52 protein-coding genes are annotated in these 53,789 nt (G+C 51.3%); 27 read left to right on the forward strand and 25 right to left on the reverse strand.

The window, feature by feature from the left end:
* Both SPM24T3_RS18760 and SPM24T3_RS18765 read left to right on the forward strand, forming a co-directional pair.
* Positions 1-557: transketolase C-terminal domain-containing protein (locus SPM24T3_RS18760; protein ID WP_009637895.1), on the forward strand; the 557-nt coding region annotated here is incomplete at its 5' end.
* 336 nt (positions 558-893) lie between these two features.
* Positions 894-3,329, forward strand: a complete 2,436-nt coding sequence (locus SPM24T3_RS18765; protein WP_009638382.1) for a membrane-bound PQQ-dependent dehydrogenase, glucose/quinate/shikimate family — start codon at positions 894-896, stop codon at positions 3,327-3,329.
* Positions 3,330-3,407: 78 nt separating this feature from the next.
* Here SPM24T3_RS18765 and SPM24T3_RS18770 read toward each other — a convergent pair whose 3' ends face one another.
* On the reverse strand, positions 3,408-4,481 hold the full coding sequence (locus tag SPM24T3_RS18770; protein WP_009638383.1) for a DUF1176 domain-containing protein: 1,074 nt from the start codon (positions 4,479-4,481) through the stop codon (positions 3,408-3,410).
* Between the two features lie 269 nt (positions 4,482-4,750).
* Between SPM24T3_RS18770 and SPM24T3_RS18775 the strand changes: the two genes are divergently transcribed.
* Positions 4,751-5,956, forward strand: coding sequence for a hypothetical protein (locus SPM24T3_RS18775; RefSeq protein WP_009638384.1), 1,206 nt, complete (start codon positions 4,751-4,753; stop codon positions 5,954-5,956).
* Between the two features lie 42 nt (positions 5,957-5,998).
* Here the strand turns inward: SPM24T3_RS18775 and nudK are convergent, their stop codons facing one another.
* Positions 5,999-6,574 (reverse strand): GDP-mannose pyrophosphatase NudK, encoded by a 576-nt coding sequence (gene nudK, locus SPM24T3_RS18780; RefSeq protein ID WP_009638385.1) that lies wholly within the window; start codon positions 6,572-6,574, stop codon positions 5,999-6,001.
* Positions 6,575-6,896: 322 nt separating this feature from the next.
* Between nudK and SPM24T3_RS18785 the strand changes: the two genes are divergently transcribed.
* Entirely contained in the window at positions 6,897-7,502 is a 606-nt protein-coding gene (locus SPM24T3_RS18785; RefSeq protein WP_037379156.1) for a response regulator, read from the forward strand.
* 15 nt (positions 7,503-7,517) lie between these two features.
* Here the strand turns inward: SPM24T3_RS18785 and SPM24T3_RS18790 are convergent, their stop codons facing one another.
* On the reverse strand, positions 7,518-7,802 hold the full coding sequence (locus tag SPM24T3_RS18790; protein WP_009638387.1) for a helix-turn-helix domain-containing protein: 285 nt from the start codon (positions 7,800-7,802) through the stop codon (positions 7,518-7,520).
* A gap of 406 nt (positions 7,803-8,208) precedes the next feature.
* Between SPM24T3_RS18790 and acrD the strand changes: the two genes are divergently transcribed.
* The gene (gene acrD / locus SPM24T3_RS18795) at positions 8,209-11,367 is read left to right on the forward strand and encodes a multidrug efflux RND transporter permease AcrD (protein ID WP_009638388.1); all 3,159 of its coding nucleotides are present in this window, start codon (positions 8,209-8,211) and stop codon (positions 11,365-11,367) included.
* Positions 11,368-11,725: 358 nt separating this feature from the next.
* Here acrD and ypfM read toward each other — a convergent pair whose 3' ends face one another.
* Positions 11,726-11,785: a protein YpfM gene (gene ypfM, locus SPM24T3_RS25570; RefSeq protein WP_139804174.1), complete on the reverse strand. Its 60-nt coding sequence runs from the start codon at positions 11,783-11,785 to the stop codon at positions 11,726-11,728.
* Between the two features lie 245 nt (positions 11,786-12,030).
* Between ypfM and SPM24T3_RS18800 the strand changes: the two genes are divergently transcribed.
* Positions 12,031-12,477, forward strand: coding sequence for a GNAT family N-acetyltransferase (locus SPM24T3_RS18800; protein WP_009638389.1), 447 nt, complete (start codon positions 12,031-12,033; stop codon positions 12,475-12,477).
* Between the two features lie 45 nt (positions 12,478-12,522).
* Here SPM24T3_RS18800 and SPM24T3_RS18805 read toward each other — a convergent pair whose 3' ends face one another.
* On the reverse strand, positions 12,523-13,821 hold the full coding sequence (locus SPM24T3_RS18805) for an MFS transporter (protein WP_009638390.1): 1,299 nt from the start codon (positions 13,819-13,821) through the stop codon (positions 12,523-12,525).
* 121 nt (positions 13,822-13,942) lie between these two features.
* Complete coding sequence (locus tag SPM24T3_RS18810; RefSeq protein WP_009638391.1) at positions 13,943-14,833, reverse strand: polysaccharide deacetylase; 891 nt, start codon at positions 14,831-14,833, stop codon at positions 13,943-13,945.
* A 192-nt stretch (positions 14,834-15,025) separates the two neighbouring features.
* Here SPM24T3_RS18810 and SPM24T3_RS18815 point away from each other — a divergent pair, with 192 nt between their 5' ends.
* The gene (locus SPM24T3_RS18815) at positions 15,026-15,730 is read left to right on the forward strand and encodes a GntR family transcriptional regulator (RefSeq protein ID WP_009638392.1); all 705 of its coding nucleotides are present in this window, start codon (positions 15,026-15,028) and stop codon (positions 15,728-15,730) included.
* 34 nt (positions 15,731-15,764) lie between these two features.
* On the opposite strand, the gene SPM24T3_RS25575 is transcribed toward SPM24T3_RS18815, so the two are convergent.
* Positions 15,765-15,902: a hypothetical protein gene (locus SPM24T3_RS25575; RefSeq protein ID WP_157135335.1), complete on the reverse strand. Its 138-nt coding sequence runs from the start codon at positions 15,900-15,902 to the stop codon at positions 15,765-15,767.
* Between SPM24T3_RS25575 and SPM24T3_RS18820 the strand changes: the two genes are divergently transcribed.
* From SPM24T3_RS18820 to SPM24T3_RS18835, 4 genes are read left to right on the forward strand one after another with little or no spacing between them, the layout of a single operon-like run.
* Positions 15,901-16,275: an ArsC family reductase gene (locus tag SPM24T3_RS18820; protein ID WP_009638393.1), complete on the forward strand. Its 375-nt coding sequence runs from the start codon at positions 15,901-15,903 to the stop codon at positions 16,273-16,275. The two genes, SPM24T3_RS25575 and SPM24T3_RS18820, sit on opposite strands and share 2 nt — an antisense overlap.
* Positions 16,276-17,403, forward strand: a complete 1,128-nt coding sequence (gene dapE / locus SPM24T3_RS18825; protein WP_009638394.1) for a succinyl-diaminopimelate desuccinylase — start codon at positions 16,276-16,278, stop codon at positions 17,401-17,403.
* The gene (locus tag SPM24T3_RS18830) at positions 17,400-18,080 is read left to right on the forward strand and encodes a M15 family metallopeptidase (RefSeq protein WP_009638395.1); all 681 of its coding nucleotides are present in this window, start codon (positions 17,400-17,402) and stop codon (positions 18,078-18,080) included. Before dapE ends, SPM24T3_RS18830 begins: the two co-directional genes overlap by 4 nt.
* Before the next feature lie 40 nt (positions 18,081-18,120).
* The gene (locus SPM24T3_RS18835) at positions 18,121-18,312 is read left to right on the forward strand and encodes a YpfN family protein (protein ID WP_009638396.1); all 192 of its coding nucleotides are present in this window, start codon (positions 18,121-18,123) and stop codon (positions 18,310-18,312) included.
* A 72-nt stretch (positions 18,313-18,384) separates the two neighbouring features.
* Here SPM24T3_RS18835 and ypfH read toward each other — a convergent pair whose 3' ends face one another.
* The 8 genes from ypfH to dapA all read right to left on the reverse strand — a co-directional run bounded on the left by ypfH (position 18,385) and on the right by dapA (position 26,318).
* Positions 18,385-19,011, reverse strand: a complete 627-nt coding sequence (gene ypfH / locus SPM24T3_RS18840) for an esterase (protein ID WP_009638397.1) — start codon at positions 19,009-19,011, stop codon at positions 18,385-18,387.
* A 183-nt stretch (positions 19,012-19,194) separates the two neighbouring features.
* On the reverse strand, positions 19,195-21,417 hold the full coding sequence (locus tag SPM24T3_RS25795) for a tRNA(Met) cytidine acetyltransferase TmcA (RefSeq protein ID WP_009638399.1): 2,223 nt from the start codon (positions 21,415-21,417) through the stop codon (positions 19,195-19,197).
* 4 nt (positions 21,418-21,421) lie between these two features.
* Positions 21,422-21,874, reverse strand: coding sequence for a DUF441 domain-containing protein (locus SPM24T3_RS18850; RefSeq protein ID WP_009638401.1), 453 nt, complete (start codon positions 21,872-21,874; stop codon positions 21,422-21,424).
* Between the two features lie 99 nt (positions 21,875-21,973).
* On the reverse strand, positions 21,974-22,114 hold the full coding sequence (locus SPM24T3_RS25590; RefSeq protein WP_157135336.1) for a hypothetical protein: 141 nt from the start codon (positions 22,112-22,114) through the stop codon (positions 21,974-21,976).
* Between the two features lie 246 nt (positions 22,115-22,360).
* Complete coding sequence (locus SPM24T3_RS18855) at positions 22,361-23,245, reverse strand: neutral zinc metallopeptidase (RefSeq protein WP_009638402.1); 885 nt, start codon at positions 23,243-23,245, stop codon at positions 22,361-22,363.
* A gap of 204 nt (positions 23,246-23,449) precedes the next feature.
* Positions 23,450-24,163 (reverse strand): phosphoribosylaminoimidazolesuccinocarboxamide synthase, encoded by a 714-nt coding sequence (purC, locus tag SPM24T3_RS18860; RefSeq protein WP_009638403.1) that lies wholly within the window; start codon positions 24,161-24,163, stop codon positions 23,450-23,452.
* A 151-nt stretch (positions 24,164-24,314) separates the two neighbouring features.
* On the reverse strand, positions 24,315-25,376 hold the full coding sequence (bamC, locus tag SPM24T3_RS18865) for an outer membrane protein assembly factor BamC (RefSeq protein WP_009638404.1): 1,062 nt from the start codon (positions 25,374-25,376) through the stop codon (positions 24,315-24,317).
* Positions 25,377-25,436: 60 nt separating this feature from the next.
* Positions 25,437-26,318 carry a 4-hydroxy-tetrahydrodipicolinate synthase gene (gene dapA / locus SPM24T3_RS18870; protein ID WP_009638405.1) on the reverse strand — a complete coding sequence of 294 codons (882 nt, stop codon included), beginning with the start codon at positions 26,316-26,318 and terminating at the stop codon, positions 25,437-25,439.
* Between the two features lie 149 nt (positions 26,319-26,467).
* On the opposite strand from dapA, the gene SPM24T3_RS18875 reads away from it, so the two are divergent.
* Positions 26,468-27,034: a glycine cleavage system transcriptional repressor gene (locus SPM24T3_RS18875; RefSeq protein WP_192807962.1), complete on the forward strand. Its 567-nt coding sequence runs from the start codon at positions 26,468-26,470 to the stop codon at positions 27,032-27,034.
* A 56-nt stretch (positions 27,035-27,090) separates the two neighbouring features.
* The gene (gene bcp, locus SPM24T3_RS18880; protein WP_009638407.1) at positions 27,091-27,558 is read left to right on the forward strand and encodes a thioredoxin-dependent thiol peroxidase; all 468 of its coding nucleotides are present in this window, start codon (positions 27,091-27,093) and stop codon (positions 27,556-27,558) included.
* Positions 27,559-27,701: 143 nt separating this feature from the next.
* On the opposite strand, the gene SPM24T3_RS18885 is transcribed toward bcp, so the two are convergent.
* Entirely contained in the window at positions 27,702-28,766 is a 1,065-nt protein-coding gene (locus SPM24T3_RS18885; RefSeq protein ID WP_009638408.1) for an AI-2E family transporter, read from the reverse strand.
* A gap of 316 nt (positions 28,767-29,082) precedes the next feature.
* Between SPM24T3_RS18885 and SPM24T3_RS18890 the strand changes: the two genes are divergently transcribed.
* Positions 29,083-30,531 carry a M48 family metallopeptidase gene (locus SPM24T3_RS18890; RefSeq protein ID WP_009638409.1) on the forward strand — a complete coding sequence of 483 codons (1,449 nt, stop codon included), beginning with the start codon at positions 29,083-29,085 and terminating at the stop codon, positions 30,529-30,531.
* A gap of 29 nt (positions 30,532-30,560) precedes the next feature.
* Positions 30,561-30,917 carry an arsenate reductase (glutaredoxin) gene (gene arsC, locus SPM24T3_RS18895; protein ID WP_009638410.1) on the forward strand — a complete coding sequence of 119 codons (357 nt, stop codon included), beginning with the start codon at positions 30,561-30,563 and terminating at the stop codon, positions 30,915-30,917.
* A 7-nt stretch (positions 30,918-30,924) separates the two neighbouring features.
* On the opposite strand, the gene hda is transcribed toward arsC, so the two are convergent.
* From hda to upp, 3 genes are all read right to left on the reverse strand, one after another.
* Positions 30,925-31,626, reverse strand: coding sequence for a DnaA inactivator Hda (gene hda, locus SPM24T3_RS18900; RefSeq protein WP_037379161.1), 702 nt, complete (start codon positions 31,624-31,626; stop codon positions 30,925-30,927).
* Between the two features lie 195 nt (positions 31,627-31,821).
* Positions 31,822-33,114, reverse strand: a complete 1,293-nt coding sequence (gene uraA / locus SPM24T3_RS18905; protein WP_009638412.1) for a uracil permease — start codon at positions 33,112-33,114, stop codon at positions 31,822-31,824.
* A gap of 185 nt (positions 33,115-33,299) precedes the next feature.
* The gene (gene upp / locus SPM24T3_RS18910) at positions 33,300-33,926 is read right to left on the reverse strand and encodes a uracil phosphoribosyltransferase (RefSeq protein ID WP_009638413.1); all 627 of its coding nucleotides are present in this window, start codon (positions 33,924-33,926) and stop codon (positions 33,300-33,302) included.
* A 254-nt stretch (positions 33,927-34,180) separates the two neighbouring features.
* On the opposite strand from upp, the gene purM reads away from it, so the two are divergent.
* The 7 genes from purM (at position 34,181) to mgtE (ending at position 42,642) form a co-directional block, all read left to right on the forward strand.
* Positions 34,181-35,218 carry a phosphoribosylformylglycinamidine cyclo-ligase gene (gene purM, locus SPM24T3_RS18915; RefSeq protein ID WP_009638414.1) on the forward strand — a complete coding sequence of 346 codons (1,038 nt, stop codon included), beginning with the start codon at positions 34,181-34,183 and terminating at the stop codon, positions 35,216-35,218.
* Between the two features lie 308 nt (positions 35,219-35,526).
* A complete protein-coding gene (gene purN, locus SPM24T3_RS18920; RefSeq protein ID WP_009638415.1) occupies positions 35,527-36,165 on the forward strand; it encodes a phosphoribosylglycinamide formyltransferase in 639 nt (212 codons plus the stop codon).
* Between the two features lie 302 nt (positions 36,166-36,467).
* A complete protein-coding gene (gene speG / locus SPM24T3_RS18925; RefSeq protein ID WP_009638416.1) occupies positions 36,468-37,043 on the forward strand; it encodes a spermidine N1-acetyltransferase in 576 nt (191 codons plus the stop codon).
* 194 nt (positions 37,044-37,237) lie between these two features.
* Complete coding sequence (gene ppk1, locus SPM24T3_RS18930) at positions 37,238-39,322, forward strand: polyphosphate kinase 1 (protein ID WP_009638417.1); 2,085 nt, start codon at positions 37,238-37,240, stop codon at positions 39,320-39,322.
* 21 nt (positions 39,323-39,343) lie between these two features.
* On the forward strand, positions 39,344-40,891 hold the full coding sequence (ppx, locus tag SPM24T3_RS18935) for an exopolyphosphatase (protein ID WP_009638418.1): 1,548 nt from the start codon (positions 39,344-39,346) through the stop codon (positions 40,889-40,891).
* Between the two features lie 63 nt (positions 40,892-40,954).
* The gene (locus SPM24T3_RS18940) at positions 40,955-41,146 is read left to right on the forward strand and encodes a YfgG family protein (RefSeq protein WP_009638419.1); all 192 of its coding nucleotides are present in this window, start codon (positions 40,955-40,957) and stop codon (positions 41,144-41,146) included.
* 62 nt (positions 41,147-41,208) lie between these two features.
* Entirely contained in the window at positions 41,209-42,642 is a 1,434-nt protein-coding gene (mgtE, locus tag SPM24T3_RS18945) for a magnesium transporter (protein WP_009638420.1), read from the forward strand.
* A gap of 112 nt (positions 42,643-42,754) precedes the next feature.
* On the opposite strand, the gene SPM24T3_RS18950 is transcribed toward mgtE, so the two are convergent.
* From SPM24T3_RS18950 to alkA, 5 genes are all read right to left on the reverse strand, one after another.
* Positions 42,755-42,937, reverse strand: a complete 183-nt coding sequence (locus SPM24T3_RS18950) for a DUF2474 domain-containing protein (protein WP_009638421.1) — start codon at positions 42,935-42,937, stop codon at positions 42,755-42,757.
* 72 nt (positions 42,938-43,009) lie between these two features.
* Entirely contained in the window at positions 43,010-44,017 is a 1,008-nt protein-coding gene (gene cydB / locus SPM24T3_RS18955; protein WP_009638422.1) for a cytochrome d ubiquinol oxidase subunit II, read from the reverse strand.
* Positions 44,018-44,019: 2 nt separating this feature from the next.
* The gene (locus tag SPM24T3_RS18960; RefSeq protein WP_009638423.1) at positions 44,020-45,435 is read right to left on the reverse strand and encodes a cytochrome ubiquinol oxidase subunit I; all 1,416 of its coding nucleotides are present in this window, start codon (positions 45,433-45,435) and stop codon (positions 44,020-44,022) included.
* A 198-nt stretch (positions 45,436-45,633) separates the two neighbouring features.
* The gene (locus tag SPM24T3_RS24870; protein WP_071988463.1) at positions 45,634-46,098 is read right to left on the reverse strand and encodes a DUF2946 domain-containing protein; all 465 of its coding nucleotides are present in this window, start codon (positions 46,096-46,098) and stop codon (positions 45,634-45,636) included.
* 205 nt (positions 46,099-46,303) lie between these two features.
* A complete protein-coding gene (gene alkA, locus SPM24T3_RS18975) occupies positions 46,304-47,173 on the reverse strand; it encodes a DNA-3-methyladenine glycosylase 2 (protein ID WP_009638426.1) in 870 nt (289 codons plus the stop codon).
* Between the two features lie 62 nt (positions 47,174-47,235).
* Between alkA and SPM24T3_RS18980 the strand changes: the two genes are divergently transcribed.
* Together SPM24T3_RS18980 and yegD are read left to right on the forward strand one after the other, a co-directional pair.
* On the forward strand, positions 47,236-47,688 hold the full coding sequence (locus SPM24T3_RS18980; protein ID WP_009638427.1) for an acyltransferase: 453 nt from the start codon (positions 47,236-47,238) through the stop codon (positions 47,686-47,688).
* A 205-nt stretch (positions 47,689-47,893) separates the two neighbouring features.
* Positions 47,894-49,246, forward strand: a complete 1,353-nt coding sequence (yegD, locus tag SPM24T3_RS18985) for a molecular chaperone (protein ID WP_009638428.1) — start codon at positions 47,894-47,896, stop codon at positions 49,244-49,246.
* A 169-nt stretch (positions 49,247-49,415) separates the two neighbouring features.
* Here the strand turns inward: yegD and SPM24T3_RS18990 are convergent, their stop codons facing one another.
* Positions 49,416-50,372, reverse strand: coding sequence for an aldo/keto reductase (locus tag SPM24T3_RS18990; RefSeq protein WP_009638429.1), 957 nt, complete (start codon positions 50,370-50,372; stop codon positions 49,416-49,418).
* 298 nt (positions 50,373-50,670) lie between these two features.
* Here SPM24T3_RS18990 and mdtD point away from each other — a divergent pair, with 298 nt between their 5' ends.
* The 3 genes from mdtD to SPM24T3_RS19005 all read left to right on the forward strand — a co-directional run.
* Positions 50,671-52,125 carry a multidrug transporter subunit MdtD gene (gene mdtD, locus SPM24T3_RS18995; RefSeq protein ID WP_009638430.1) on the forward strand — a complete coding sequence of 485 codons (1,455 nt, stop codon included), beginning with the start codon at positions 50,671-50,673 and terminating at the stop codon, positions 52,123-52,125.
* Entirely contained in the window at positions 52,122-53,513 is a 1,392-nt protein-coding gene (gene baeS / locus SPM24T3_RS19000; RefSeq protein ID WP_009638431.1) for a two-component system sensor histidine kinase BaeS, read from the forward strand. Before mdtD ends, baeS begins: the two co-directional genes overlap by 4 nt.
* A partial coding sequence (locus SPM24T3_RS19005; protein WP_009638432.1) for a response regulator occupies positions 53,513-53,789 on the forward strand: 277 nt, incomplete at its 3' end. The genes baeS and SPM24T3_RS19005, both read left to right, overlap by 1 nt.

Genomic DNA, 53,789 nt, shown 5'->3' on the forward strand with positions numbered 1-53,789 from the left:
CAAGCCTGCGCGTGACCCCGAACATGAGCCTGTGGCGTCCGGCTGACCAGGTTGAGTCTGCGGTGGCGTGGAAATACGCTATCGAGCGCAACGACGGCCCGACCACGCTGATTTTCTCCCGTCAGAATCTGACCCAGCAACCGCGTACCGCCGAGCAGTTGGCCAACGTGGCGCGCGGCGGTTACATTCTTAAAGACTGTGAAGGCACGCCAGACGTCATTCTGATCGCCACCGGTTCAGAAGTCGGCATCACCGTAGAAGCCGCCGACAAGCTGGCCGCAGCGGGCACCAAGGTGCGGGTGGTTTCACTGCCATCGACCGACGCCTTCGACAAGCAGGATGCGGCCTACCGCGAATCCGTGCTGCCGAAAGCGGTTTCCGCACGCGTTGCCGTGGAAGCCGGCATTGCAGACTACTGGTACAAATACGTTGGTCTGAACGGCGCTATCGTCGGCATGACCACCTTCGGCGAGTCTGCTCCGGCAGAGCTGCTGTTCAAAGAGTTCGGCTTCACCGTGGATAACGTCGTTGCCAAAGCACAGTCACTGTTGAAGTAAATTCAACTCTCGCCACAGCGCTTTGAACGTGCCGTGGTGATCAAAAGCCTCGATGAAAATCGGGGCTTTTTTTTATCTAAAATTTGGACGCCAAGATAACTTTGTTAATAACCACACTAAAACTAATTGCATTTATATATATAAATTAAACAAATAAGCAGTTTTTGTAACAAATGGATTACAACAAACCGTCAAGATATGTAAAGAAGGGTTGCCTCTAGAAATAAACCCTTTTCGTCTATTGGCAGGACACTCCCGTTTAATTCCTGCTTATCATCCCGACCAAAGTGGCGATGAATTTTGCCTGGTGGGATTATTTTTCAACTAAGGATTGATATGACTAGTTCAGAGTGCGCCTTTGCGAAAGGGGGCCGATGGTTGCTCGCAATCGTCTTAGGCCTGTTTGGCGTTGCCATTGCTGGCGGAGGCGTGTGGCTTATCGCGCTCGGCGGTAACTGGTATTACACCATTGCCGGTATTCTCAGCATTATCAGTGCAATTTATCTTGCTCGCGGTTCATCGAAAGCCACCTGGTGGTTTAGTGTGCTTTTCGTCTTCACCCTTGTCTGGACTATCGTCGAGTCGGGGCTGGATTACTGGGGCTGGGTACCGCGTTTCGCGCTGATGCTGATTTTCGCCATCGCCTTCTCATTTTTACTTCCTACCTTGCACCGTGGCGTTTCGCGTGGCGTAACACGTGCCGTATCCGGCATTCTGGTACTGGCTTTTGTGGTTGCTGGCGGGCTGGCTTTTGTGCCCTACCATGTCACCGAAGCCAAGGACGTGCCTGCGGGCGCAGATAATCCTTTTGAAGCCGACACCGGAACGGGCGTGAATCACGCTATCCCGTCGACTGACTGGACCTCTTATGGTGGCAATCAGGCCACTGATCGTTACTCGTCAGCCACGCAGATAACCCCTGATAACGTGAAAAATCTGCAGGTTGCCTGGCAGGCCGAGGCCGGCGACGTACCTAAAGACACGCGCTGGGGCGTACAAAACACACCATTGAAGATAGGCAACACGCTGTATGTCTGCGGATATCTTAATAAAGTAGTGGCGCTGGATGCCTCAACAGGCAAAAAGCAGTGGGAATTTGACCCGGGCATCACGCCGGAATCCGTGCCTTATACCCCGTCATGCCGCTCTATGGCTTACTATCAAGACCCCGCTGCACCAGCAGTTTCTGACGCTAGTGCTCCGGCAGCTGCGACCTGTGAACGCCGAGTGATTGTCGGGACTCTGGATGCCCGCGTGATTGAACTTGACGCGCAGACTGGCAAACGCTGTGAAGACTTTGGTAAAAACGGCGAAATCAGCATTACCGAAGATATGGGCAAGGTCTACCACGGCTATGTTTCTATCACCTCTCCTCCTGCGGTTATCCGCGATACGCTGGTGGTAGGCCACACCACGGTCGATGGGCAACGAGCATTCGGTCCATCGGGTGTGACGAAAGCCTATGACGTCAAAACCGGCAGGCTGAAATGGGCATGGGACGCCGCCGACCCGGAAAATACCGCTCCGCGTACTGGCGATGATCAATACAAGCGCGGCTCGCCAGACGTGTGGACTTCATTCACGGGTGACGACAAGCTTGGTCTGGTTTATCTGCCGGTTGCCAACGCCTCCGGTGACTATTATTCCAGCACCCGTACGCCAAACGAGAACAAATACTCCCCTTCTCTGACCGCGCTGGATATTGAAACCGGCAAACCGCGCTGGTCGTTCCAGAATACGCACGATGACGTTTGGGATTACGATCCTGGTTCTTCACCGACTCTGGTTGATTATCCGCAGGCAGATGGGACTAAAATTCCGGCGATCATCTTCCCGACTAAAAATGGTGAAACCTACGTGCTCAACCGCGCGACCGGTAAATCACTGTTCGGCGTTGAAGAGCGCCCGGTACCACAAGGTGGCCTTGAGCCTCAGGCGCGCAGCAAAACTCAGCCGTTCTCGCTGTTTAACTCGCTGGCCAAGCCTGATCTCAAACCCGAAAACATGTGGGGCCTGACGCCAATTGACCAGCTGGTTTGTCGTATTCAGTTCGCTCAGGCGGATTATCGCGGCAAGTTCACCCCTCCAGGTCTGGACAAACCGATCATCGACTATCCGGGTTACAACGGCGGAGTCGACTGGGGCGGTGTGGCGTTCGACCCTGCGCGTGGCCTGATCATTGCCAACTACAATGACATGCCTAACTATACCAAACTGGTTTCTCGCAAGCAGGCCGATGCGATGGGCTGGAAAGCGCGTGATATTCTCAACGATCCGGTTGCCGAGGCACACGCCGAAGGTGCTGGCGATCCGCAGGAAGGCGTTCCTGTTGCGGTGAACGTCAATGCGGGATGGCAGCTGCCGTTTACTGGCATGCTGTGTAAAGAACCGCCTTACGGTGGCATTCGCGCTATCGATATTCGTGATGGCCGCACCGTATGGGATCGCCCGCTGGGTACCGCGCGTGAGAATGGTCCGTTTGGCTTGCCGACAGGCCTGCCAATCAACATTGGTACGCCGAACAACGGTGGCTCGGTAGTCACAAAATCAGGGCTGATTTTCATTGCCGCCGCGACAGATAACCTGCTCCGCGCCATCGACATCACTACCGGCAAAACTGTCTGGTCAGTGGCGTTACCGGCTGGTGCGCAGGCTACGCCAATGGTTTATGAGCAGGATGGTCGCGAATTTGTAGCGATTACTGCCACCGGACACCATTTCATGCATACGCCACGCGGCAACTTCGTCATCGCTTACGCCTTGCCGAAGTAATCCACAGCGTTAGTTAGCAATAAGCACCCCGTAAACTGGATTTTGGTCCAGCTTGCGGGGTGTTTTTTTCAGCGTTTGCTACGAACTTTTGGTGGTCCAAAGAATGGGCCATTGACCGCTTTTACTGTAACCATCACAGCTAGGTTCCGACGCATAAGACGTCAAACGAAACACCTTGCCATCAAATATCCAGCGAGTGGAAACGCCGCAATCACCCAATCCCCGCCCCTTGTCGAAAGTCGACAATATACCGGTTTTCTGATCAAAATCGGCGTTAATCAACTCAGGTGGCTGATCGTCGTCTGCGGACTTGAACGGCATGTTCAACACCAGGTTATCTGCTTTGTACGGTGCCTCGCGTGACACTATATAGCCGAGCACGTAGAGATTATAAGCACCCATATCACAGTTAACCGTCATCAACGCCTTGTCATTGGACAGCGCAAAGAGATGCACCTCACGCTCGGCCGAGTCAAGACTGCAATCGTTGTTTTCGACATTGGTGGCGTTATTTTGCGTGATAGCGGAAATCTCGGTTTCAGTCAGCGGATGCGGCTCGTTAAAACGCGGCATGATTGGCTTGGCAGGTGCCGCTGGAACGCTGGAAACGGCTTTATTACCACGACTGGCCCAGGCAGTTTTAGTGCCTTCGCGAGACTGCTGCTGATCGATAGCCAGCAGGGCCGCTTTTAAGCCGTTCAAAGAAATCGCCGGGTGCGTGCTTTGCTGAGCATCGAGTTTGCCACCCAGTAGAATGCTTTTGCCGTCGCGGATAGAATTCACAAAATCATCAACCACCAGGCGATTGGTGGTAGTTACATGCTTCTTGCTGACATCCCATTCACGGCGGTTAAAGGTCAAAGCCTTGCCATTGAGTATCAAACGATTGGCAATCCCGGGATCGGTGCTTTGCTCGTCACTGTTACGCTGATAGTCGATACTGACGCTGGCCTTGCCCTCGGGACCGGCATCACGGGTTAATTGCAGCACTAAGCCTTGGCTGTCTTGCGAACTTCTCGCCGAACAGCGGTTTATGTTGTCGCAACTGACCTGCCAATCGTTGTAGATTCGTTGCAGCGGATCAGCATGCGCGTAGCCGGTTAACAAAGTTGCCAGCAACAGCAGCGGTGTGGCCATCCAATTGGGTGTCATTACATTTCAGCTCTTTTACGAAGTAAACCTTTAGATATTAACCTAAGCTGTGCAAAGACTCTGCTTGAAAAGCATCATTTTTTTACCTGTAAACCGCAATGGATAGCTTGAATGAAAAACAAACTGGCTGCGATACTGACGCAGAACAATGAAATAGTTACAGGTGTCGTGTCATAAACACGTTTTGTTGCGCTGTTATACGCTTAAGCACAATCGAAGCTGATATTCTACTGTGAGCAGCAGTCATATATTTAAAAGGTGCATTAGGGATGGCGAAAGGTAACGACTTTGGTTTACTAAAAATTAAAACAAAAATAATCCTGTTGATGCTTTCACTGCTCTCTGCCTCCGCGATGGCGGAAGAGCCTCCTGTGGTCCTGACCGGAACTATCGGCACCTCTGCAGTGGTCATGGAGCTGGACTTAAATAAGCCAGAAGCGATCACCGGCCGGTACTTTTATCAAAAATACCATCTCGACCTGCCACTTAATGGCAGTCTGGAGGACGGCGATTTAAGTTTGCAGGAGGGAATGGATGACTTCAACGACACCCCTCGCCCTATTCTCAGACTTCAATCCGATGGCAAATCAGGCTGGCAGGGAACCTGGTCAAATCCTCAGGGAAAAATCATGCCGATTGAATTGACTCCGGCAAAGCTTCCGGAAACCAATCCCGATGCCTTTCTGACTCGACTGATCCATGACTCACCTTATGAGTACCTACGCCTCAGCGAGCTGTCGCTGAAGAAAGGCAAACAGCAGAGTTTTATGGGGCACCAGCTGCAATGGTGGCACGAACCGCAGTCCAATATTTCGTTGTTTACTCTGGCAGACGGTTATCCTGAGGCTCAACTCAGCGCCATCAATCAGCATTTGACCGCCCGACTGTGGCAAGAGGTGATCGATTACCACAGCTGCATGCTGGGTGCCAGCCAGTTTGGCTCTGGTGAATTCGAACAAACCGTCACGCCGGAGCTGTTATCCAGCACGGCGGTCAGCGTTAAAATTTCCACCAGCTACAGCTGTGGCGGTGCGCATCCAGACTTTGGCGACTCGCCGCTAAATCTTAATGCCAAAACCGGTAACCCGCTGTCGTTGGAGGATATTTTGTGGATTGGTAAAGATAAGCCGTTCCATTATATGTACGCTGACGATCATGCCGATCAAAACAGCAACAGCGTGGGATTCGACGATTATTCAAACTATCGCGAAAAGAATTTTGCCCCCTGGCTAATTACGCAGTTTAAACAGCTTTATCCTCATGAGATGCAAAAGCCCAAAGGTGACGATGACTGTGACTATAGCGATGCCGAGATTTGGTACTTCCCGTCGTGGTATCTCACCGCCAAAGGTATCCATTTCGGCCCTTCTTTTGCGCGGGCAATGCGCGACTGTGAGGGAACCAGCTGGTCAGTTTTACCCTGGGCCACTCGCAGTCAACATCAGGGTGGCGTGCCGCTGGCACTACCGCAATAAATGGAACTTACTGTGACCGAACCTTGAATTCGGTCACGCAGTTTAGTCCAGCAGACCGTTTATTTGCGCATACTGCAACAAAATCACCGCTTTACCGTCCTTGATTTCTCCATTTTTAATCATCTCCAGCGCCTGGCTGAATGGCACTTCCAGCACCTCGATATCTTCATCTTCAACCCCGCCGCCATCATTTTCGCGCCTGCTATCGTCATATTCCGCGGCAAAGAAATGAATAATCTCGGTAACACCGCCGGGTGACATATAAAGCTCAAACAGTTTGGCGACCGCACCTACCTGATAGCCCGTCTCTTCAATCGCCTCTTTGCGGATGCAGTCTTCCGGCGAATCGTCATCAAGCAGGCCGGCACAGGTTTCAATCAACATGCCGTTAGTGTTGCCGTTAAGATAAATAGGCATCCGGAACTGGCGAACCAGCAGCACTGTTTGTTTATTGCGGTTATACAGCAAAATTGTCGCGCCATTGCCACGGTCATAGACCTCGCGTTTATGCTCAATCTTACTGCCGTCTTTTTTTTCCAGCACGTAGCTGTAATTACGCAGCGTGAACCAGTTATCGGACAGCAATTTATCTTTGATAATTTCGATTTTGACAGTCATAGCGCCTCTACGTGAATAACAGGAGTCTTAATACTAAATGCACTGCAAAGATTACGTAAGGAACATTAACTACGAATGAACCTAATATTGATAAATATTATATAGCCAGTATGCTCTTGATAATGGATGAAGGCAGTAGCTAAAAGGGAGCAATAGCATGGCAGATCAATATCCTGCGTTTTTTACTAAATCCGCGGAGACTTGCAGTACAACAAATAAGCAATCCTCAGATAATCATTCGGCGGCTTATCTCTCATCGACCCATCACTCGCTAGCGAGTAACTCATTATTTAACAACTCTTTAGATAGACATTATAAAGTCATGATTGTCGATGATCATCCACTGATGATCCGTGCCGTAGAGCAGATGCTGGGGCTTTCGCCGAATCTGCATGTAGTGGCGACGGCCAATGGGGGTATTGAAGCCCTTGCGACAGCAAGAATGACCGACCTCGATCTGATTATTCTCGATCTTAATATGCCGGATATGTCCGGGCTTGAGACGCTAAACGCCCTACGCGCCGAAGGTTGTGCCGCAAAAATCATTATTCTGACCTTCTCGGACTCTCCTTGTGATATCGCCAACCTGATCAACGCCGGTGCCGACGCCTATCTGCTTAAAGACAGTAAGCCCGAGTATTTACTTGAGCAAATTCAGCTGACAGCTCAGGGTAATAACTATCTGAGCGAGGAAATGCAAAATTCAGTGGTGGCCGAAAATAATAAGGTAAACCCCCTGGAGAAGCTAACTGACCGGGAAACCTGCGTACTGAATGAGGTGGCTAAAGGACAGTCGAATAAAGAAGTCGCTCGCGAGCTGTCTATTTCAGAAGAAACCGTCAAGGTGCATATTCGCAACGTGCTACGCAAGCTTGATGTCCGCTCTCGCGTAGCCGCAACGGTAATATTTCTCGAGTCCAGGGCCTAAACGCGATTCTCAGGCTTACCCCTGGGAATCGATAGCCGCGAGGATCTGCTCGCGATGACTGGCTATCCACTGCGGGTTCAACGGACCCCAGTGGGCAATCTGGTAATAACCATCGTTGTTTCGCACGCCCTGCTGAATAAAATTAAGCTCTACCCCCATTCCCGGCAACGCCTTTAATACGTCCTGCAGTGTCCGTCGCGGCCAACCGCTTAGCGCCATTAAATTTGGGACATTAGGGCGCTCATTATTTTCAATCAACCAACATAAATACAGCCGACGGGCAAAAACGGAATTCAGCATAGTTCTACTCTCTGCTTATTTTTATGAGTAAATAGTTTTTATGAATACATTGTTACTTTCTTAAATAACTGAGTCATTTGAGTCTGTCAAAGAAGTAAACACCTTCGTAGCAAGCTTTTTTACAACATCTCCTTTTTTTCTCCACGTTTTTACCGGTGATTAAAGGTAAAGTGCTCAGGCGTACAGGCCTCTTTTTTAGCCTGATCGTGACACTAATCCGCAAGCAAGTGTTGCAAAAAATTGCGCAACCACCAGGATGTGGTGACATAAAAGTAGGCTAATTTATTAGAAAAGATCTTTTATTATTTCCTGATGTTAATCATCGCTTATAACTTCTGGGTTTCACGTTGCGGCACATCGAAGCTGAAAGACAGAGGTTAGAGCATGATTACGAGGTTTGTGAGACATGGCTAACTTCTTTATCGATCGCCCAATTTTTGCCTGGGTATTGGCGATCATCATTTCTCTGGCAGGGGCTTTGGCCATTTATGACCTGCCGGTTGAGCAATATCCTGCTCTTGCGCCGCCTAACGTCCGTATTACCGCCCAATATCCGGGGGCGTCGGCCACGATTGTAGAAAATACCGTGACGCAGATAATCGAGCAGAACATGACCGGCCTCGATAACCTGATGTATATGTCGTCGCAGAGCAGTAATGACGGCAAGGCTCAGATTACCCTGAGTTTTGTGGCGGGCACTGACCCGAACGAGGCCTTGCAACAGGTGCAAAACCAGCTGCAACAGGCGCTGAAACGCCTGCCGCAAACGGTGCAAAGTCAGGGGGTAACCGTATCAAAAACCGGTGATACCAACCTGATGATGGTTGCTTTTGTGTCGACCGACGGCAGTATGAGCAAGCAGGATATCTCCGACTATGTCGCCTCGAATCTTCAAGACCCGATCAGCCGCGTTGACGGCGTCGGCACCATCAACGCCTATGGCACGCAGTACGCAATGCGTATCTGGCTGGACCCCAACAAGCTCAACAACTACAGCCTGACCACTTCTGACGTCGTTACCGCGATTGAAAACCAGAACAGTCAGGTCGCCGTGGGCCAGCTGGGCGGTACGCCAGCGGTGGACCAGCAGGCGCTGAACGCCACGGTCAACGCCCAGTCACAGCTGCAAACGCCGCAGCAGTTTCGCGATATTACGCTGCGGGTAAACGCCGACGGTTCGGACGTGACTCTGGGTCAGGTTGCCACCGTCGGACTCGGTGCCGAAAACTATAACTTCGACAGCCGCTATAACGGCCAACCGGCTTCCGGGATGGGGGTGCAGCTGGCTTCTGGCGCCAATGAACTGCAAACCGATACCGCCGTGCGAGCCAAGATTAAAGAACTTTCGCAGTATTTCCCGCACGGGCTAAAAACCGAAATTGCCTATGAAACTACCCCGTTTGTCAAAGCGGCAATCACCGACGTAGTGAAAACGCTGTTTGAAGCTATCGTGCTGGTATTTTTAGTGATGTATCTGTTTCTGCAAAATTTTCGCGCCACGCTTATCCCGACCATTGCCGTACCGGTGGTTTTGCTGGGGACTTTCGTGGTGCTGCATCAGCTTGGTTACAGTATCAATACCTTGACGATGTTCGCGATGGTGCTGGCAATCGGGTTGCTGGTCGATGACGCCATCGTAGTGGTTGAAAACGTTGAAAGGGTCATGAGTGAGGAAGGACTCAGCCCGCGCGACGCGACCCGCAAATCGATGGGGCAAATTCAGAGCGCGCTGGTGGGGATCACCATGGTGCTGTCGGCGGTATTCGTGCCAATGGCGTTTTTTGGCGGCACAACCGGGGCGATTTACCGTCAGTTCTCGGTGACCATTGTTGCCGCGATGGTGCTGTCCGTGTTTGTCGCACTGACCCTGACCCCGGCACTGTGTTCCACGATTTTAAAACCGATCGCCAAGGGTCATCATCACGGAAAACGCGGATTTTTCGGCTGGTTTAACCGCATGTTTGATAAAAACGCCCGTCGCTATGAGCACGGCGTTGGCCGCATCTTGCATCACGGCTTCCGCTACATGTTGGTATATCTGCTGCTGGTCGTGGCCCTGGGTTTTATGTTCGTTAAACTGCCAACCTCTTTCCTGCCACAGGAAGACCGTGGCGTTTTCACCGTACAAATCCAGCTACCGCCTGGTTCGACCATGGCGCAAACCACCAATGTGGTGTCTCGGGTTGAACAATATTTCCTGACCCACGAGAAAAAAGACGTGCTGTCGGTGTTCTCAACCATCGGCTCAGGGCCGGGTGGTAACGGGCAAAACGTCGCACGTATGTTTGTGCGCCTGGCTGACTGGGACGATCGCACCTCTGGAGCAAATACTTCGTTTGATATCATTGACCGCGCCACCAAAGAGTTCAGCAAGAGCAAATATAACGACGCGAGGATTATTGCCAGCAGCCCTCCGGCAATTAATGGACTGGGCAACTCCTCTGGTTTTGATATGGAGCTGGAAGATCACGCAGGTTTAGGCCACGCCAAACTGATGGCCGCACGAGACTCCCTGCTGGATATGGCAGGCAAAAGTCCGCTGCTGTCTCGCGTGCGCCACAACGGCCTGGATGACAGCCCACAGTTGCAGATTGATATCGACCAGCACAAGGCGCAGGCGTTAGGTCTGAGTATTTCCGGAATTAACAGCACTCTGAGTACAGCGTGGGGTTCAACCTATGTGAATGACTTTGTCGATCGCGGGCGCGTGAAGAAAGTTTATGTACAGGCTGATGCCCCCTTCCGCATGTTGCCCGACGACGTTAATCGCTGGTACGTGCGCAATACCACGGGCACGATGGTACCGTTTTCGGCCTTTACCAGCTCGCATTGGCAAACTGGCTCGCCCCGTCTTGAACGTTATAACGGCGCTTCGTCGCTGGAAATCGTCGGTGAGGCGGCTAAAGGCGTCAGCAGCGGGGCTTCGATGGACGAAATGGAAAAACTGGTGGCAAAATTACCTACCGGAATTGGACTCGAATGGACCGGTATGTCGTATCAGGAAAGGCTGTCCGGTTCGCAGGCCCCTGCTTTGTATGCTATTTCTCTGCTCGTGGTTTTCCTGTGTCTGGCTGCGCTGTATGAAAGCTGGTCGATTCCGTTCTCAGTGATGCTGGTGGTGCCGCTGGGGGTAATCGGCGCGGTTATCGCGACCTACCTGCGCGGTCTTGAAAACGACGTCTATTTCCAGGTTGGGATGCTGACTATTATCGGGCTGTCGGCGAAGAACGCCATCCTGATTGTTGAATTCGCCAACGACCTCAACGTGCGGGGCAAAGCGCTGCTTGAGGCCACGCTTGAAGCCTCGCGCATGCGACTGCGACCAATCCTGATGACTTCGCTGGCGTTTATTTTTGGCGTACTGCCGATGGCCACCAGCCAGGGTGCGGGTTCGGGAAGTCAACATGCGGTCGGCACTGGGGTTATTGGCGGGATGATTTCGGCCACGGTGCTGGCGATATTCTTTGTTCCGCTATTCTTCGTGCTGGTGCGCCGTCGTTTTCCGGGCAAGCATGAAAACCCAACGCTGATTAACGAGATCATAGAAACCACACCGGATCCGTGAAGGCGATAGGAATTTTGTCAGGGCAATGTACCAATGAGCTGATTCATAAGGTTATGAGAATAAGTTTATGAATTAAGGCCCGACCGTTGTTTTAAGGAAGTCGTTTTCTGGATATAAAAAAGGCGCTAATTTAATTAGCGCCTTTTGTTAATAAAAAGTTATTTATTAGTTATCTGGTGTTTTGAAGCAATTGAAAATAAAGCGTTTCAAATACCATTTTTCATCACCTGCCTGTTGTTTATATCAACATTTTTGGCAAGGCTCACAAGATGATGATGGCTATATCGGTTTTTCACGGATGAAATCTGATGTAACTACAGGATCTTGTTATTAACTTTATCTTGGCAAACTGCGGTTATTAACCACGCAGCATAGCTTCGATAAAGTCTTTCCAATTACCTAACTCTTGCTCGACCATAATACTCCCCTTGATTAACGCAGGGGATTATACGAGCAATATTTAATCAGACAAACAGTTTATTCCGATAATGACACGTCGATCACGCTTATACATCCGGTAACGTTGTGCTGCCGTTGAAGTAAAAGTATGCAGGATCCCTATTGCCTGAGGCAGATATTACGGCTAATGTTTGAACAATAAACAGTTTATTAGCCACCCGAGGGTTCAAAAAACCCTACACGACTTGCAGAGAGATCGCCGCAATGACTTTTGAGATAATCAGTAACGAGAATATTGGATCAGTAGACTGGCAGCGTCTGGCCGATATTCTTGAGCTTAGCGGCCTCAACAAACGCGATTTAGCCAAGCTGGAGCGCGGATTTTCCCACAGCCAGTTCCGCTATCTGGGTTATCTCGATGGCGAGCTCATCGCCTGTGCTCGCGCCATCAGTGACTTCACTTCGGTTTCTTATCTGAGCGACGTAGCTATCCATCCTGATTATCAGGGGCGAGGTTTTGGTGGCGCATTAATGCGCAGGGTAATGCAGGATTTAACGCCGTTTGGCAAAGTGATTATTTACGCCGTGCCGGATAAAATTGAATTCTATAAACGCTTTAGCTTTCACCCGCTGCTTACCGCAATGACCTATGCCGAAGGAGAAGCCCTGACTTTTCTGAGTCAAAAAGGCTATATTCCCTCTCCGGCATAGGTTTTTTATTACCCGTAACCGAAATACCGCTACGGGAGCCAGACTTTATTCAAAATCAGCGTTGTTGGTTTCCGGCATACACATATATACGATCAGCGATATCAATGCGGCTACTGCCACATAGAGCCAGATATAATTGATAAAACCGTTAAAGTGCATCCAGGTAGTTATATAAGGTGCGGTGCCGCCAAATATTGCCACCGCCAGTGCGTAAGGCAGCGCAATTCCTGTCGCCCTGACTTCCGGAGGAAACTGTTCAGCCATAATCGCCGCGCAATTACACGAATAACCTAGCAAGAAGATAATTCCGACCAGCTGAACAAACAGCAGGCTCCAGAAATTATTATTCAGCATCGCCAGCAGTGGATAAGAGAATAAAATGAAGCCGATAGCAAAGGCACTCAGCGTTTTCTTGCGGCCTATCTTGTCGGAAAGCATTCCGGCAAAAGGCAACAGCACCATGAATACCGCGATACTGATAGTTTGCGACAAAAAGGCGTCTTTCAACGGAATACCGGTGGTGATATTGGCGTAAGTTGGCAGATAATTCAGCCAGATATAATAGGTCAGCGTTCCGGCAATAGTAATTCCCGCAACCCGCAGAGCGGCTTTAGGATGATGAACCAGCATCGCTTTTAATGGATGAACCTGTGATGTTACCGCGGGTTTATGTTTGATAAACGCCTCGGTTTCGTTCACCGTTACGCGCAGCCAGATACCGATTAACCCCAGCGCAGCGCCGACGATAAACGCCAGCCGCCAACCCCAGTCCAGCAATGATTCTGGTGATAAAAACCAGGTAAAAGTGGTACCCATAAATGAGGCAATCAGCGTGCCGCCTGCTACTGAAACCTGTTGCCATGAACCGGCAAATGCGCGACGCCCCTTGCCTGCTGACTCCACCAGCAGCGCCGAAGAAGAACCAAATTCGCCACCGGCAGAGAAGCCTTGAACCAAACGACAAAGCAGCAAAATTGCCGTCGCCCACACGCCGATCACTGCATAGCTTGGTGTCAACGCCATCACCAGCGCGGAACCAGACATCATGCTGATACTCAGAATCAGCCCTTTCTTGCGGCCAAACTTGTCAGCGTAAGCGCCAAGAATCGCCGCGCCGACCGGACGCATGATAAAACCAATCGCAAAGAAACCCAACGTGGTCAGCAGACTGGCGACACTATCGCCCGCAGGGAAAAACTCTTGTGAAATAAGCTTGACGAAAACCGCGTACAGACCCCAGTCAACCCATTCCACGACATTACCAATCGCTGCGGCAAAAACGACTTTCTTCTGGTGTGCGGTAAATTTATGAGGCGAATCAATTGAAGCTTCGGTTGCTACCATCCTAAAACCCTCTCTGAATTAAAGTGTTTCCCGCTGTTGACACCTAAATGTAACCATTTGTTTTTATTATGATAATTCGCCGCTCTTTTATTGAATAATTATCCGCTCGGCGTTATTGAAACTATTTGCTGTTTTTTAACTGCTTGCCGACATGATTGGCCAACCCGGCGTGAGTGGTAAACCACACCCCTGCGTGCGAGGTAATGTGCTGCATCAGCTCGTCGAGGATCACCATTCTGGAACGATGCCCAATGACGTGTGGATGCATGGTCAGCTGGAATACGCCGCCCTCTTTATAAGCCTGGTTAAATTCGTCAGTCCAGATTTCCAGCACGTCGCGTGGCTTGGTATGCGGACGAATCGAGTTAAAGCGGTCCATGGTGAAATACGGGGCATCATCGCGGATCCATTCGACCGGAATTTCAACCACGCCGGTCGCCACGCCCTCTTCTATCAGCTCGTAAGGCTCGTCGTCGGCCATTAGGGAGGAGTCATAAATCAGCCCCATTTCACGAATAATTTGCAACGTGTAAGGCGAATAATCCCAGGATGGCGTCCGAATACCGACCGGGCGAACGCCTGAGGTTTTTTCCAGCACGTCGGCGGCACGCAGCATCAAATCGCGTTCGGTGGCGTAATCGAGCAGCGAGTTACGCTCGTGGATCCAGCCGTGAATGCCCACCTCATGTCCCGCCGCAACGTAAGTCTTGCTCTCGTCTGGCCGCAGCAGCGCGCAAACCGCAGGAAGATAAAACGAGGCCGGAGCGCCGTATTTCTCCAGCAGGTTAAGAATACGACCAATACCTACCCGCGCGCCGTACTCGCCCGCCGCCAGGCGTCCGGGAGAGGTTTCGCCATCGCGCAGAGGAATAGTTTCATGATCGCTGTCGAAGGAGAGCGCGACGGCAATTTTGTTATTGTCCGGCCATGCAGCCTTTAGTGGTTGCCCGGCGCGCACTTTGTTGACATATCCACGCCATTCGCTTTCCGGCCAAGTCCAGGGTTGTGACATTTTGCGGTTCCTCTTAGGTATGCGTTTCAGATAGCAAAAACATTTCGTGCGGAATTTCTGCTACCGCCATCTCGAAGCGTCTATGCATCTGTTGTAAGCTTTTTCAAATAGCGGTAAAAATCATCAGACAATTCTGTTTTAAATTGTCTGACGAAAAAACGCAAATTGTATTGCAGTGGAGATTTTCTGAGCATGTCAGAACAAAAAATAACCCAAAGTGCCAGGGAACTGGTTGAAGACAGCATTCGCTTAGGGATCGCCGTGGGGGATTTTTTGCCCGGTGAGCCTTTGCGCGAGCGTGAAATTTGCGAACTGACTGGCGTGAGCCGCAGCGCGGTGCGGGAAGCTTTTCGCAGTCTGGAGGCTGAGGGCCTAATCACCACCGTGCGCTATCGCGGGCCAATGGTGTCGCAGCTTTCCATCGAGGAAGTGCGATCAATCTATGAACTCAGGGGGATTCTGGAGAGCCAGGCAGCGCGGTTGTTTACCCTGCGAGCCAGCGACGAACAGTGTGCCAGACTGCGCCAAACCGTTGAAGATATTGGCCGGGGCCACGACACGCAGGACATGGTGCTGGTAATTAGCTCTTCAGCAGATTTCTATCACGTACTGGCAGAAGGCACCGGCAATGTTGCCATCGGGCAGACGCTGTTTTCGCTGCTCAATCGACTGGCTTTGTTTCGCTTCTCCTCAACCCGCTGGCCAGGACGCGCCGAAAAAAGCATGGCCGAGCTGCGAGCCATTATTTGCGCCGTTGAACAGCGCAACGCTGAGGCTGCGGCACAAAGAGCGAGAGAACATACGGAAGCCTCGGGAGAGATAGCCCTATTGGTTATTGAAGAGCGCAACCGAGGTGCATTGGCCAGCGGCCGCACCCGGCGCAGGAAAACCGCCTGACCGGCGGGCCGCAAGGGTAGATTCAGCCAGCGTTTTACAGCATTATGTAAAGCATCATTTTTGCGGGAGGCAAACGCCGACAGACAGCGGCTTGCAGCCCGTCATTGGCTATTCCTTCGCCCAATCCTTTGCCGGTATTGGGCGAGTTAACACTTAGGGGTTGTTTAGGCATGGCAGAGAATTCCTCATTCATTATTTATGGCATCAAAAATTGCGACACCGTTAAAAAAGCCCGCCGCTGGCTGGAAGATAACGACGTTGAGGCGCGTTTTCATGATTATCGCGTTGATGGCCTCGACGAGACGCTGATTCAGACGCTTATCGATAAACAGGGCTGGGAAGCGCTGCTCAACACTCGTGGCACCACTTGGCGCAAGCTCGACGAGTCAGTGCGCGCCGCCTGTGATAATGCCGAATCTGCCAAGGCATTGATGCTCGATCATCCTGCGGTCATTAAACGCCCCTTCCTGCTCGCCGCCAGCGGACAATCGCTGCTCGGCTTTAAACCTGAAAGCTATGCGCAATTTGTTGCAGAGGTGAAGTAAATGATTTGTCCGGTTTTAGATCTTGCGCAACAGTTGATCCGTCGCCCTTCCCTAAGTCCTGATGATGCAGGCTGTCAGGAAATCCTGATTGCCCGCTTGCAGGCTATTGGCTTTCACATTGAAACCATGAACATCGGCGATACGCTGAATTTCTGGGCAACCCGCGGTGAGGGCAAAACGTTAGCCTTTGCGGGTCATACCGACGTGGTTCCAACCGGCGATCCGGCGCTGTGGATCACCCCACCTTTTGAACCAGCTCTGCGCGATGGCATGCTGTATGGTCGCGGCGCTGCTGACATGAAAGGCTCGCTGGCCTCGATGGTGGTTGCGGCGGAACGTTTTGTTGCAGCAAACCCAAATCATCAGGGCCGTCTGGCGTTTTTGATCACTTCCGACGAAGAGGCCAGCGCGGTTAATGGCACGGTGAAGGTGGTTGAAGCCCTGATGGCGCGCAACGAGCGCATGGATTATTGCCTGGTAGGCGAGCCTTCGAGCACCACTCGCGTGGGTGATATCGTCAAGAATGGCCGCCGTGGCTCAATGACCGCCAATCTGCAAATTCACGGCGTGCAAGGTCACGTGGCCTATCCGCACCTGGCCGATAACCCGGTGCATCGGGCCATGCCTGCACTTAACGAGTTGGTCGCTACCGAATGGGATCGCGGCAACGAGTTCTTCCCGCCGACCAGCATGCAGATTGCCAACATTAATGCCGGCACTGGCAGCAATAACGTGATCCCCGGCGAACTTTACGTGCAGTTCAATTTCCGCTTTAGCACTGAGTTAACCGATGCGCTGATCAAGCAACGTGTTGCAGAGCTGCTGGACAAACATCAGCTAAATTATACTCTTAATTGGGTCGTTTCCGGTCAGCCGTTCCTGACACCTCGCGGTGCGCTGGTCGATGCGGTGATTAACGCCGTGCAGCATTACAGCGAGATTACCCCGGACCTGCAAACTACCGGCGGCACTTCAGACGGCCGCTTTATCGCCTTGATGGGCGCGCAAGTCGTCGAGTTGGGGCCAGTTAATGCCTCAATCCATAAAATTAATGAATGCGTTCAGGCAGCCGATTTGCAGCTGCTTAGCCGCATGTATCAGCGCATTATGGAACAGTTGGTCGGATGATCAGCCACGCCATGCTGACCGGGCGCTCCACCGAGCACCTGGTTGAACTCACCGCTCATCACCGCCTGCAACCCGAGGCGGTGCAAGCCTTTCTGGCGTTGCAGGCCGCAGCGGCCAAGGCCGGATTTAACCTGCAACCGGCCAGCACTTTCCGTGATTTCGAGCGGCAACTGGCTATCTGGAACGGCAAGTTCCACGGCGAGCGGCCAGTGTTAGACAGCCACAGTCATCCGGTAGATATCACTGAACTTGATGATTCCCAACGAGGCGAGCTGATCCTGCGCTGGTCAGCCCTGCCTGGTGCCAGCCGCCATCACTGGGGCAGCGATCTCGACATTTACGATCCCACACTGTTGCCCGCAGACGGCAAACTCCAGCTTGAACCTTGGGAGTATGATCACGGCGGATATTTTTATCCTTTGACCCAATGGCTGGATGAAAATATGGCATCGTTCGGCTTTTATCGGCCATTTAGCCACGACAGCGGCGGCGTGGCGGTTGAGCCGTGGCACTTGAGCTATCGTCCGCTGGCCGAGCAGTGCGAAAAGTTACTCACTCCAAAAGTGCTTGAACAGGCGTGGCAAGGTGTGGATCTCGCTGGACACGCCTGGATTAGCAGCCAACTGCAGAGGATTTTCCAGCAATACGTTATAATTACACCTGTAACAGGCGAATAGTTTTACGCAAACGCAGGATAACCAGTAAGGGAGTGAAATTATGGAATGGATTAAAGATTACTGGTGGATAGTGCTGATCATTTTGGCTGGCATACTCATCAGCGGCATTAAAGAACTGCTTCGGGTCGATGTGAAAGCTTACCTGAAAGATAAGCCTGAGATCCCACCGCACCGTGATAACAACGCCGAATGGGATGCAGACGACGACAGGCCAAAGGACAAGAAAAAGTAAAAGCCGGTACGTTTTTTAAACCTTTAAAACCTCTGGCGGCAGGCGAGAACAATCCTGCCGCATATTTCACTCTCAGGCCTGTAATCTCTCAATTGCCGCGCTAATCATCTGCGGGCTGATACCGTGAGCCACCTTCGGTGCCAGATCCAGCGTGCAGGCACAACCCAACTCTTTCAGGCGCTCCGCCGCAATCACCGCGTTATTGGCAGCAATTACCGGGTCACTTTGTCCGTGGATAAAATGGACGGTGGTCTCTGACGCGATTGCTGTTTCCGGCAGACTGGCAAATCGACCGCTAAAGGAAACAATACGCCCGGCCAGATTGTGCTCGACCTTGGTGGATTCCAGCGACATGATCGATCCCTGCGAGAAGCCAATCAGAATAGTATTTGCAGCACTTATGCCACTTTTATGTTGCCAGTCGCGCACGGTCTTGATAAATAACGGCATTGACTCGGCAATACGCTGATGACGATTCTGCTCAGTCACGCCCTGCACTGAGAACCATTGACGCCCCTGCCCTAAATCACAGGCAAATGGACTACCGATTGAGACAATCAGCGACGCGGGGAAGCTCTGGGTAAAATAGCGCCCTATCTCACCCATTGAAACCGGATTATCGCCCACGCCATGAAACAATAAAATCAGCTGCTCGGCCTGACCCTGCGGTTGTTGAACGATAACGTGATCCGGGCTCATAACTGGACTCCTGTGACTGGCTAAAAGAGGTGTCGCCGTTTCATTACGGCAACGAATATCCTCACTATACGCGGCTGAAAATTGAGGAAAATAGGGTTTTATTGAATAACTCATACTGATTTTTTCAATGTCCAGAATGCCGGTACTCTTCATCAACACTCGTTTCTTGTTGCGAACCAATTTTTATTCAGAAAAATCACGCCACCTGCTGCATTGCCTGACATCCAATTGCTCTAAAGCCTGACGGGTTTCTGCACGCCAGCGCTCAAGCAACGCTTTTTTGCCAATCAACCCAAGCAAAGAAATGACTTCAGGCATCGTCATTTGAGACTGCAAACTGGCACGCAGTGCAGGCAAAGAAAGCGATGACTGGTCCAGCAATCTCAGCAACGAAGCGCGACTGCTCTCAACGGACCGACTTGCAAACGCGAAACCGGACAACTCGCGCCAGTCGGCATCGTTAAGACTCGAGTCATCTTGAGAGTGAATATGTTGATTAAGCGCAACGGACACCTCTGTGGGAACCTGTTGGCTATTTCTTAAAAATTGTTGCACTGCCTGTTGGCAAAACGTTTGCCCTGATGCGCTCAGCGGCAAAATCGCCATCGCGGCAAAACATCCGCTGCTTGCCTCCCGCTGATTGCCAACGCGCACCAGCTTGAAACCGCAACGTTGCCAAAATCGCCACAAATCGTCGGTAAAACCAAAGCTGACCGAGAGGAAATCCAGCCCTTGAGCACGGGCTATTTTGCGCTGCTGCTCAACCAATGCACGTCCCACGCCCTGTTTTCGGTGCTCTGGGGCAACAGCAATGCGGGTAATTCGTCGGGAATGCAGCACGGCGGCTTCAGGAAATCCGCCGTGTGCCGCCATTGATTGGGCAACCAGATTACCGCGCGGCCGCCGCCTGCCCGCCCAGACCTCATGTGCCAGCGCCGGACAGAGTCCGCCCTCTTCCACCCACCACAGCGCGGCGGCCAAATGCTCGCCTCGTTTAGCCACAGAGAACGACATACCCGGCGCGTCCAGCATGCGGCGCAGATCTATCGGTGAGGTGCGGTAATGGGCGCTGGTTAACAGATGATAAAAATCAGCAAGCAGCTTGGGATCATTTTCCCATGCCGCTGCATCGAACCAGGTAAAACTCATAAGCGATGGGTTATCGGCAGTATTAGCGATGATTTTATCGCCTGGCTGTTTCTCCCCGTTGGCAGCAAGGCCGCTGCCCATGTTTAATGGAGTAATTTGAGCATTTAAGCAGCTTTCAGGCTCTGGAGATGCACCCGCGTTTACGGTCGAAGCATTCCCTGCTGCGGCATTTTTTATTGCTGTAAAATCCGGCTCGTTAAATAGCAGAATTTTATTGATCAATGTTTCCAGCGGATCGTGCTGCGCCCAGCGGATCGGATCCACCAGCCTTAAATCATGCCACTCTGCTAGCGAGGCACAAAATTTCAGCAAAAAACCTCGACCAGTACCTTCATAGCCCTGCACGGTGGTGGTCAGCAATACGCGAGGAAAAAAGGCAATCAGACGAGTAAGCAATGGCGCAGGAATGGCCGCCGCCTCATCAATCAGCAGCCAATCAGCGTCGAGGGGCGCACCACTTTCACAGTGCGCCAGCAGCGCATCGGGTGCAAAAAACCGCGCGCCCTGCTGGCTTTGTTCAGCAATACGCCGTGCCGAGGCTTTGCCCGGTGCCGTGAGCCAACAAAGTCCTTTCCACTGCTGCACCAACATTCCGGCCAACGTTGACTTTCCCCGACCGCGTGCGGCAGTGAGTACAAAAATTCCCTCGGTAGCCTGTAGCAGCAGGTTAAGAATACTTTGCTGCTGCTCGGTCGGGGCACCCTTGGGAGCAAACCAATCGCCGGTATCTTTCAGCAGTTGCGGCTGGCACGCCTCGCCCTGTCGCCAGATAATAGTTTGTTTATCCTGCTGTAAATAATCACAAAAACGGCTGACAAATCGTGGCGTAGCTATTGCCTCGGGCTGTTCACTCCAACGGCGACTGTCGTTATCCGGCATTAATGGCCAGGTTGACCAGGCAGGAGCGAGCAAGATAAGCCAGCTTCCCGCCTGCAAAACACCGCTGAATGCCGCCAGTGCCTCGGCGTTCAGCCCTTCTCGCGCATCAAACACACCGTGCAAAAACTCTTGCCCAAGCAGCTGATTCACCTTTTCAGGCTCCAGCGTGCGGAAATCCGGCTGCGGCAGCGAGCTAACCCACAGCCAGTCGCCGCTAAAATGTCCAGTCAACTTTACTACCAGCCCAGCGGCCCAGTCTGATTCGCCGCTGAGTACCAGCAGCCTGCGCACGCCCTGCTTCAACATTTGCTGCTGGCAATCAATTAACTGAAAAAACAGCAGTTTTGCAGTCGGCGATTCAGGCTCGATGGGGTTCATCCAGTCAACCTTTACCGATCATCAGTGACAGTAAACCGGCGGCAATTAAAGGCCCAACCGGCACGCCCTTGAAAAAGGCGACGCCCAATACTGTGCCGACCAACAGTCCTGCTACCAGCTGCGGCTGACTGCCCATCAGGGTAATTCCTCTGCCGCCCAGCCAGGAAACGCCTACGCCGACCAGAATAGCGACGATCGATTTCCAGTGAAAAAAGGAATGAATCAACGCGCCAGGGGTGATCTTGCCGTTGGCGATCGGCACCATTACGCCGATGGTCAAAATAATAATCCCTAACGTCAGGCCGTATTTTTCGATCCACGGAAAGAAATGATTCAGCGGCGTAATGCGTACCGTCAGCAAAAAGAACATGGCAATAGTGACGGCTGAATTGTGACTAAGAATACCTAGACCGGCAAAAACCAGCAGGATAAGCAAGGTTGGATCGAGAAAAGCCATAAGATTCCCAAAGTAAGTCACGATTAAGACGATAAAATTTTATTAATGACGTCAGCTGTCGAAAGTTGCCCCGAATCAGCCCTTCAGGAGCTTACACAACTATGCGGCAGAGGTGAATACGCGCGGGAAATATCGCGGCAGGAAGCGTTGTTGCTTCGGGAGCTTACACAAAGTAAGTGACCACGGTGGATAGTGCGCAGCCAACGCTGCTGCGGCGGGAAAGATGAAGTGACGTTTCACAATAGATTTCCTGTTGCAGCAAGGCGGCCAGCGGAGACACCGTGGGAGCTTACATAAAGTAAGTGACCACGGTGGATAGCGCGCAGCCAACGCTGCTGCGGCGGGAATGATGAAGTGACGTTTCACAATAGATTTCCTGTTGCAGCAAGGCGGCCAGCGGAGACACCGTGGGAGCTTACACAAAGTAAGTGACCACGGTGGATAGCGCGCAGCCAACGCTGCTGCGGCGGGAAAGATGAAGTGAAATTATTTGGTGGCGAAAGTGTTGCACTGTTCCATGCGACCACTGTCGTAGCCGCGTTTAAACCAGTCATAGCGCTGGGCGGAGGTTCCGTGGGTGAAGCTGTCGGGAACTACGCGACCCTGGCTTTGCTGCTGTAGCCGGTCGTCGCCGATTGCGCGTGCGGCGTCCAGCGCCTGCTTGAGGTCGCCGCTTTCAAGCACCTGTTCCTGTTGCATGGCGTGTCCCCAGATACCGGCGAAACAGTCGGCCTGTAGCTCCATTTTCACCGACAGGCGATTCACCTCGGCCTGTGACGCGCCCTGTTGCATCTGGCGCACCTTTTTGTCTATCCCTAACAGATTTTGCACATGATGCCCGACCTCGTGAGCGACGACATAACCCTGCGCAAAGTCTCCTCCTGCGCCGAGTTTATCTCTCAACTCCTGATAAAATGACAGGTCGATATAAACGGTGCTGTCTGCCGGGCAGTAAAATGGCCCCATCACCGATTGCCCGGTGCCACAGCCGGTGCGGGTTGCGCCACGGTACATTACCAGTTTCGGGTCACGATAGGTCATGCCATTTTGTTTAAAAATCTGAGTCCAGACATCTTCTGTAGAGGCAAGAATGACCGAGGTAAATTTAGCCTGTCGGTCGTCGTTAGGACTGATTGAAGCAGGAGTTTGTCGCTGCTGATACTGCGAGGGATTCTGAGTCTGGCCGCCGTCAATCAGCGGACTGAGGTCAATACCGTAATAACCGGCGATCAGCACCACGATAACAATCACGATGCCGCTTTTGCCGCGAATAGGAATGCGCATCCCGCCCATCCCATTGCTACCCTGACTGCCGCCTTCATTACGGCGGTCTTCCACATTGTCGCTTTCTCGACGCCCTTGCCAACGCATAATCCACCCCCGCTGTTTTTTCCTAATCCTAGTTAACAAGACGCAGGAATACCAATAGCGGATAGCCAGACTTTGAAGTTGGGTAAGAAGTCGGAAGGTGTTTAAGAAAACGAAGCTATAAAAACGCCCCCTCAGACGACAGCGTTAAACTGTGTTGACAATCTTGGGGGGCGTAATCGTTTGCGTTGCGTGGCTAAAAAAAGATTAGTCTAATTTAACGCCAATACGTTTCGCGACTTCTTCATAGGCTTCGATCAAACCGCCCAGGCTCTGGCGATAACGGTCTTTGTCCATTTTCTCAAGCGAGTTGGCATCCCACAGGCGGCTACCGTCCGGAGAGAATTCGTCACCGAGTACCACTTCGCCGTTGAACAGACCAAATTCCAGCTTGAAATCGACCAGAATCAGACCAGCATCGCCGAAAATCTTGCTCAGCACGTCGTTAGTCTTGTAGCTCAGCTCTTTCATACGTGCCAAATTCTCTTCGTTAACCCAACCGAAGGTTTTGCAGTAAGATTCGTTGACCATTGGGTCATGTCTGGCATCGTCTTTCAGGAACAGGTCGAACAGCGGCGGATTCAGAACCAGGCCTTCTTCTACGCCCAAACGCTTAACCAGTGAACCGGCCGCGCGGTTGCGGATAACGCATTCAACCGGAACCATATCCAGCTTTTTCACCAGCACTTCGTTGTCTGAAAGCAGACGTTCCATTTGAGTCGGAATGCCGGCTTCTTCCAGCTTCTGCATAATGAAGTGGTTGAATTTGTTGTTGATCATGCCTTTACGGTCGAACTGCTCAATACGTTCGCCATCCAGTGCTGACGTATCATTACGGAACTCCAAAACCAGCAGGTCTGGGTTTTCGGTGGTGTAGACGGTTTTCGCCTTTCCGCGATACAACTCAGCTAACTTTTGCATCTTAACTTACTCCAGTGACTTGATTGGGGTGGTACAAAAAACGACAGGTATATCTCTATTATTCGCTATAAACACGTATTTGCCATCAACACGTATTCGCTATTCGCCATGAATCGGCAAATGCAAAAAGGGGCCGTAGCCCCTTCGCGTATTACTTGGATACGGTACCGCTTTGATTCAACGCGGCCTGCATCACTGCCACCATCGCATCATTTTGCGACTGCGACAGAACATGCCCTTTAGGATCAATGAACTGCAAGCTACTGCGGTTGTTCAGGTCACCGAGCTGGAGTTTATATTCTCCAGAAGACAGGTCTGGATCTTTCGCGCCGAGCGCATCCCAGGCATCGCTATCCAACGGCGAGTACTTGGCAGTCAAAGTACCCTGCGGACGGCTGCTGTCGGTGACTTTCATGCCTGCTTTTGCCAGCGCGGCAGGCAGACGTTCCCAGACATTGCCGTACGGAGCACGGATAATCACAACTGGCAGGCCGGTATCATCCGCGCCGCTCTGCACGTCGATCTCGCCGAGTTTACGGTTGTCCAGACGATTCTGCTGTTCTTGCTGCAGTTGGCCCAGACCCGCGGTGATGGAGTTTAGCATCTGGCCGGTGTAACGCTGCTGCTCGGTTGGTGAAGTAACCGCTACACCTTTCTGCTGCAGCTCAAGCGTTTTCACCGTCAAGGCATTCTGGTAGCCCTGAGTGGTCACGCTTATCTGATAACGACCCTGATACTGGAAGTCTTCATCTTTACGGTTCCACTGCACCATATCGGTGGTCAGTGTTTGATTGGCATCGTCACGGCTGGCAATCTTGTAGCCGTTTTTCTGCACGATAGTCACTACGTTTGCCCACAGGCCGCTGCTCTGCGTCAGCAGCACAGTGCCGGTATCGGCAGTATATTGAGCCCGTGAACCATCGACCAGCGCCAGAGGCTGCAATGGAGGACGGATATCAAGAGCCTTGCCCAACGCGCCTTTGCTGGTGCCAGGCGGTACATCGTAAGTTCCGTTCTCTAGCGGCAAAATCATGCCACTGGGAGTTTGCAGCTCTTTCAACGGTGCAGCCTGAAGGTAATCTTCATTGCCGTTTACTTCTCGCTTGTAGTGCGAATCGTTAGAGCAAGCCGCGAGCAGCATAATCAGGGAAAGACCCATAACCTTTGCTAACGTCGACTTTTGAAAACGTGGTTTTGTTAATGAGTAGGTCATCAAATATCCCTAAAAGTGTTATCCCCTTGGTACTTAACGCAACCGCGCCAACTACTCGGGTTATAGCAAACCGGCCTTGTTTAGTGCATCTTCCACTATTGGACGAGCAGCATCGGTCAGCGGCGTCATTGGCAGACGCACTGTATCGGTTGCTATCAATCCCAGAGCCTTGCAGGCCCATTTCACAGGGATTGGGTTTGCTTCTACAAACAGATGCTGATGCAACGGCATCAAGCGCTGATTTAAACGGCGCGCTTCGGCAAATTTGCCTTCCGCTGCCAGACGGCAAAGCTCGACCATTTCTGCTGCCGCAATGTTGGCGGTCACAGAAATAACGCCTTTACCCCCCAGTTGCATGAAGTCCAGACCGCTGAAGTCATCACCACTCAGCAGAATGAAATCTTCATCATCAACCAGCACTTGGATCTGGCTAACGCGACTTAAGTTCCCTGTTGCCTCTTTACAGGCAACAATATTTTTTAATTTTGCTAAACGAGCGATGGTCGCAGGCAGCATATCGCAGCCGGTGCGAGACGGTACGTTATAGAGAATTTGTGGCAGCGCAGTGCTTTCGGCAATGGCTTTGAAATGCTGGAACAGACCTTCCTGAGTCGGACGGTTGTAATAAGGCGTTACCGTCAGACAGCCAACAACGCCAGAATTCTCAAAGCGTTTGGTTAACGCGATGGCTTCAGCGGTGGCATTGGCGCCCGTGCCGGCAATCACCGGAATGCGGCCATTGGCCAGATCCAGCGTCTGTAGAACGACGTCAGCGTGCTCATCATGGTTCAAGGTTGCAGACTCACCGGTCGTGCCTACGGAAACAATCGCCGCAGTACCACTGGACACATGATAATCAATCAGTTTTTTGAGACTCGCGCGATCGACGGCACCTTTGTCGTCCATCGGCGTAACCAGTGCAACAATACTTCCCGTAAACATTGACCTTCCCCTCCACAAACAGGTGACTCATGGTACTTTTGACACATGGGCAAAGCAAGTAAACAACGTGTCGTAACCGTCTGCCGGACGGTTTTTTTTCTGTTTGCAGACAAATTTCATGTCTGCGATAGTAAGTCTTACAACAGGGCATGACGGGAAGAGCTATTTTGTCACAACCACAACAACAACATTATTTGGTTATCACCGCGCTGGGTGCCGACAGGCCCGGTATCGTGAATACCATTACTCGTCAGGTAAGTAGCTGCGGTTGTAATATCGAAGACAGCCGACTGGCGATGCTTGGCGAAGAATTTACTTTTATCATGTTCCTTTCCGGGAGCTGGAATGCCATCACGCTTATCGAGTCCACGCTGCCGCAAAAAGGGGCAGAGCTCGAATTGCTGATCGTAATGAAAAGAACCAGCGCCTCTGAACGACCGCCGATGCCAGCGACCGTCTGGGTAAAGGTTGACGTGAAAGACTCGCCGCATTTAATTGAAAGATTTACTAATTTATTCCACACACACCAGATGAATATCGCCGAGCTTGCATCCAAGACCACGCCAGCCGAGGGCAGTCGCGAAGCACAACTATCAATCCAGATCACTGCTCATAGCCCGGCCAACACCGATGCAGAAATTATTGAGCAAGCGTTTCATCAGCTATGTACAGAATTGAATGCACAAGGCAGTATTAACGTCATTACGACGTCCTGATAGCGTTTAAAAGCCTGCAGATTAACCTCAGCATTGAGAAAATGATGGAGAATAAAATGAGCCCACTGAAAGCCGGAGATACTGCGCCGCAATTCAGTTTGCCGGATCAAGACGGCGAACAGATTAACCTGGCCGACTTCCAGGGACAGAAAGTCCTGGTCTATTTCTACCCGAAGGCCATGACCCCAGGTTGCACCGTTCAAGCCTGTGGCCTGCGCGATAACATGGATCAATTGAAAGAAGCTGGTGTTGAAGTGCTGGGAATAAGCACGGATAAACCAGAAAAACTGTCTAAGTTCGCTGAAAAAGAGCTGTTGAACTTCACGCTTTTGTCTGATGAAGATCACCAGGTTTCGCATGCGTTTGGCGTTTGGGGTGAGAAATCCTTCATGGGTAAAACCTACGACGGCATTCACCGCATCAGCTTCCTGCTCGACGGCAACGGCAAAGTTGAAAAAGTCTTCGATGACTTCAAGACCAGCAATCACCACGACATTGTTCTAGAGTATGTAACGGGTAATTAATTATCCCCTCTTCCCGCGTTATTTTCAGCGCCAGAAGGTTGGAATGGGGGAAGAAACGATTCTGATTACGAGTCGTCTTTTCCCCCTAAACTTACATCTATATAATAGTGAAGCTATTTTCACTTTTAATTCAAATAGTTAATTCACTCTAGCTTTTCATCCAGCTCGTCAGGCCACGCGTGATATACCGCTTTCACCAGTGTCGCCAGCGGAATCGCAAAAAACACGCCCCAGAATCCCCAAAGGCCGCCGAAAATCACCACTGCCAGAATAATCACCAGCGGATGTAGATTTACCGCCTCTGAAAACAGTAACGGCACCAGCAAGTTTCCGTCCAGCCCCTGTACCACCAGATAAGCAATAATCAGCGTCCAGAAATCCGCACCAATCCCCCACTGAAACAGCGCCACGACAAACACCGGAATGGTCACCAGCATCGCGCCGATATAGGGGATCAGCACCGAGAAGCCAACCAGCACCGACAGCAATAGTGAATAACGCATGCCCAAAAAGAAGAACACCAGATAGGTAGCGATGCCGACGACGACCATTTCCAGCACTTTGCCGCGAATGTAGTTGGTGATCTGCTGATTCATTTCGGTCCACACCATTCCGGCAAGGCCTCTGTCTCGTGGCAGTACGCGGCGCACGGCGCTGAGCATCTGGTCTTTATCTTTGAGCAGGAAAAACACCATCAGCGGCACTATCACCAGATAAATCGACAGCGTCAGAATACCCACCAGCGATGCCAGAGAGTATTTCACCACCGACTCGCCGACCCCTGAAATACGCGAACGCAGATTGTCGGTCATCATATCGAGAATGCCGGCATCGACCAGCGCCGGGTAGCGTTTTGGCAATGTCGCGGCCATCGCGTAAAAGCGATTGAGCATACTGGGCAGATCGGCCATCAGGTTCACGCCCTGTTGCCAGGTCAATGGCGCGATCACAAACACCAGCAGCATCACGATTCCGGTGAAAATAGTCAGCACAATGCACACCGCCAGCGTGCGCGAGCAGCCACAGCGCTGTAATCGAACGGTGGGCCATTCCAGCAAATACGCCAAAACGATGGCAAACAGCAGCGGCGCAAGAATGCCGCTGCAAAAATAGAGAATACAGAATCCGACCACCAGAATTGCCAGCAGCGCAATCGCCTGCGGGTCAGTGAATCTGCGACGGTACCATTGCAATAACATCTCGAGCATCAGTTTTAACTCCTAAAATCTATTAACCTGTCGCTGACGCATTTGTCGCAGATAGTTCAGGCTTAGTGGTTCCAATGTAGTAACGCTTGATTACAATAGAGGACATCGTTGTTAAGGTGATGATGGCCTTATTTGAACCAGCCTGTAGCGCAAACCTTACCACGGATAGGGGTTTCAATGCCTTACGCTGGCTAAATGTCTAAGATAATTCCGTGTCGTCTCGCAAAACCACTCGCGCGAACTACGCTGAATCCTGGCTAAAAAGGTAATTATGGCAATGCGGCTAAAATTAAAGTTGAGCAGACTCATAACCCGCATGGTGGCGACTGGCCTGATTGTCAGTACTCTGAGCGCAGGCGTTTCTCTATACGCACAAGCCGACAGTGCCGATATGCTTCCTGATATGGGTACCACAGCCGGTGGAACGCTGACTATCGATCAAGAGCTGCAAATGGGCGATTACTATGTGCGCCAACTGCGCGGTAGCGCTCCGTTGATCAACGATCCTTTGATTGACGAGTATGTTAATCAGCTTGGCGATCGCCTGGTATCCCACGCCTATTCCGTGCGTTTTCCGTTTCACTTTTTTATCGTCAACAATGACGAGCTTAATGCTTTCGCCTTTTTTGGCGGTAATGTCGTGCTGCACTCGGCGATTTTCCGTTTTACCGATAACGAGAGCCAGCTAGCGTCGGTGCTGGCGCATGAAATCTCCCACGTCACCCAGCGCCATCTTGCCCGTGCGATGGAGGACCAAAAGCGTAATTCTCCTCTGACCTGGGTCGGCGTATTAGGCTCCATCCTGCTGGCGATGGCCAGTCCACAGGCGGGCATGGCCGGGCTTACCGGCACTTTGGCGGGCACGCAGCAGGGCATGATCAGCTTTACCCGCGCCAATGAAGAGGAAGCGGACCGCATCGGGCTTCAGGTGCTCCAGCGCTCGGGTTTTAATCCCGAAGCCATGCCAGATTTCTTGCAAAAGCTGTCTGATCAGTCGCGCTATTCGAGTAAGCCGCCGGAAATGCTGCTAACCCACCCTTTGCCTGACAGCCGCCTGTCCGATGCCCGCAACCGCGCGAGCCAAATGCCGCGCATCGTGGTGCAATCATCCCAGAATTTCTACTTCGCCAAGGTGCGTATTCTCGGCATGTACGGTACTGAAGATCACCCGCTGACCGACGATTACCTCAATCAGCTAAGTAACGGTAATATTCGCGAACAGAACGCCGCCAAATATGGACGCGCCCTGCTGTTCTACAAGGCAAAAAGCTACAATCAGGCACGAACAACCCTTGAAGCAATGCTGGCGAAAGAGCCATCCAATGCGTGGTATCTCGATCTGCTCACTGATATCGATATTGACCAGCAGCACGCCCCGCAGGCGATTGCCCGGCTGGAAAAGGCCAACGCGCCAACCAGCAAAGATCCCGTGCTACAGTTAAATATGGCCAATGCGTATGTCGAAGGAAATGAGCCGGCCAAGGCCAGTCGGCTACTTTACCGTTACACTTACGCTCATCCAGACGATCCCAACGGTTGGGATTTGCTCACGCAGTCAGTGGCCCAGCAGGGTCTGAGAGCGCAGGAGCTAGCGGCGCGGGCAGAAAGCATGGCGCTGGTTGGCCGACTGGATCAGTCAATCAGTATGTTGAGCAGCGCCAGTTCGCTGGCAAAGCTTGGCAGTCTGGATCAGGCGCGCTACGACGCTCGCATCGATCAGCTGCGTCAACTGCAAAAACGCTTCCAGCAATACGAAAAAGGCTGAGGAAGCCGCAATACATTAAGGAGCAGAAAATGAAATACGACGTCGCGATTTACCACAATCCACGCTGTAGCAAGAGCCGAGAAACGCTGGCTCTGCTGGAAGAGAAAGGCATCAAGCCGGACGTAATTCTTTATCTGGAAACACCACCGTCTCTAGACACGCTAAAAGAGTTGCAGCATAAGCTGGGCTTTTCCTCTGCCAGAGAGATGATGCGAACTAAAGAAGAGGTGTACAAAGAAAAAAATCTGGGGGACAAAAGTGTGACTGAAGAACAGCTATTACAGGCTATCTCAGACAGCCCGCGCCTGCTGGAGCGCCCTATTGTGGTCAAGAATGGCAAGGCTCGTCTGGGTCGTCCGCCGGAGCAAGTGCTGGAAATACTTTAACTCACCGCTACAGATGCAACGTCTCTTTCACAAAGGGGATGGTGAGTTTTCGCTGAGCCGTGATTGAGGCGCGATCGAGCTGATCGAGAGTCATAAACAGAGTGCGCATTTCGCGATCAAGGCGTTTTAACAGGAATCGCCCCACGTCCTCGGGCAGCTCGAAGCCGCGCAGTTTGGATCGCAGCTGCAAGGCTTGCAGTTTTTCTTCATCGGACAGCGGCTGGAGACGATAGATTTGCCCCCAGTCAAGGCGTGAAGCCAGATCGGGCAGGCCAAGATTCAGCTGGCGCGGCGGGCGATCGCCGGTAATAAACAGTCGGGTGCGACCGGTTTCGAGAATGCGGTTATAAAGGTGAAAAACCGCCGCTTCCCATTCTTCATCACCCGCGATACCTTCAATATTGTCGATGCAAACCAGCGCCAGCTGCTCCATTCCGTCCAACACTTCCGGCACAAAATAGGCACGCTTATCCAGCGGAACATAGCCAACGGCTTCACCACGCAGGGAAAGCTCGGCACAGGCTGCGTGCAACAGATGGCTGCGACCACCGCCTTCACGCGACCAGAAATAAATGTAGGTGCCATGTTCCTGCTGCAATGCAGTTTGAATAGCGGAGAGCAGCGAGGTGTTCTCCCCCGGATAAAAACTGGCAAAGGTTTCGTCGTCGGGAAGATAAAGTGGCAGGGAAAGCTGTGCCGGTGTATTCAGAAGTACCTCACCAAACTGGCGTAGATCAGACCTGTCTATACAAAAAATATCAGGACAAATAATTAATCGAAGAATCTTAGCATAGGATCCGCGAAGAATTGAACTTTTGGCGTGCCAAGTGCGGGTTAATCAGGCGACATACCGGGCAACGCGCTGTTTGCCCGGTAAAAAACTCATCGTTTAACAAAGTCTGGATCACACCGTTGGCGGGTTGCGCTCGTCTGGAACGTCAATGATCTCTTCTTCACCGCGGAACACGTCGAACAGCTTAAACAGCAGGCTCAGGAACACGCCTACCACCGTTGCCAGCGCCATGCCTTTCAGCTCGGCGGCACCGATGTGAACTTTGGCGCCACTAACGCCGATGATCAAGATAACCGAAGTCAGGATCAGGTTCTTTGGTTTGTTGTAATCGACTTTTGATTCGATAAGCACGCGGATCCCCGAAGCGCCAATCACGCCGTAAAGCAGCAGGGAAACGCCGCCCATCACCGGAACCGGTACAGCCTGGATGGCAGCGGCCAGTTTGCCGCAGCAAGAAAGCAGGATAGCCAAAATCGCCGCGCCGCCGATAACCCAGGTGCTGTAGACCTTGGTTATTGCCATGACGCCGATATTTTCACCATAAGTCGTGTTTGGCGTGGATCCGAAAAAGCCAGACAGCACGGTAGACAAACCATTGGCCAGCATCGAGCGGTGCAGACCGGGGTCACGCAGCAGATCCTTTTTGACGATGTTGGCGGTAACCACTAAATGCCCGACGTGTTCGGCGATAACCACCAGGGCGGCTGGTAAAATGGTCAGAATTGCTACCCACTCGAAACGCGGGGTGTAAAAGGTCGGCAAGGCAAACCAGTGAGCCTTTTCTATCGCCGAGACGTCTACCACGCCCATAAAGTAGGACAGCGCGTAGCCGACCAGCACGCCGATGAGGATCGGGATAATGGCCAGAAAACCGCGAAACAGCACAGAACCGAGCACGGTAACTGCCAGCGTCACCACGGAGATAGTTACCGTGGTGCTATCGGCCGAGGTGCCATCGGCAGGCAGCAATCCGGCCATGTTCGCCGCCACGCCCGCTAATTCAAGGCCGATAACCGCCACAATGGCACCCATCGCCGCAGGTGGGAACATCACGTTGATCCAGCCTATCCCGGCTTTTTTGACGATAAGCCCGACGATGCAGAACAACACGCCGCAGACGATAAATCCGCCCAGCGCCGCCTCGTAGCCCATTGGCAACAACAGCAATACCGGAGAAATAAACGCAAAGCTCGAACCGAGATAGGCCGGGATTTTGCCTTTACAGATATAAAGGTACAGCAAGGTGCCAATGCCGTTGAACAGCAACACCGTCGCCGGATTAATTTTAAAAAGAATAGGCACCAGCACGGTAGCGCCAAACATGGCAAAAAGGTGCTGTAAGCTCAGGGGAATTGTTTGCAACAGTGGCAGGCGTTCGCTTACCCCAATGACTCGTCGCGTCATAAATTTACCTTATAATCAAATAATTACTCTAAATAGTTCGAATTACAGGAAGGCGGCAAGCCTGTGAGGCCCTGAGAGCATAGATAACTATGTGACAGGGGCGAACGAGCGCGGCCAATGCATCTGCAACTTGAAGTATGACGAGTAAAAATCAAAAAAAAGCCGACTTCTCAGTCGGCTATTGCTTATTTAGTACCAAATATCTTATCGCCTGCATCACCCAGGCCCGGGATGATATATCCCTTGTCGTTCAACCCCTGATCGATAGAGGCAGTGTACAGCTCGACTTCCGGGTGCGCTTTCTCCAACGCAGCAATGCCCTCTGGCGCGGCAACCAGCACCAGAACTTTAATGCTCTGGCAGCCCGCTTTCTTCAACAGGTCGATAGTGGCGATCATTGAGCCGCCCGTTGCCAGCATCGGGTCAACCACCAACGCCATGCGCTCTTCTATATTAGAAGCGAGTTTCTGGAAGTATGGCACCGGTTGTAACGTTTCTTCATCACGGTAAACACCAACAACGCTGATGCGCGCACTTGGTACGTGCTCCAGCACGCCTTCCATCATGCCCAGACCGGCGCGCAGGATTGGCACCACGGTTATCTTCTTACCTTTAATCTGATCAACCTGAACCGGACCGTTCCAACCTTCGATGGTCACTTTTTCGGTTTCCAGATCTGCGGTTGCTTCATAGGTCAGTAAGCTACCTACCTCAGAAGCCAGTTCGCGAAAGCGTTTTGTGCTGATGTCATTTTCACGCATCAGTCCCAGCTTGTGTTTTACCAGCGGGTGTTTCACTTCAACGATCTTCATTTTCTCTCTCTCCTAAGGCTTGCTGACCAAAAAAATCGCGTGATTATAACGCCTTTTATTTTCAACGCCAGCGCCAATAGACTGATACGGATCAATGGATTTGCAGTTAGCGACCGGTTAAGCTTTTTTCAGGGTAATTTGAGTATAGATAGAGAAACATAACGAGACCTCTCGCAAACGTTTGCCTGCGCTGTTAGAATTAGCCCGCGCCATTTTCAACAACCACAAAACGCATACGTCGTGGGGATTCCGCAGTGACCGAAAAGACCTCTCTCAGCTATAAAGACGCAGGTGTGGACATCGATGCAGGTAACGCATTGGTAGACCGCATTAAAGGTGTAGTAAAACAGACTCGTCGTCCTGAAGTCATGGGCGGACTGGGTGGTTTTGGTGCCCTGTGCGCGCTTCCGCAAAAATATCGTGAACCCGTGCTGGTTTCGGGAACCGACGGCGTTGGCACCAAGCTGCGTCTGGCAATGGATTTAAAACGCCACGATACCATTGGTATCGATTTGGTCGCTATGTGTGTAAATGATCTGGTGGTACAGGGCGCAGAGCCGCTGTTCTTCCTGGATTACTACGCGACAGGCAAACTGGATGTGGATACCGCAGCCAGCGTCATCACCGGTATTGCCGAAGGCTGCCTGCAGTCTGGCTGTTCACTGGTTGGTGGTGAAACCGCAGAAATGCCGGGCATGTACCACGGCGATGATTACGACGTCGCAGGTTTCTGCGTTGGCGTGGTTGAGAAATCAGAAATTATCGATGGCAGCAAAGTGCAGGACGGCGACGTTCTGGTTGCGCTGGCGTCAAGTGGCCCGCACTCAAACGGCTACTCACTGGTTCGCAAAATTCTGGAAGTCAGCAAGGCCGATCCTTTGACCACCGATCTGGCGGGCAAACCTTTGGCCGACCACCTGCTCGAACCAACCAAAATCTATGTAAAATCAATCCTTAAACTGATTGAAAACGTTGAGGTTCATGCAATCTGTCACCTGACCGGCGGCGGCTTCTGGGAAAACATTCCTCGCGTATTGCCAGACAACACTCAGGCAATTATCGATGAATCAAGCTGGAAATGGCCGGACGTGTTCGGCTGGTTGCAGCAGAACGGCAACGTCAGCAGCCACGAAATGTACCGCACATTCAACTGCGGCGTGGGCATGCTGATCGCACTGCCGGCGGAGTTGGCTGATGAAGCTATCGCCCTGCTCAATGATAACGGCGAGAAAGCCTGGGTTATCGGTAGCATCAAAGCTTCCGACTCAGAAGAACGCGTTATTATTAAGTAATTGCTTTTTATCAAGTAATACAAAGGCTACAGCGTTTTATCTACATTATTGGCGCTGTAGCAAGGCGGCAAGTGAGTGAATCCCGATGAGCTGACACCGGTCAGTGATTCGGGTGAACAAGTGAAGCTAACGCCGCTACAGCGTCAAGAGCGAAGGTAACGCCGTTACAGCACCTTTACCGAGTTATTGGCGCTGTAGCAAGGCGGCAAGTGAGTGAATCCCGATGAGCTGACAATGGTCAGTGATTCGGGTGAACAAGTGAAGCTAACGCCGCTACAGCGTCAAGAGCGAAGGTAAAAGAAGGTAAAATGAAAAGGATTGTAGTTTTAATCTCTGGTGCAGGAAGCAACCTTCAGGCGTTGATCGATTCCTGCGAGCAGGGAAGAGTCAACGCCAAACTCAGTGCCGTTTTCAGCAATAAAGCGTCGGCTTATGGCCTTGAACGCGCCCAGGCGGCTGGAATTCCCGCCCACGCGTTAGATCCGAAATCTTATGCCGATCGTGCGGCCTTTGATGCGGCACTTGCTGAAGAGATCGACGCCTATCAGCCCGATCTGTTGGTGCTTGCAGGCTATATGCGTATTCTTGGCTCCGAGTTTGTCGATCGTTACGCCGGCCGTATGCTAAACATCCACCCTTCCCTGTTGCCGAAGTATCCTGGATTACACACCCACCAGAAAGCTATCGACAATCAGGATGCCGAACACGGTACCTCAGTGCACTTTGTCACTCGGGAACTTGACGGCGGACCGGTTATTTTGCAAGCAAAAGTCCCGGTATTTGAAGAAGATACTGCTGAAGATCTTAACGAGCGCGTGCAAACTCAGGAACACAATATTTATCCGCTGGTCATCAGTTGGTTCGTTGATGGTCGCCTGACTCTGCAAGACGGTCAACCGATGCTTGATGGGCAAGCGGTGCCTGCTCAGGGATACGCCGCGGAGTAATCGCTTTCTAATCTTTGAAAAATTTCTAAAACTGGCTCAGGCCGGTTTTTTTATTGCCCACTTCCCACTTTTCACCAATGTTGTTTCCGTTACCCTCCCCAAACGCTGGTTCAACGACGCCACGCTACAAAAAGATTAAAAAACGCGCTACAATCGTGAAATATTCAGTCAAATACGTTTTTATAGTTGTTTATGCTGCCAGACAGCACATTCTGCAAGTCAGTGACTCCTGCCGATACCAACAGTTTTTACTGAAATCAATAACACTACTCGTTAAGTTAAATAGAACATTAAGGAAATGTATGTTCAGCTCTAGCCGCATCAGACTCCGTCCATTGGAAAAAGACGACCTGGTGTTTGTACACCGCCTCGATAACAACGCCAATGTCATGCGCTACTGGTTCGAAGAACCTTATGAAGCCTATGTCGAGTTGGAAGATCTTTACGCCAAGCATATTCATGATCAAAGCGAACGTCGTTTTGTTACTGAATTCCAAAATACCCGCGTGGGGCTGGTCGAACTGGTTGAGATCAACCATATTCACCGCCGGGCTGAATTTCAAATCATTATCGATCCGAATCATCAGGGGCAAGGTTTCGCCAGTGAAGCCGCTCGTCTGGCAATGGATTACGCTTTTTCCGTACTCAATCTTTATAAGTTGTACCTGATTGTCGATAAAGAAAATGACAAGGCAATCCATATTTACAACAAATTAGGATTTGAAGTCGAAGCCGAATTAAAAGACGAGTTCTTTGTTAATGGCGAATATCGCAGCGTGATCCGTATGTGCATCTTCCAGCCTGAATTCCTCAGGCGTTATAAAACTAAAAGCGCTGAAAGCCCCGCCATTGAAGCTCTGGGGGCGGGGGTTTTATAGCTTTTTCTGATTTTTTAATTTTGAAGAACGTCTAAATTCATTGGTGCCAAAGACCAAGGAGATTGAAATGATGGACATTCCTGTCAATCTCTCGCAATAATGCAAGCAGATACTAGGCCCTCTCCCTAAAAGCTGCGCAGGCCGAAAAATGCGTCTTGATGGGCCAGGTTTCAGGCTAAATGAACGGAGTTAAAATGGGTCAGGAAAAACTATATATAGATAAGGAACTGAGCTGGTTATCCTTCAATGAGCGAGTATTGCAGGAAGCGGCCGACAAAAGTAACCCCCTGATTGAACGCATGCGTTTCCTCGGCATCTATTCGAACAATCTTGATGAATTCTATAAAGTTCGTTTTGCAGACTTGAAACGCCGCATTCTGATCAGTGAAGAACAAGGTTTTATCGGCGCATCGCGCCATTTGGTCAAAAAAATTCAGGCCAAGGTCATGCGAATCGACCAGGAGTTCGACAGCCTGTATAACGATCTTCTTTTGGAAATGGCTCGCAATCAAATCTTTCTAATAAATGAGCGTCAAGTTTCCGAAAACCAGCAAGCCTGGTTACGTCAGTACTTCAAGCATCATCTGCGTCAGTTTATTACTCCTATTCTGGTTAATCAGGAAACTAATCTGGTTCAATTTCTGAAGGACGATTACACCTATCTGGCCGTGGAGATCATTCGCGGCGAGAAAGTCGATTACGCGCTGCTGGAAATCCCTTCCGACAAGGTACCGCGTTTTGTTAATTTACCGCCGGAAGCGCCACGTCGACGTAAGCCGATGATATTGCTAGATAACATCCTGCGTTACTGCCTCGACGATATCTTTAAGGGCTTTTTCGATTACGATGCGCTAAACGCCTACTCGATGAAAATGACCCGCGACGCGGAGTATGACCTGGTCACGGAAATGGAATCAAGCCTGCTTGAGCTGATGTCATCCAGCCTGAAACAGCGCCTGACAGCCGAGCCGGTACGTTTTGTTTATCAACGCGATATGCCTGATGAAATGGTTGAGCTATTGCGCGAGAAACTGGGTATTTCCAACTATGATTCGGTGATCCCCGGCGGCCGCTACCATAACTTTAAAGATTTTATTGGCTTCCCCAACGTCGGCAAAGCCAACATGGTGAACCGCCCGCTGCCGCGCCTGCGCCATTTGTGGTTTGATAATTTCCGCAACGGTTTTGCAGCGATCCGCGAACAGGACGTGCTGCTTTACTATCCGTACTACACCTTCGAACACGTGCTCGAACTGTTGCGTCAGGCAGCTTTCGATCCCAGCGTACTGTCGATAAAAATCAATATTTATCGCGTGGCCAAAGACTCGCGCATTATCGAATCAATGATTCACGCCGCGCACAATGGCAAAAAAGTGACCGTAGTGGTTGAATTGCAAGCCCGCTTTGATGAAGAAGCCAATATTCACTGGGCCAAGCGCCTGACCGAGGCCGGTGTTCACGTTATTTTCTCTGCGCCCGGCCTGAAGATTCACGCCAAACTATTTCTTATCTCACGACGCGAAGATGACGAAATTGTCCGCTATGCTCATATTGGGACCGGCAACTTTAACGAAAAAACTGCTCGTATTTATACCGACTATTCGTTACTCACCGCCGACTCCAGGATTACCAATGAAGTCCGTCGCGTATTTAACTTCATCGAGAATCCTTACCGGCCAGTCACCTTTGAACATCTGATGGTTTCACCGCAAAACTCGCGCAGTATGTTGTACGAGCTGATCGATCAGGAAATTGCCAATGCTCAGGTAGGGGAACCGGCCGGGATCACGCTTAAAATAAATAATCTGGTCGATAAAGGCCTGGTCGACAGGCTTTATGCCGCCTCTAACTTTGGTGTCAAAATTCGCTTATTGATCCGCGGGATGTGTTCACTAATTCCGAATTTGCCCGGGATCAGTGAAAATATTCAGATCACCAGTATTATTGACCGTTACCTCGAGCACGATAGAGTTTATGTCTTTGAAAATAAAGGCGATAAAAAAGTGTTTATTTCATCCGCAGACTGGATGACGCGCAATATCGATTATCGCATCGAAGTAGCCGTTGCCCTGCTCGACCCGCGCCTGAAGCAGCGTGTGCTCGATCTGTTGGCGATTCAGTTTAGTGACACGGTCAAAGCAAGAATTATTGATAAAGATCTCAGTAACCGTTATGTTCCTCGCGGAAATCGTCGCAAAGTGCGTGCGCAGGTGGCGATCTATGACTATTTGAAGGCTTTTGAACTTGAAAATCAAAAACCCCCTATCGAGCCAGCCTGATGATATTGGAGCAACACACTCATGCCGTTAAATAGCCCGATGACTGCCAAACCACAGGAAATTGCCGCGATCGACCTCGGATCGAACAGCTTTCATATGGTGATTGCCCGCGTCGTAAATGGCGCTCTCCAGGTGCTGGGCCGACTTAAGCAACGAGTCCACCTTGCCGATGGCCTGGATCACTACAATAATCTCAGCGAAGAAGCGATGCAGCGCGGCCTTGACTGCCTCGCCCTGTTCGCCGAGCGCCTGCAGGGTTTCCCTGCCGATAACGTGACTATTGTGGGCACCCACTCGCTGCGTCAGGCGGTTAACGCCGAAGAGTTCCTGCAACGCGCGGCCGAGCTTATCCCCTACCCGATTGAAATTATTTCCGGGCAGGAAGAGGCTCGTTTGATCTTTATGGGGGTAGAACACACCCAGCCCGAAAAAGGTCGCAAACTGGTGATCGACATCGGTGGCGGCTCAACCGAGTTGGTCATTGGCGAAGATTTTGAACCCCTGCTGGCAGAAAGCCGCCGTATGGGCTGCGTCAGCTTTGCCCAGCTGTTTTTCCGCGGCGGTGATATCAATCGCAGCAACTTCAAACGCGCTCGTCTGGCCGCGGCGCAAAAGTTGGAAACGCTGGCCTGGCAGTATCGTTTGCAGGGTTGGCAGTACGCTTTGGGTGCATCAGGCACTATCAAGGCTACTCATGAAGTGCTGGTCGAAATGGGTGAAAAAGACGGTCTAATCACTGCCGAACGTTTGGAAATGCTGGCGACTGAAGTTTTGAAATATAAAAACTTTAACTCGCTTAGCCTGCCGGGCCTATCGGAAGACAGACAGTCAGTATTCGTTCCGGGTCTGGCAATTCTGTGCGGCGTATTCGACGCACTGGCGATTAAAGAACTTCGCTTGTCTGACGGTGCGCTGCGTGAAGGCGTGCTGTATGAAATGGAAGGCCGTTTCCGTCATCAGGATATCCGCAGTCGTACGGCAAAGAGCCTAGCCGACCACTATAATATTGACCGTGAGCAGGCGCGTCGTGTTTTAGAGACGACCGAAACGCTTTACACCCAGTGGTTGGCACAAAACTCTTCTTTAGCACAGCCGCAGCTTGAGTCGCTGCTGAAATGGGCCTCAATGCTGCACGAAGTGGGGCTGAGCATTAACCACAGCGGCATGCATCGTCATTCCGCTTATATTTTGCAAAATTCAAACTTACCGGGATTCACTCAGGAACAGCAAACGCTGCTGTCGACGTTGGTGCGTTTTCAGCGCAAAGCGATCCGTCTCGACGATTTGCCACGCCTGAACTTGTTCAAGAAGAAGCATTATCTGCCGCTTATTCAGCTGCTGCGTTTAGGCGCGTTGCTCAATAACCAGCGCCAATCGACTACCCAGCCGGAATCACTGCGCCTGACTACCGATGATAACCATTGGACTCTGCGTTTCCCGGCCGGTTTTATGGCGCAGAACAACTTGGTACAGCTCGATTTTGAACGTGAACAGGAATATTGGAACGATGTTACCGGTTGGAAGTTAATGCTGGAAGAAGAAGACGGTGAGGAAGAAGAACAGGAATAATCGTCTTTTTGTGCAAATCAGAGCTATTAAAAGCAGGGATGCTGTTACTCTTAAGATGCCATTATGCGTAAAAAAAATAACATAAGCATGACAAAAATCGTTCTGGCGATAAGCTTTATTATCTTGATTGGCCGTCTGATTTACGCCGGGATAGGATCGTATTCTCATCATCAAAACCAGAAACAGGTACCAGCACAGACTGAGCAAAGCGTTGCCCCTACGGTAGCGCAAAACCAGCCTGATAAAATGCCCTGACCGTCAGAACGCCGTTATTTTTAATGCGCCATTTAAGTTTCCCGTTAGCAGAAGGACTCTGAATGTCAGCAGTAAAACAACAAAACCACTCTCAAAAATTGGCGCAAGTGCGCCACCACATTCTTGATTTACTGTTAAACAATGACGATCTGGCCGACAGCATTCTCGGCGAGAAGACACCCGAAAGCCTCAATTCTGAATTAATGAACCAAACCGCTGACCTCCGCGCCAGCATCGCCCCGCTCCACGCCGCCGACCTTGCCGACATCCTTGAAGCCTTGCCTGAACACCAGCGCCTTGCGTTATGGAGCCTGGTTGATATCAGCGCGCGCGGTAAAGCTCTGGTAGAAGTTTCCGAGACGGTCTGGGACAGCCTGATTGAGGAAATGAGCGATAAAGACCTGCTGCGTGCCATTTCGCTGCTAGACCTCGATGACCAGGTTTATCTTGCCGAGCATCTGCCGCGTGACCTGACCGGGCGCGTGCTGACGGCGCTGGAACCGCGTCAGCGAGAAAAAGTCCGTGAGGTGATGAAGTTTGGCAAAACCTCAGTCGGCAGAATTATGGATTTTGAGCTACTGACCATCAGAGCAGATGTCACACTGGCCACCGTTCAGCGTTACCTGCGTTTTAGGAAAATTATTCCTAAAGGTAGCGACAAGCTGTTTGTCACCGACCGCAATAACCTGTTGCTCGGCGAGCTGCCATTGACGACAGTGTTGCTCAACGCGCCGCTGCATCGTGTCGCCGAGGTCATGAATGATGATCCGACCAGCTTCAGTCCTAACGACAAGGCCGATGACGCCGCCGGCGCTTTTGAACGGTATGATCTGATAACTGCGCCGGTAGTAGATCTGAAAGGCAAACTCATGGGCCGCCTGACTGTAGAGTCAATCGTCGATTTCGTGAATGAAGATTCCGACACCAACATTCGCCGCATGGGCGGTTTAAGCCCGGAAGAAGATGTGTTCTCGCCGGTCGGCAAGGCGGTGAAAAATCGCTGGGCCTGGCTTGCCATCAATCTTTGCACTGCCTTCGTGGCGTCGCGGGTGATTGGGCTGTTCGAGCATACAATTTCCGTACTGGTTGCGCTGGCCGCATTAATGCCGATTGTCGCCGGTATTGGTGGAAATACCGGTAATCAGACCATCACCATGATTGTGCGCGGTCTGGCGCTGCATCAGGTGCAGTTAAGCAATATGCCGTTCCTGCTGCTCAGAGAGTTGGGCGTTGCGCTGATCAATGGCCTGATTTGGGGCGGATTAATGGGGGTGGTGACCTGGCTGCTGTACGGTAATTTGGCAATGGGCGCGGTGATGACGCTGGCAATGGTGTTGAATTTGCTGGTCGCCGCGCTGATGGGCGTACTCATTCCATTAACAATGGTGCGTTTAGGACGAGACCCGGCGTTGGGGGCAAGTGTGATGATTACCGCACTGACCGACACTGGAGGATTCTTTATCTTCCTCGGCCTGGCAACCCTCTTCCTGCTATAACTTTTTCTGCAAGCCGCTCCCTGACATCAGGGAGCGATGTGGTGTATCCCAACATACTTGCAGCTAATTCTCAATTTTCACTTCTCACCCAACTTCTCACTCATATTGCAAGTTAGCTGTGTGTTCTCATACCCGCTGCAAACATCAAAATATGGAAGGCACAGGCTACGACGAACAGGGCAAAAACGCTGCCACCGTAGATCAAAACTAACCATGAAACCTTTTTCCAGAAGGGGACACTTTTGGCCGGTACGGTGTTGTCATCCATCTGTTGAATATTAATAAGACTTTTCATTCAGTCCTCCAATCTTTTGAAGAAAGGGGCAAGTCTGTAACCCTGCCCCTTGGCGATTATTTTAACACGTTATCAGTGGTAACCCTGATCCGGCGTTACTTTCCCACGGAACACATAGTAGCTCCAGAAGGTGTAAACCAGGATGATTGGGATGATGAACAGTGCTCCAACCAGGATAAACCCTTGGCTCGCTGGCGGTGATGCTGCCTGCCAGTAGGTAATGGACGGTGGAATGATGTTCGGCCACACGCTGATACCCAAACCGCTATAACCCAGGAACACCAGTGCCAGAGTCAGCACGAAAGGAGCGTAATGAGCGTTGCGGTTTACCGCTTTAATCAACCAGAATGACACCAGCAATACCAATACCGGCACTGGCAGGAACCAGAACAGGTTAGGCGTGCTGAACCAGCGATGCGCGATGTCTGCGTGAGTCAGTGGAGTCCAGATACTCACCACAGCCAACACAGCCAACAGCACATACAGCAGTGGCTTAGTCAGGTCATGCATGCGAGTTTGCAGGTTGCCTTCGGTTTTCATGGTCAACCAGGTTGCACCCAGCAGAGCATAGGCAACGATCAGACCCAGGCCACAGAACACAGTGAACGGCGTCAGCCAGTCCATTGCGCCACCGGCATAGACGCGGTTAACAACCGGCATACCGTCGATGAAAGCACCCAGAACGACACCCTGGCAGAAGGTCGCTACAACAGAACCCCAGATAAAGGATTTGTCCCAGATATGACGCTTCTCTTCGCTCGCCTTGAAGCGGAACTCAAAGGCGACACCACGGAAGATCAGGCCAAACAGCATGATAGTCAGCGGCATTGCCAGCGCATCAAGAATCACTGAGTAAGCCAGTGGGAATGCGCCATACAGGCCTGCACCACCCAGAACCAGCCAGGTTTCGTTACCATCCCAGACAGGGGCAACGGTGTTCATCATCACATCACGGTCCTGTTCCTTTTTAACAAAAGGAAACAGCAGACCAATACCCAGATCGAAACCATCCATTACGACATACATCATGATGCCGAAAATGATAATAACGAACCAGATCAACGGCAAATCGATACCCATCATTAGCTCCTGGAATCTAGTTTTTCATTTACTGCAGACAGAGGACGAGCAGGGGTACGATGTTTACCCGGACCACCGTCTTCATGATGTTCACCCTCGTGAGCTTCAGGACCTTTCTTGATCAGACGCATCATGTAGCCGTAGCCGACGCCGAATACTGAACAATAGATCACAACGAAAGCGATCAGGGTGATACTCATGTGAACAACACCGTGCGCTGAAACCGCGTCTTTGGTGCGTTGCAGGCCATAAACAACCCAAGGCTGACGACCAACTTCAGTCGTAATCCAACCAGCCAGCAGAGCAATCAGACCAGAAGGTCCCATTAGCAGCATGAAGCGCAGGAATGTTTTGTTGGTGTACAGCTTGCCGCGTTTACGCATGTAAAGACCAACAAAGCCAGACAGAATCATCAGCATGCCCAGACCCGCCATGACGCGGAATGTCCAGAAGATGATGGTCGAGTTAGGACGATCTTCAGGTGCGAAAGACTTAAGTGGCGGGATCTGATGGGTCAGGCTGTGCGTCAAGATGATGCTTCCCAGATCGGGAATTTCAATCTTGTACTTAGTCTCTTCAGCCTTCATGTCAGGCCAACCAACCAATACCAGCGGAGAAGGTTTGTTGTCTGTATTTTCCCAGTGGCCTTCAATCGCTGCGATTTTAGCCGGCTCGTATTTCAGGGTATTCAGACCGTGAGCATCACCCACACCTGCCTGGATAGGAGAAACGATCAGCGCCATCCACATTGCCATGGAGAACATTTTGCGTGTTGCAGGCGTGTCGTTTCCGCGCAGCAGGTGGTAAGCAGCAGCAGAGGCAACAAAGAATGCAGAAGCCAGGAACGCCGCAATACTCATGTGGAACAAGCGGTACGGGAACGATGGGTTGAAAATAACTTTCAGCCAATCAACAGGAACAATCAGACCGTTAACGATGCTGTAGCCCTGTGGCGTGTGCATGAAGCTGTTTGACGCCAGGATCCAGAAGGTGGAGAAGATTGTACCCAACGCTACCATGCAGGTAGAGAAAAAGTGCAGACCAGGTCCAACGCGGTTCCAGCCGAACAGCATAACGCCCAGGAAGCCAGCTTCCAGGAAGAATGCGGTCAGTACTTCATAGGTCAACAGGGGACCTGTGATGTTACCGGCGAAATCAGAGAATCCGCTCCAGTTAGTACCAAATTGATAGGCCATAACCAGACCAGAAACAACGCCCATACCAAAGTTTACGGCGAAGATTTTGGACCAGAAATGGTATAAATCACGGTAGGAATCTTGTTTTGTTTTCAGCCAGAGCCCTTCGAGCACAGCCAGAAAACTCGCCAAACCTATGGTGATCGCTGGGAAAATTATGTGAAAAGACACAGTAAAGGCGAACTGGGCCCTTGCAAGATCCAGTGCAGTTAAGCCAAACATGGCATTACCTCAGATTGCATAGAAAGTTTCATAAGACAGACAGTCAGTTTGTTCAAAAAAAGTCGTAAGAGCCCCGGTGCAAAAAGCACCTCATAACCCAATGACTAAAATAAAAAATAAATTGTCTATATAGTGGAAAACCGTTGTGGAGATCCACAGGTACTTCACGATGTCTGTATGTATAAACGCGGTGTTCGGTTAAAACGGTGGTGCGCGGGGTTGAAACTCCGCCTGTTTAAAGAAGCTAAACAGTGGAGAATCGAAATGTTCTCTGGGTATAAAAGCTCTGAGGTTACCCGACAACTGAAGCATTACATTTCCCAAACTGATTATAGCCATTTGGTCAATTAATGCACAATATGAGCAGGATAAATCTTCATGCATCGAGACATCATTCGCCGACGCGTTCAGCTGCATTTGCATGCGGCCAAGTTGTTCTGAGATTGATGACTGATGGTCTTTCATGCCCGTGGCAATTACGCGGTCTGCTCCTGAGACAAAGCTCGCCATTGAATCCGTCGTTGCCGACGTTTTCGCAGCGCCCAAGGTAAAGTGTTCCAGAGATCTCGAGATCGCCGGAGCAAACAATACAATGAGTATCGCGAAGATACCCCACCACGCGGGTGAGAAACTTCGAGAAGAATTGATCAGGATTAAAGACACGTTCAGCCTAATGCAGTAGAGACAATTTCGGTTCGCATGAATTGTACGTGTATTTTTTTAAAATGTTAAAAAACTTTCGGCCACTTTGTGCGGTTTTTTGATTTCAAATCCCGTTGATGTAAATAGGATTTCATTTATTTAATATCTGTATCCTTACGGATACTATGGGATAACATTTATTATCAACAAATTTAACAATTGATTATTATGGTTTCCAATTAGGGTTATTCCAAATAAGCAACGTCGCATAACTTCTCCAGGGTTTCCAAATTTCCGCATAGCGACTTATGGTTGCTGGCGTCATATTTGGAAATCTTTGCTTAATTAAATAATCGCTATGTAAAAATATATCTCTTTCACCCCAAGCACGCATCGCGACGTAGTTGGCGGTCCATGCGCCAATGCCCGGCATCGCCACCAGCCGTTTTATACCTTCGCTGCTGTCCTCGACACCATAAAGCGGTAACTCGCCGTTTTGTACTGCCTGAGCCACTCCAATCAGGCAGGCCGCGCGCTTGGCCTGAACACCGATGGCGCGCAGCTGCTCTACGCTGAGGCTGGCAACGCGCTGTGCGGTGGGAAATAATCGCGTCAGTCCTGTAAACGGCGTAACAACCGGTTCTCCGCAGAGTTCTGCCAGGCGGGCGCAGAAAGTTGCTGCCATTTTAACGCTCACCAGCTGGCCGAGAATTGCGCGCACCGTCAGCTCAAAGTTATCGATACAACCTGGCATGCGCATGCCTGCAACATCGTCGCCAAACAGCCCCAGCGTCTCGGCTATCAGCTGCGGATTGGCATCTAAATCCAGCAGATGCCTGACTCGCCGGACAACGCTTTGGATATGCGGCTCCAATGAATCAGAAACTTCCAGCTCCACCGTGCCCTCATGCTCCAGCGGCCGCCAGCTCAGCCAGCCACTGGCTGTCACGCCCTGCTCTGTTATCTCTATCGTTCGGCGATAAACACCCTGCTCAAAAGATTCGATTCCTGCGAGCGCCCTCGCACTAAGGAAACGGCTCATCCACGCCCAGTCATAAGGAGGTGTATAAGGAAGAAGATATTTGGTCTTTTGCACCGGCTGAATCCTTGCTGAGTGGAGGCTGGAAAACCTGTTGCGGAACTAACAGAGGATAAATAATGAAGATTATTGAATGTAGCATAAGAGATGTGAGTTCGGGCCAGAATGTGACCCTCGTTAGCCCCTCTAACCTTTATGGCTGCTCTCTCAATGATGAGGTGTTCGTCGGGCCGTTTGTCGAGATACAAAAAGGTTGTGTAATTGGCCGGGGAAGTCGTATTCAGTCTCACAGCTTTTTATGTGAAAACGTGATTACCGGTGAAAACTGTTTTATCGGCCACAATGTGACTTTTGCTAATGATTTGTTTAAAAATGGCTCACCCGATCCAGATTCATCAAATTGGCTAAATATAGTGTTAGGCGATAATGTCACCATTGGCAGCGGCAGCACGATTCTTTGCGAGTTTATTTGTAGCGGATCAGTAATTGGTGCCGGCAGCGTGGTAACAAAGCCAACGACTATTAAAGGAATATATGTTGGCAATTCGGCACGGCTTATTCGTGAATTGTAATCAACTTGTTGTATTAGGTTAAATATAATGAGTTGTTTATTAAAACTGCCTACGTATTATTATCGATAATAATTAACAAAATAGTAAAATTGCTTATTACGGCTGCAACGCCTGACAGTCGCTGAAAGATGCGCCGTACTTCCTTCTTGCCTGCTGGCGGCGACTCCGGTAAAGTCGCCCCCCTTCTTTGGCATGGGGAACCGTGATGTTTATTGGATTTGACTACGGCACGGCAAACTGCTCCGTCGCCGTCATGCGTGATAACAACGCAGAACTTTTAGCGCTGGAAAATGGTGACGCTTATCTACCCTCCATGCTTTGTGCGCCAACGCGTGAAGCTGTGAGTGAATGCCTGAATCGTCACTGGCAGGTACCCACCGGCAGCGAAGAGAACCAACAGCTGTTGCGCCGCAGTGTTAACTTCAACCGCGAAGAAGATATTCCGGTTAACAGCAACAGCGTGCTTTTTGGCTTGCAGGCGCTTTCTACTTATATGGAAGATCCGGAAGACGTGTATTTCGTGCGCTCACCGAAATCCTTCCTGGGCGCCAACGGTCTGAAGCCCCAACAAATTGCGCTGTTTGAAGACTTGGTTTGCGCCATGATGTTCCACATCAAACGCCAGGCCGAATCGGTATTGCAGCAGACTATCGAACAAACCGTGATCGGTCGTCCAATCAACTTCCAGGGCATGGGTGGCGAAGAGGCAAACCGTCAGGCACAGGGTATTCTGGAACGTGCAGCCGCGCGCGCAGGCTTCCGCGATATCGCTTTCCAGTTTGAACCGGTAGCGGCAGGCCTGGACTTCGAGGCTACGCTGACGGAAGACAAAACCGTGTTGGTGGTGGATATCGGCGGCGGTACTACTGACTGCTCGGTATTGCTGATGGGTCCAAGCTGGCGCGACAAGGCCGAGCGCCAGAACAGCCTGCTGGGGCACAGTGGCTGCCGCGTTGGTGGAAACGATCTCGACATCATGACGGCGTTCAAGCAGCTGACGCCAAAGTTTGGCATGGGCAGCGAGACGCAAAAAGGCATCGCCATGCCTTCACTGCCGTATTGGAATGCAGTGGCGACCAATGACGTTCCTGCTCAGGTTGATTTTTACAGCGTCGCCAACGGCCGCTTGTTGCGGGATATGATCCGTGATGCCTCAGACCCGAGTCAGGTTAAGCGCCTGTTGAAGATCCACCAGCAGCGACTGAGCTATCGTCTGGTGCGCGCGGCGGAAGAGAGCAAAATAGCGCTGTCTGAACGACCAAGCGTGACCGCAGCGTTGGAGTTTATTGAAGCCGGATTAGCAGAAGAAATCAGCCAGCAGCAGCTTAGCGAAGCGATTGCCCAGCCGCTGGAGCGGATACAGGAGCAGGTCAGCCTCGCGCTTGCCAGCAGCGAAATTACTCCGGACGTTATCTATCTTACCGGCGGAAGTGCGCGATCGCCTCTGCTGCGCAGCGCGTTGCAGGCACAGTTGCCTGGCATCCCGCTAGTTGGTGGTAATGATTTTGGCTCGGTCACCGCCGGTCTGGCGCGTTGGGCACAAACGCTGTTCCGTTAATGCCCATAGGCTGCAAAACCTCTCTGCTTTGCAGCTAACGGCTGATGAGCTAAAAAAAGCGCCTGACTCACGTCGGCGCTTTTTTTGTGCCCGTTGCTATGGGTTTATATCGCTCAGGGCTTATGTCGCTATGGTTTTAAAAGGTTAAACCTATTAACCACTTTAGGGGTTACTTCCAGGCGCTGGCTTTATCCAGAGCTTCAATATCACCGTGATCCAGCTTCAGCTTGGTGGCCAATGCCAGTTCGTCAATCTGCTTTAATGAAGTTGCGCTGACGATAGGCGCGGTAACGCTCGGACGAGCGATCAGCCAGGCGAGGGAAACCTGAGTCGGAGAAGCGCGATGTTTCTCGGCGACAGCATCCAGAGCCTGAATAATCTTGTGCCCGCGATCGTTAAGGTACTTATCGACCACGCCCTGACCGCGCTTACTCTTGCTGGCATCTTCTTTACTGCGGTATTTACCTGACAGGAAACCACTCGCCAACGAGTAATAGTTGATCACGCCAACGCTGTTTTCGCTCGCGACTTTCTCCAGACCAGACTCATAGTCTTTACGATCGTAGAGATTGTATTCCGGCTGTAGCGTCTCGTAGCGTGCAAAACCTTGCTCTTTAGACACCTTCAGCGCTTCTGCAAAGCGTGTTGCGCTATAGTTGGAACCGCCAATAGCGCGCACTTTACCTTCTTTAATCAGCGCATTGAAGGTTTCCAGGGTATCGGATAATGGGGTGTCCTCATCGTCTTTGTGCGCCTGATACAGGTCGATATAATCAGTTTGCAAACGCTTGAGCGAGTTTTCCACCGACTGGCGGATATAGCTTGGCGAGAGGCCTTTTTGCCCGTCCCCCATTTCCATGCCGACCTTGGTCGCCAGAACAATTTTGTCGCGTTTGCCGCTTTTCTTCAGCCAGTTACCGATAATGGTTTCCGACTCTCCGCCCTGATTTCCTTCTGCCCAACGCGAATAAACATCGGCGGTATCAATGAAATTAAGCTGGTGTTCCAATAGCGCATCGAGAACGCTAAAAGAGGTTGATTGGTCGATGGTCCAGCCAAACACATTGCCGCCGAAGGTCAGCTGTGGAACCTGAATACCGGAACGACCCAATTCTCTTTTACTCATCATGCTCTCCTTTTTCTGATGACTTGCTTGAATGAAGAAGTTAATTAGCTTGCGAATCGCAGTACTAACCTTAGCACTTCACGCCAATAATACTCAGTCATCATCACCGCGTTAAATTGTCACAGAATGAAAAGGACTCCTTAATTCCTCCATTCTTTCACCGGTCAACTTCGTTAAACTGAATGCCGATGCCAATCTGATTTCTGCTCGCAATCTAAAAAACGATAACAATCAGCTTGCTGTATAGTAAAGTCAGAATTGACGCAGTGAAAAAAACTCTATCAGGCACAACATAACGATGACTGAAGCTTCCGGAACCACCCTACCCATTTCAGTGCGCTGGCAACTATGGATCGTTGCCTTCGGCTTCTTTATGCAATCTCTTGATACCACTATCGTCAATACAGCCCTACCCTCGATGGCCACCAGTCTTGGCGTAAACCCTCTGCAGATGCACAGCGTAGTGGTGGCTTATGTGCTCACTGTCGCCGTAATGCTGCCCGCCAGCGGCTGGTTGGCGGACAAGGTCGGCGTAAAATGGGTGTTCTTCTCGGCAATTATCCTGTTTACGCTGGGTTCTCTGTTTTGCGCGCAGTCGTCCACGCTGCAACAGCTGGTGATGTCGCGGGTGCTGCAAGGTATAGGCGGCGCGATGATGGTGCCGGTCGGGCGGCTGACGGTGTTAAAAATTGTGCCGCGCAGTGAATATATGGCGGCGATGACTTTTGTGACTCTGCCGGGGCAGATTGGCCCGTTAATGGGTCCGGCGCTGGGCGGTTTTCTGGTCCAGTACGCCAGCTGGCACTGGATTTTCCTGATTAATCTACCGGTTGGCCTGGCCGGAGCTATCGCCACCCTAACCCTGATGCCCAACTATAAAATGCAGACCCGGCGCTTTGATATCAGCGGCTTCTTCATGCTGGCGGTTTGCATGGCGACGCTGACTCTGGCATTGGAGGGTAACAAGGGACTCAACCTGTCACCGCTGGCTCTGGCACTGCTGGTAATTATTGGCATTGCCGCGCTGGGCAGTTACTGGCTGCACGCGCGCGGCAATCTCTCGGCGCTGTTTTCTCTGCGCCTTTTTCACACTCGCACCTTTTCCATTGGTCTGACCGGCAGTTTCCTTGGCCGTATCGGTAGCGGGATGCTGCCGTTTATGACTCCGGTTTTCCTGCAGCTGGGTATGGGATTTACCCCTTTCCATGCCGGTTTGATGATGATCCCGATGGTGTTGGGCAGCATGGGCATGAAGCGTATCGTGGTCCGGCTGGTCAACAGGCTGGGGTATCGCAAAGCGCTGGTCAGCGCCACGCTGCTGCTGTCAGTGATCACGCTGTGTATGCCGCTGGTGGCTATTTACGGCGCTTACTGGATGATTCCGGTGGTGCTGTTTTTCCAGGGCATGGTCAACTCGCTGCGCTTCTCGTCGATGAATACCCTGACGCTGAAAGACTTGCCGCCGCGTCTTGCCAGCAGCGGCAACAGCCTGCTGTCAATGATTATGCAGCTGTCGATGAGCCTTGGGGTTAGCGTGGCGGGAATCCTGATTGGCCTGTTTGCCCATCAGCAAATCAACCCCGGCAGCGCCGCGATGCAAAGCGCCTTTATTTACTGTTATATCTGCATGACGCTGATTATCGCGTTCCCTGCCTGGATTTTCCTGCGCGTACCGGATGAATCACAGACTAACGCCCTGGCCGACCGCCGTCATAATGCGTCCGCCTCCTCAGACCCGATGAGAAAATCATGAGACCAGGCATCACCGCCAAACTGTTTCTCGCCATCTTCCTGACCTGCAGTCTGGTGATGGTCACCATGAACTGGGGCGTCAGGCTAAGCTTCGAACACGGCTTCATCGACTACATTCGCCACGGCAATGAACAGCGAGTGGAGATGATCGCCGACTATCTGGAGCAGCAGTACGAGCAGCACGGCAACTGGGATTTCGTTAAAAATAACGATAGAGCCGTCTACCAGATGATGCGCACCTTCGACCAAAACGATGAAAACAGTCAGCTTTTACCACCCCTCGGCTGGCGCACCAAATTCTGGATACTCGATAGCAGCGATCGCCGCATCGCCGGTTCAGAATCAGACATTCCCGCCGACTTGATGGGTTCCGGCAGGAAAATGATGGTGAAAGGCACGTTTATCGGCACTGTGGTTTCTACTCCGGCCGAACGCCTGACGCGCAACGCCGACATCAACTTCGACCAACAGCAGCGTCGCACCAGCTGGATAATCATGGGCTTCACCACCCTGCTGGCGGCGGCCGTGACCTGGCTTCTCTCGCGTGGCATGCTGGCTCCGGTCAAACGATTAGTTAAGGGAACTCATCAGCTGGCGGCAGGCGATTTCAGCAGCCGGGTCAAGGTCGGGACTCAGGACGAGCTTGGCAAGCTAGCGCAGGACTTCAATCAGCTGGCGATAACGCTTGAGAAAAACGAGCAGATGCGCCGGGCGTTTATGGCCGATATTTCTCACGAACTGCGCACTCCGTTAGCCGTGCTGCGCGGCGAGTTGGAAGCCATGCAGGACGGGGTGAGAAAAATGTCGCTGGATTCACTGGCGTCGTTGCAGTCGGAAGTATCGATTCTGACCAAGCTGGTTGATGACCTCTACCAACTGTCGCTGTCAGATGCCGGAGCGCTGGCCTATCGCAAAGAAGAAACCGACGTGGTACACCTGATTCAATTGGCTGAAGCCGCATTCCGCGAACGTTTCCACGCCAAACAGCTGAGCATAACCAGCGATCTTTCAGAAAAGGCACCCATTTTTGGCGATCCTCATCGTTTATCACAGCTGTTTAATAATCTGCTGGAAAACAGCCTGCGCTATACTGATTCAGGCGGAGGACTAGAGATTATTGCCACTCGTCGTGACAAATTCCTGCAAGTTTATTTTCAGGATACTGCCCCCGGGCTAAATGATGAGCAGTTGCAGAAGATTTTCGAGCGTTTTTACCGCACAGAAGGCTCGCGCAACCGCGCCAGCGGGGGTTCCGGGCTGGGATTAGCTATCTGTCAGAATATTGTAGAGGCTCACGGCGGTAAGCTTAGCGCCGAACATTCCCCATCCGGCGGAGTGAGAATTACCCTGCTGCTGCCGCTTTCACTTCCTATCGGACAAAGATTGTGATGAATGAATACGTTAATGCGGATCACCAACCGCTAAAAATTCTGATTGTTGAAGATGAGCCTAAACTGGGCCAACTGTTGGTCGATTATTTACAGGCAGCGGGCTATGCCACCGAGTGGCTGACCAACGGCAACGATGTTATCCCGCTGGTGCAGTCCAACCCGCCGACCATGATCTTGCTTGATTTGATGCTGCCCGGCAGCAGCGGTCTGACTATTTGCCGTGATATTCGCCAGTTCTCTGATATTCCAATCATGATGGTCACCGCCAAAACGG

This window comes from Serratia sp. M24T3, assembly GCF_000257645.1.
Classification (GTDB): Bacteria; Pseudomonadota; Gammaproteobacteria; order Enterobacterales; family Enterobacteriaceae; genus Rouxiella.

Excerpts from the sequence above, each read along its gene's own strand:
- acrD (WP_009638388.1), top strand. The coding sequence starts at position 8,209 with ATGGCTAACTTCTTTATCGATCGCCCAATTTTTGCCTGGGTATTGGCG.
- mgtE (WP_009638420.1), top strand. The coding sequence starts at position 41,209 with ATGTCAGCAGTAAAACAACAAAACCACTCTCAAAAATTGGCGCAAGTG.
- SPM24T3_RS18940 (WP_009638419.1), top strand. The coding sequence starts at position 40,955 with ATGCGTAAAAAAAATAACATAAGCATGACAAAAATCGTTCTGGCGATA.
- SPM24T3_RS18850 (WP_009638401.1), bottom strand. The coding sequence starts at position 21,874 with ATGGCTTTTCTCGATCCAACCTTGCTTATCCTGCTGGTTTTTGCCGGT.
- uraA (WP_009638412.1), bottom strand. The coding sequence starts at position 33,114 with ATGACGCGACGAGTCATTGGGGTAAGCGAACGCCTGCCACTGTTGCAA.
- SPM24T3_RS18875 (WP_192807962.1), top strand. The coding sequence starts at position 26,468 with ATGACGGGAAGAGCTATTTTGTCACAACCACAACAACAACATTATTTG.
- SPM24T3_RS18770 (WP_009638383.1), bottom strand. The coding sequence starts at position 4,481 with ATGACACCCAATTGGATGGCCACACCGCTGCTGTTGCTGGCAACTTTG.
- SPM24T3_RS18790 (WP_009638387.1), bottom strand. The coding sequence starts at position 7,802 with ATGCTGAATTCCGTTTTTGCCCGTCGGCTGTATTTATGTTGGTTGATT.
- SPM24T3_RS18820 (WP_009638393.1), top strand. The coding sequence starts at position 15,901 with ATGGCAGAGAATTCCTCATTCATTATTTATGGCATCAAAAATTGCGAC.
- SPM24T3_RS18765 (WP_009638382.1), top strand. The coding sequence starts at position 894 with ATGACTAGTTCAGAGTGCGCCTTTGCGAAAGGGGGCCGATGGTTGCTC.
- SPM24T3_RS18800 (WP_009638389.1), top strand. The coding sequence starts at position 12,031 with ATGACTTTTGAGATAATCAGTAACGAGAATATTGGATCAGTAGACTGG.
- SPM24T3_RS18960 (WP_009638423.1), bottom strand. The coding sequence starts at position 45,435 with ATGTTTGGCTTAACTGCACTGGATCTTGCAAGGGCCCAGTTCGCCTTT.
- SPM24T3_RS18890 (WP_009638409.1), top strand. The coding sequence starts at position 29,083 with ATGGTGGCGACTGGCCTGATTGTCAGTACTCTGAGCGCAGGCGTTTCT.
- SPM24T3_RS18990 (WP_009638429.1), bottom strand. The coding sequence starts at position 50,372 with ATGAGTAAAAGAGAATTGGGTCGTTCCGGTATTCAGGTTCCACAGCTG.
- SPM24T3_RS18980 (WP_009638427.1), top strand. The coding sequence starts at position 47,236 with ATGAAGATTATTGAATGTAGCATAAGAGATGTGAGTTCGGGCCAGAAT.
- ppx (WP_009638418.1), top strand. The coding sequence starts at position 39,344 with ATGCCGTTAAATAGCCCGATGACTGCCAAACCACAGGAAATTGCCGCG.
- dapA (WP_009638405.1), bottom strand. The coding sequence starts at position 26,318 with ATGTTTACGGGAAGTATTGTTGCACTGGTTACGCCGATGGACGACAAA.
- SPM24T3_RS25575 (WP_157135335.1), bottom strand. The coding sequence starts at position 15,902 with ATGCCTAAACAACCCCTAAGTGTTAACTCGCCCAATACCGGCAAAGGA.
- ppk1 (WP_009638417.1), top strand. The coding sequence starts at position 37,238 with ATGGGTCAGGAAAAACTATATATAGATAAGGAACTGAGCTGGTTATCC.
- arsC (WP_009638410.1), top strand. The coding sequence starts at position 30,561 with ATGAAATACGACGTCGCGATTTACCACAATCCACGCTGTAGCAAGAGC.
- mdtD (WP_009638430.1), top strand. The coding sequence starts at position 50,671 with ATGACTGAAGCTTCCGGAACCACCCTACCCATTTCAGTGCGCTGGCAA.
- SPM24T3_RS18815 (WP_009638392.1), top strand. The coding sequence starts at position 15,026 with ATGTCAGAACAAAAAATAACCCAAAGTGCCAGGGAACTGGTTGAAGAC.
- dapE (WP_009638394.1), top strand. The coding sequence starts at position 16,276 with ATGATTTGTCCGGTTTTAGATCTTGCGCAACAGTTGATCCGTCGCCCT.
- SPM24T3_RS18805 (WP_009638390.1), bottom strand. The coding sequence starts at position 13,821 with ATGGTAGCAACCGAAGCTTCAATTGATTCGCCTCATAAATTTACCGCA.
- nudK (WP_009638385.1), bottom strand. The coding sequence starts at position 6,574 with ATGACTGTCAAAATCGAAATTATCAAAGATAAATTGCTGTCCGATAAC.
- SPM24T3_RS18885 (WP_009638408.1), bottom strand. The coding sequence starts at position 28,766 with ATGCTCGAGATGTTATTGCAATGGTACCGTCGCAGATTCACTGACCCG.
- upp (WP_009638413.1), bottom strand. The coding sequence starts at position 33,926 with ATGAAGATCGTTGAAGTGAAACACCCGCTGGTAAAACACAAGCTGGGA.
- speG (WP_009638416.1), top strand. The coding sequence starts at position 36,468 with ATGTTCAGCTCTAGCCGCATCAGACTCCGTCCATTGGAAAAAGACGAC.
- purC (WP_009638403.1), bottom strand. The coding sequence starts at position 24,163 with ATGCAAAAGTTAGCTGAGTTGTATCGCGGAAAGGCGAAAACCGTCTAC.
- ypfH (WP_009638397.1), bottom strand. The coding sequence starts at position 19,011 with ATGAGCCCGGATCACGTTATCGTTCAACAACCGCAGGGTCAGGCCGAG.
- SPM24T3_RS18855 (WP_009638402.1), bottom strand. The coding sequence starts at position 23,245 with ATGCGTTGGCAAGGGCGTCGAGAAAGCGACAATGTGGAAGACCGCCGT.
- baeS (WP_009638431.1), top strand. The coding sequence starts at position 52,122 with ATGAGACCAGGCATCACCGCCAAACTGTTTCTCGCCATCTTCCTGACC.
- SPM24T3_RS18950 (WP_009638421.1), bottom strand. The coding sequence starts at position 42,937 with ATGAAAAGTCTTATTAATATTCAACAGATGGATGACAACACCGTACCG.
- bamC (WP_009638404.1), bottom strand. The coding sequence starts at position 25,376 with ATGACCTACTCATTAACAAAACCACGTTTTCAAAAGTCGACGTTAGCA.
- SPM24T3_RS18835 (WP_009638396.1), top strand. The coding sequence starts at position 18,121 with ATGGAATGGATTAAAGATTACTGGTGGATAGTGCTGATCATTTTGGCT.
- SPM24T3_RS18830 (WP_009638395.1), top strand. The coding sequence starts at position 17,400 with ATGATCAGCCACGCCATGCTGACCGGGCGCTCCACCGAGCACCTGGTT.
- SPM24T3_RS18810 (WP_009638391.1), bottom strand. The coding sequence starts at position 14,833 with ATGTCACAACCCTGGACTTGGCCGGAAAGCGAATGGCGTGGATATGTC.
- yegD (WP_009638428.1), top strand. The coding sequence starts at position 47,894 with ATGTTTATTGGATTTGACTACGGCACGGCAAACTGCTCCGTCGCCGTC.
- SPM24T3_RS18785 (WP_037379156.1), top strand. The coding sequence starts at position 6,897 with ATGATTGTCGATGATCATCCACTGATGATCCGTGCCGTAGAGCAGATG.
- SPM24T3_RS25795 (WP_009638399.1), bottom strand. The coding sequence starts at position 21,417 with ATGAACCCCATCGAGCCTGAATCGCCGACTGCAAAACTGCTGTTTTTT.
- cydB (WP_009638422.1), bottom strand. The coding sequence starts at position 44,017 with ATGGGTATCGATTTGCCGTTGATCTGGTTCGTTATTATCATTTTCGGC.
- bcp (WP_009638407.1), top strand. The coding sequence starts at position 27,091 with ATGAGCCCACTGAAAGCCGGAGATACTGCGCCGCAATTCAGTTTGCCG.
- purN (WP_009638415.1), top strand. The coding sequence starts at position 35,527 with ATGAAAAGGATTGTAGTTTTAATCTCTGGTGCAGGAAGCAACCTTCAG.
- SPM24T3_RS18775 (WP_009638384.1), top strand. The coding sequence starts at position 4,751 with ATGGCGAAAGGTAACGACTTTGGTTTACTAAAAATTAAAACAAAAATA.